The sequence below is a fragment of the Sphingobacterium sp. GW821-FHT03E03 genome, from assembly GCF_059420745.1.
This window is the reverse complement of record NZ_JBWKUH010000036.1, coordinates 1-46,421: the sequence shown is the minus strand read 5'-3', so window position 1 is coordinate 46,421 and position 46,421 is coordinate 1. Positions and strand designations below refer to the sequence as shown.

The 46,421-nt window shown below is 41.0% G+C and carries 35 protein-coding genes; 16 read left to right on the top strand and 19 right to left on the bottom strand.

Annotated features, from left to right (window positions below; genetic code table 11):
* Positions 1 to 178: 178 nt before the first annotated feature.
* Both AC07UV_RS23960 and AC07UV_RS23955 read left to right on the top strand, forming a co-directional pair.
* The gene (locus AC07UV_RS23960; RefSeq protein ID WP_282254839.1) at positions 179 to 838 is read left to right on the top strand and encodes an Imm19 family immunity protein; all 660 of its coding nucleotides are present in this window, start codon (positions 179 to 181) and stop codon (positions 836 to 838) included.
* Between the two features lie 34 nt (positions 839 to 872).
* Positions 873 to 1,250 carry a ribosomal maturation YjgA family protein gene (locus tag AC07UV_RS23955; protein ID WP_408022391.1) on the top strand — a complete coding sequence of 126 codons (378 nt, stop codon included), beginning with the start codon at positions 873 to 875 and terminating at the stop codon, positions 1,248 to 1,250.
* A gap of 33 nt (positions 1,251 to 1,283) precedes the next feature.
* On the opposite strand, the gene AC07UV_RS23950 is transcribed toward AC07UV_RS23955, so the two are convergent.
* Together AC07UV_RS23950 and AC07UV_RS23945 are read right to left on the bottom strand one after the other, a co-directional pair.
* Positions 1,284 to 1,802 carry a VOC family protein gene (locus AC07UV_RS23950; RefSeq protein WP_495185572.1) on the bottom strand — a complete coding sequence of 173 codons (519 nt, stop codon included), beginning with the start codon at positions 1,800 to 1,802 and terminating at the stop codon, positions 1,284 to 1,286.
* Positions 1,803 to 1,891: 89 nt separating this feature from the next.
* The gene (locus AC07UV_RS23945) at positions 1,892 to 4,786 is read right to left on the bottom strand and encodes a triple tyrosine motif-containing protein (RefSeq protein ID WP_495185571.1); all 2,895 of its coding nucleotides are present in this window, start codon (positions 4,784 to 4,786) and stop codon (positions 1,892 to 1,894) included.
* Between the two features lie 178 nt (positions 4,787 to 4,964).
* Between AC07UV_RS23945 and AC07UV_RS23940 the strand changes: the two genes are divergently transcribed.
* The 5 genes from AC07UV_RS23940 to AC07UV_RS23920 all read left to right on the top strand — a co-directional run bounded on the left by AC07UV_RS23940 (position 4,965) and on the right by AC07UV_RS23920 (position 12,949).
* A complete protein-coding gene (locus tag AC07UV_RS23940) occupies positions 4,965 to 8,018 on the top strand; it encodes a SusC/RagA family TonB-linked outer membrane protein (RefSeq protein WP_495185570.1) in 3,054 nt (1,017 codons plus the stop codon).
* Positions 8,019 to 8,043: 25 nt separating this feature from the next.
* A complete protein-coding gene (locus AC07UV_RS23935; RefSeq protein WP_495185569.1) occupies positions 8,044 to 9,594 on the top strand; it encodes a RagB/SusD family nutrient uptake outer membrane protein in 1,551 nt (516 codons plus the stop codon).
* Positions 9,595 to 11,646, top strand: coding sequence for a glycoside hydrolase family 16 protein (locus AC07UV_RS23930; protein ID WP_495185568.1), 2,052 nt, complete (start codon positions 9,595 to 9,597; stop codon positions 11,644 to 11,646).
* Between the two features lie 290 nt (positions 11,647 to 11,936).
* Positions 11,937 to 12,587, top strand: coding sequence for a threonine aldolase family protein (locus tag AC07UV_RS23925; protein WP_495185567.1), 651 nt, complete (start codon positions 11,937 to 11,939; stop codon positions 12,585 to 12,587).
* Positions 12,545 to 12,949 carry a hypothetical protein gene (locus tag AC07UV_RS23920; protein ID WP_495185566.1) on the top strand — a complete coding sequence of 135 codons (405 nt, stop codon included), beginning with the start codon at positions 12,545 to 12,547 and terminating at the stop codon, positions 12,947 to 12,949. The genes AC07UV_RS23925 and AC07UV_RS23920 overlap by 43 nt, the downstream gene beginning before the upstream one ends.
* Positions 12,950 to 13,053: 104 nt before the next feature.
* Here the strand turns inward: AC07UV_RS23920 and AC07UV_RS23915 are convergent, their stop codons facing one another.
* Both AC07UV_RS23915 and AC07UV_RS23910 read right to left on the bottom strand, forming a co-directional pair.
* Positions 13,054 to 13,770, bottom strand: coding sequence for an MIP family channel protein (locus AC07UV_RS23915; protein WP_495185565.1), 717 nt, complete (start codon positions 13,768 to 13,770; stop codon positions 13,054 to 13,056).
* Between the two features lie 156 nt (positions 13,771 to 13,926).
* Complete coding sequence (locus AC07UV_RS23910) at positions 13,927 to 14,994, bottom strand: NAD(P)H-dependent flavin oxidoreductase (RefSeq protein WP_495185564.1); 1,068 nt, start codon at positions 14,992 to 14,994, stop codon at positions 13,927 to 13,929.
* A gap of 168 nt (positions 14,995 to 15,162) precedes the next feature.
* Here AC07UV_RS23910 and AC07UV_RS23905 point away from each other — a divergent pair, with 168 nt between their 5' ends.
* Positions 15,163 to 16,155 (top strand): 2-hydroxyacid dehydrogenase, encoded by a 993-nt coding sequence (locus AC07UV_RS23905; RefSeq protein ID WP_495185563.1) that lies wholly within the window; start codon positions 15,163 to 15,165, stop codon positions 16,153 to 16,155.
* 30 nt (positions 16,156 to 16,185) lie between these two features.
* Positions 16,186 to 17,106: a DMT family transporter gene (locus tag AC07UV_RS23900; RefSeq protein ID WP_282254849.1), complete on the top strand. Its 921-nt coding sequence runs from the start codon at positions 16,186 to 16,188 to the stop codon at positions 17,104 to 17,106.
* 30 nt (positions 17,107 to 17,136) lie between these two features.
* Here the strand turns inward: AC07UV_RS23900 and AC07UV_RS23895 are convergent, their stop codons facing one another.
* Positions 17,137 to 17,475: a winged helix-turn-helix transcriptional regulator gene (locus AC07UV_RS23895; protein WP_282254850.1), complete on the bottom strand. Its 339-nt coding sequence runs from the start codon at positions 17,473 to 17,475 to the stop codon at positions 17,137 to 17,139.
* Positions 17,476 to 17,593: 118 nt separating this feature from the next.
* Between AC07UV_RS23895 and AC07UV_RS23890 the strand changes: the two genes are divergently transcribed.
* Positions 17,594 to 19,048 carry an MFS transporter gene (locus AC07UV_RS23890; protein ID WP_495185562.1) on the top strand — a complete coding sequence of 485 codons (1,455 nt, stop codon included), beginning with the start codon at positions 17,594 to 17,596 and terminating at the stop codon, positions 19,046 to 19,048.
* Here AC07UV_RS23890 and AC07UV_RS23885 read toward each other — a convergent pair.
* From AC07UV_RS23885 to AC07UV_RS23860, 6 genes are all read right to left on the bottom strand, one after another.
* Entirely contained in the window at positions 19,045 to 19,989 is a 945-nt protein-coding gene (locus tag AC07UV_RS23885) for a hypothetical protein (RefSeq protein WP_495185561.1), read from the bottom strand. The two genes, AC07UV_RS23890 and AC07UV_RS23885, sit on opposite strands and share 4 nt — an antisense overlap.
* A gap of 80 nt (positions 19,990 to 20,069) precedes the next feature.
* Complete coding sequence (locus AC07UV_RS23880) at positions 20,070 to 23,213, bottom strand: error-prone DNA polymerase (protein WP_495185560.1); 3,144 nt, start codon at positions 23,211 to 23,213, stop codon at positions 20,070 to 20,072.
* Positions 23,213 to 24,715, bottom strand: a complete 1,503-nt coding sequence (locus tag AC07UV_RS23875) for a Y-family DNA polymerase (RefSeq protein WP_495185559.1) — start codon at positions 24,713 to 24,715, stop codon at positions 23,213 to 23,215. The genes AC07UV_RS23880 and AC07UV_RS23875 overlap by 1 nt, the downstream gene beginning before the upstream one ends.
* Positions 24,712 to 25,458 (bottom strand): ImuA family protein, encoded by a 747-nt coding sequence (locus AC07UV_RS23870; protein ID WP_495185558.1) that lies wholly within the window; start codon positions 25,456 to 25,458, stop codon positions 24,712 to 24,714. The genes AC07UV_RS23875 and AC07UV_RS23870 overlap by 4 nt, the downstream gene beginning before the upstream one ends.
* A 141-nt stretch (positions 25,459 to 25,599) precedes the next feature.
* Positions 25,600 to 26,334 carry a LytR/AlgR family response regulator transcription factor gene (locus tag AC07UV_RS23865; RefSeq protein ID WP_223580074.1) on the bottom strand — a complete coding sequence of 245 codons (735 nt, stop codon included), beginning with the start codon at positions 26,332 to 26,334 and terminating at the stop codon, positions 25,600 to 25,602.
* Between the two features lie 12 nt (positions 26,335 to 26,346).
* Entirely contained in the window at positions 26,347 to 28,275 is a 1,929-nt protein-coding gene (locus tag AC07UV_RS23860) for a sensor histidine kinase (RefSeq protein ID WP_495185557.1), read from the bottom strand.
* 524 nt (positions 28,276 to 28,799) lie between these two features.
* On the opposite strand from AC07UV_RS23860, the gene lgt reads away from it, so the two are divergent.
* Positions 28,800 to 29,627: a prolipoprotein diacylglyceryl transferase gene (gene lgt, locus AC07UV_RS23855; RefSeq protein WP_495185556.1), complete on the top strand. Its 828-nt coding sequence runs from the start codon at positions 28,800 to 28,802 to the stop codon at positions 29,625 to 29,627.
* A gap of 33 nt (positions 29,628 to 29,660) precedes the next feature.
* Here lgt and AC07UV_RS23850 read toward each other — a convergent pair whose 3' ends face one another.
* Positions 29,661 to 30,323, bottom strand: coding sequence for a response regulator transcription factor (locus AC07UV_RS23850; RefSeq protein WP_282254857.1), 663 nt, complete (start codon positions 30,321 to 30,323; stop codon positions 29,661 to 29,663).
* A gap of 279 nt (positions 30,324 to 30,602) precedes the next feature.
* Between AC07UV_RS23850 and AC07UV_RS23845 the strand changes: the two genes are divergently transcribed.
* Positions 30,603 to 32,675 carry an ATP-binding protein gene (locus AC07UV_RS23845; protein WP_495185555.1) on the top strand — a complete coding sequence of 691 codons (2,073 nt, stop codon included), beginning with the start codon at positions 30,603 to 30,605 and terminating at the stop codon, positions 32,673 to 32,675.
* Between the two features lie 252 nt (positions 32,676 to 32,927).
* On the opposite strand, the gene AC07UV_RS23840 is transcribed toward AC07UV_RS23845, so the two are convergent.
* The 6 genes from AC07UV_RS23840 to rocD form a co-directional block, all read right to left on the bottom strand.
* The gene (locus AC07UV_RS23840; RefSeq protein WP_495185554.1) at positions 32,928 to 34,007 is read right to left on the bottom strand and encodes a phytase; all 1,080 of its coding nucleotides are present in this window, start codon (positions 34,005 to 34,007) and stop codon (positions 32,928 to 32,930) included.
* Between the two features lie 10 nt (positions 34,008 to 34,017).
* A complete protein-coding gene (locus tag AC07UV_RS23835) occupies positions 34,018 to 35,280 on the bottom strand; it encodes a beta-helix domain-containing protein (RefSeq protein ID WP_495185553.1) in 1,263 nt (420 codons plus the stop codon).
* 66 nt (positions 35,281 to 35,346) lie between these two features.
* Positions 35,347 to 38,130: a TonB-dependent receptor gene (locus AC07UV_RS23830; protein ID WP_495185552.1), complete on the bottom strand. Its 2,784-nt coding sequence runs from the start codon at positions 38,128 to 38,130 to the stop codon at positions 35,347 to 35,349.
* Positions 38,131 to 38,336: 206 nt separating this feature from the next.
* Positions 38,337 to 40,001: a tetratricopeptide repeat protein gene (locus tag AC07UV_RS23825; RefSeq protein ID WP_495185551.1), complete on the bottom strand. Its 1,665-nt coding sequence runs from the start codon at positions 39,999 to 40,001 to the stop codon at positions 38,337 to 38,339.
* 604 nt (positions 40,002 to 40,605) lie between these two features.
* Positions 40,606 to 41,571 (bottom strand): arginase, encoded by a 966-nt coding sequence (gene rocF / locus AC07UV_RS23820; protein ID WP_282254864.1) that lies wholly within the window; start codon positions 41,569 to 41,571, stop codon positions 40,606 to 40,608.
* A complete protein-coding gene (rocD, locus tag AC07UV_RS23815; protein ID WP_495185550.1) occupies positions 41,568 to 42,833 on the bottom strand; it encodes an ornithine--oxo-acid transaminase in 1,266 nt (421 codons plus the stop codon). Before rocD ends, rocF begins: the two co-directional genes overlap by 4 nt.
* 123 nt (positions 42,834 to 42,956) lie before the next feature.
* On the opposite strand from rocD, the gene AC07UV_RS23810 reads away from it, so the two are divergent.
* Positions 42,957 to 43,409: an Lrp/AsnC family transcriptional regulator gene (locus tag AC07UV_RS23810; protein ID WP_108631878.1), complete on the top strand. Its 453-nt coding sequence runs from the start codon at positions 42,957 to 42,959 to the stop codon at positions 43,407 to 43,409.
* A gap of 61 nt (positions 43,410 to 43,470) precedes the next feature.
* On the opposite strand, the gene AC07UV_RS23805 is transcribed toward AC07UV_RS23810, so the two are convergent.
* Positions 43,471 to 43,659, bottom strand: coding sequence for a hypothetical protein (locus tag AC07UV_RS23805; RefSeq protein WP_120257934.1), 189 nt, complete (start codon positions 43,657 to 43,659; stop codon positions 43,471 to 43,473).
* 205 nt (positions 43,660 to 43,864) lie between these two features.
* Between AC07UV_RS23805 and AC07UV_RS23800 the strand changes: the two genes are divergently transcribed.
* The 3 genes from AC07UV_RS23800 to AC07UV_RS23790 all read left to right on the top strand — a co-directional run bounded on the left by AC07UV_RS23800 (position 43,865) and on the right by AC07UV_RS23790 (position 46,367).
* Positions 43,865 to 44,107, top strand: coding sequence for a hypothetical protein (locus tag AC07UV_RS23800; RefSeq protein WP_282254866.1), 243 nt, complete (start codon positions 43,865 to 43,867; stop codon positions 44,105 to 44,107).
* Between the two features lie 102 nt (positions 44,108 to 44,209).
* Positions 44,210 to 44,869, top strand: coding sequence for an NAD(P)H-binding protein (locus tag AC07UV_RS23795; RefSeq protein WP_495185549.1), 660 nt, complete (start codon positions 44,210 to 44,212; stop codon positions 44,867 to 44,869).
* An 85-nt stretch (positions 44,870 to 44,954) separates the two neighbouring features.
* Complete coding sequence (locus AC07UV_RS23790) at positions 44,955 to 46,367, top strand: alkaline phosphatase (protein WP_495185548.1); 1,413 nt, start codon at positions 44,955 to 44,957, stop codon at positions 46,365 to 46,367.
* The last annotated feature ends 54 nt before the right edge of the window (positions 46,368 to 46,421 follow it).

The window sequence follows — 46,421 nt, the reverse complement described above, 5'->3', positions numbered from 1 at the left end:
CCAAAATATAAAATAGTCATTAAAATAACTGTCAAAAATCGTTAAAGAACAGCCACAACGAAAATCCACTTCAGCAAATATACTCTACTAGTCTCCTTTTATTAAGAGCTTTTTTGCCCTGTATCGTCGTTCTCTATAAACTTCTTTTTATATTTAGCCATTAATCTAATGGTATAATATGGATAAACGCATTTCAATAAAGGAGCTTGAGAGAAACGTAATCTTTTGGTATTATTATTTATGCTGGTTCCGTGGTTATGATACTGAAAACGAATTAAATATTGATGAAGCACTGGATGTTCTAAAAATTGATGCGGAGGATTTAGCCAATTGGGAACAACTTTTCTTCCCTCCTAATACAGATGATGAAGTACTTCGATATATCGCTGAAGACCTGACAGAGGAATTGTCCATTTATATCCAATTCCGTTCAAATGCAATCGTTTTCTTTCTCAATGATAACTATATCGGTAATCTAGGCGGCCATTTTGAAGCCTGGTTTCTGACCTTAGAAGAATTGAAATCTTTTGTGAAGTATCCGTTTGTATTTTTGTTACTTCTACCGATGCTCGGCATTCCGGCAGCACAGGCACAAGAAACCAGATCATTGATAGCAAAACACTTGAAAATTATTCCAATTCTTGCAGATCATGCTTCATATATCGCAAGCTGTATCACAAACGGGTTAGTTATGACAAACGGTTTTGTACAGCAAAATGCACTAGGCCTAACCAATGATCAAAATCACAGTGTCAGAAATATAAATCAATATCCGAGCGATAAAGATGACATCATCGAACTGAATAAAATATTGGAACAGTTTGTCCACAAAGACTAACCTCTACCAACTTTATTTGATAAGCATAATCACGATGATAACATTAAAGAGAGTCTACTACCTGGTTTTAATGTGCGCAACAATAGTCTTCGGATTATTATCGCGGAAAATTACAGGAATCCCTTTATCTGTGGGCGATGGTTTATATGCTGTGATGATCTACTGGTTATGTAGGTTTATTTTTTTTCAGCGATCCCTCAACTTTTGCTTTGTAAGTTCACTGGTATTTTGCTTTGCAATTGAGTTTTTACAGTTGGTACAACATCCACTATTAATCAGCCTCAGAAGCCATCCGCTATTACGACTGCTATTTGGCCAAGGCTTTCTCTGGTCTGACCTAATAGCCTACATCGCTGGATCTGCTATCGCTTTTCTCTTAGATCGATCTTTTCACCGATCCAAGACAAGATAGAAAAGATTCCAATCGCTTATTAGGGAGTATTTTTTACTTTGTCGTTTTCGCTCCCATACTTTTTCCAAGATTTTCATACACCACATCATTGGGTTGCCATAGTTCGATTTTATTCCCTTCAATATCCATGATATGAACGAATTTTCCATAATCAAATATTTCTATTTCATCCAGTACATTTACTCCTTCTTTTTTCAATTCAGCAACTAAATATTCGAGGTTTTCGACACGATAGTTGATCATGAAATCTTTTTCGGATGGTTGAAAATAGCTGGTTTTCTCGTTAAAAGGGCTCCATTGAGAAAAACCTTTCTTGGTACTGTCCTCTCCCTGGTACCATTCAAATACTGCACCATATTCATTTGTATTCAGCCCGAGATGAGTAGCATACCAAGCCCGCATTTTTTTAGGGTCTTTACACTTAAAAAAGATTCCACCAATCCCTGTCACCCTTTTCATTGGAGGTTCTATCGTATCATTCTTCACTGCGTTAAAAGCATAGCCCATGCAAAACGCCGATAATATACTGACAATAAAAAAGAATCTTTTCATATTTTGATCGTTTGTTGTCCTTAACGAATGTAGTGATTAAGCCTTATATAAGTAAGTTATCGGCGTTTTATTTTACAGGTATAATTTTCTCAAATCGTATTCAGATAATCATTTAATGACAGCTCCGTTTCGACCTGTAATTTTTTTCGTAATCTATAGCGGTGGATTTCAACTCCTCTGACTGTAATATTCTGTAATTGCGCAATTTGTTTGGATGTAAAATGAAGTTTCAAATAAGCACATACTTTAAGATCATTGCGGGATAATCCCGGATGTTTTTCCTTTAACTTATTCAAAAAACCATCGTTAAGCTCATCAAAATGGCTGGCAAATTGATTCCAGTTAGCGCTGTTTTTTTCAATATCTTTTAATAGGTTATTAATGCGCTTTAGATTGGAATCTTCATCGTCACCCGTATCCAGCTTAGCCAATTCATCCCTTACTTTGATCAATGCTCCCGAATTTTCCAGCAGCTGCATACTAGTACTCGCCAATTCTTTTGTTTTGGTGATGACCTCATCTGCCAACTTCTCATTGTTCAGCTTCACAATTTCTTTTTCATTTTTTTCAATTTCCAGCTGATGGATGTAACGCAATTGCTCCAATTGTTTTTCATGTTTTAGCTGCTGTTTGTGCTGTTCAATTTTTCGCAGACGAATCAGACCCAATACACCAAGTGTAGCGAGTAGAAAATAGCCAATTTTTGCCCATAAGGTTTTATACCAAGGTGGCAAAACGACAAAACTGTATTCCGCTACATTGGACTCTTGATTTAGGTTGTTCCGAACCTTAACTAAGAACGTATACTGGCCGTCCTGCAAGTTGGTATACGACTTTTCGGACTGCTGTGTCCAAGAAGACCAATTCTCATCATACCCCGACAATTTATAGCTAAACTCAAGATGTTGATGTATGCCATAACTTGGTGAAGAGAAGCTAAATCGGAAAGAATTGAAAACAGCCGGCAACTGCAAGATACTATCCTTTCCAGACGCTTCTTTTAGTTTTGACATATTTGAAAAAAAACCAGCAAAAATAAGACTATCACCCTTCCCTGTTGCGATGACTTGCGAGAGCATAGCGACCGGTTTAAAGCTTTGTTTCAGGTATTTGTCATAATTGATATGAAGCACTCCTTTTTCTGCGCCTACATAGATATTATTTTTATCGAAACTATAGATATGCTCAAAACCGGAGGTGCTCATCCCTTCTATTTCTGGAAAATTAACCAAATGATAGGTTCCCTTTTTGGCGTCAAACTGTCCAAGGCCAACTGTTTTCTTTGTACAAAACCAGATATTACCATCTTGGTCATCCTTTAGATAGCGGATGGTCAGATCCTTAAAAGCAGCAAACTGTTTGCTTGGCACAAATCGCTTGCTATTATAATCATAATTATAAAGCCCTTTTTCCGTTGCAAATACCACTTGATTTTTTATTCTAAACACATAATTTTGATAATCCGCGGGTAATCCATTCTTTTGTGTATACAGCTCAGCCTGATAAGACTTCTTATCTTTTGAAAGTATTATGCGGTATATTCCTCTGTAAGGATGTGAAGCCCATATTGTTCCATTTTCATCCTGTTCAAGAAAGCGAAAAGAATCAGATGGTCCATTGAGCAGGCCTTTGGATGAGAAAACACCGTTATGAAAATGCAATAGCTCCAAGCCCTGATAGGTACCAACTAAACTCTCTTCAATAGGATATACCATATTTAATGGAAGCAATTTCCATGTCCCTATACCCTGTGTTAGTGGTTTGATGGAATGATCCGTGATCTGAAACAAACCCTTATTGTGCCCCAGTAACACGTGGCCATTGAGTTGTTCTAAGCGCCAGGCTTCTCCAGCATCACTCCCCTGAAGCAGTGAAAACACGGCCGGCGAACGGCTTTGATCTATTAGATCACTTTTTATATTGGCATAATATACTCCATTGGATGAAGAAAGATAAAGTGTATTATCAAAGATAACAGAGGAATATCCGGTAACATCATTGTCCATATTTGGCCTCAGGTAGCGAATAGCGCTTCCATAGCTTATGACCGAAATTACATTATCAGTACCGATCCATATATTCTTTTGCTTATCAACGAAAACGGTGGTGACGTTCTTATTTTGCAAACCTTCCCTGACGCCGATCCGCTGTATTGTATTTCCGGCAATATCACGTATGTGACAACCTTCTTTTGCATTACCCACAACAAATGTTAACTCGTCGATCTGTGCCAAGGATGGGGTATAGCTACCATCGTTATCCTGCTTATTCAATCGCGTCATTTTTCTTCCTTGCAGGGCATAATTTTCATTATTTAAAGTGGATAATAATATACGATCCTTGCCAAAAGGCATTATAGTAGCAATCTTAACATCTTTAAAGGGTAAGTCTGTGATATAAGGAGTCCATTTATTATCGCGGAATTCTAATAAACCATTCTTCCGATCCTGTGCATATAATATTCCCCCCGATTGTCCCATAAAATACCATTCCACAGCAGCAGGGTGCACCTGGATCTTTTGCCCTTTTAACTCAAATATAACATCAGTTCCTCGAAAAAAAACTGATTGTCCTAACCCAACAGTATTCCAGATATCCGCAAAGTTTCGATATTTTGGAGGAATTAACTCTTTCAATGACCTGTAGGTCAATCCCGATTGTGAAGAGCGTTCAAAATAGCCAAAGTCCCCTTGACCACCCACATATATACGATCATTAGCATCAATCCATATGGAGCGGATATTGGTATGGTTGGGCAAGGAGAATGTTTTCCAATATCGTCCATCAAATGTCAATAACCCTTCACTATTGCCAAAATACATAATCCCATGGCTATCCTGTTTGATATCCCAAGTTCGGCTCCCACCCTGATATATCGATTTGCTATAATTATACACCAGTGGTAAGCCAAGCAAATCCTGTCCTATCAGCCGATTTGAAAAAACAGAAAGTAGCATAAAAAATAGGATGACAAAACACTTCATAATAATTCCCTTCAATTGGCTGACGTAAACTTGACGTAGCCCAAATATATTGAATTTTAGCCGAAAAACACAACATGACGTAGTGTTGTAGTATCTCTAAAATTCATCAATCCCATTTGTAAGACTAATTTTGATACTTGATAATTATAAACAATTCCTAAATTTTAATTCATTACACATGAGAAATAATATCAGTATTATTGCCAGTGTTGCACTGTTCTCTTGCTTGACAAATACAGTCATGGCACAGAACAAAACCATCAGTGGAAGGATCACCAACCAAGCGGGAAATCCTATTGTGGCGAGCGTCTTTTTGCAGGGCAATTCCAAGATCGGTACCAGCAGCAACGAGAACGGGGATTTTAGTCTTTCAATTCCGCAAAATTCGACCAATTTGGTGATCTCCTCTTTGGGGTATGAAACACAAACCGTTTCTATAAATGGGAATCTCTTAAATATTCAGCTCAAACCCAAAGGTGACTTCAATCTGGACGAAGTAGTTGTTGTCGGCTATGGTACACAACGAAAAGGAGACCTAACAGCTCCTATTGGAAAAGTAGATATGGGAGAAATGGTCAAACGGACTGTGGCCAACCCAATGGATGCCCTACAGGGTGCTGTCACCGGCGTGCAGGTCGTCAGTTCCGGCGCACCAGGATCAACGCCATCCGTCCGTGTCCGTGGTGTAGGCTCTTTTAATAATGAAAGTCCCCTATATGTTGTGGATGGGATGTTCATGGATAATATTGACTTCCTCAATCCAAATGATATAGCCGACATTTCCATTTTAAAGGATGCTTCTGGAGCAGCAATCTATGGGGTTCGTGCCGCAAATGGTGTCATTCTGGTGACTACAAAAAAAGGAAGCTTAAACATGAAATCAAAAATTACTTATAATGGTTTCGCAGGTTTCCAGACACCAACAAATGTATTAAAAATGGCTAATGCACAGCAATATGCCGCTTATGCAACTGCCATAGGTAACGATACCTTTGTAAAAAGCTCCGTGCAAAAGTTTGGTGGCACAGAGAGTAATCCAGCAATGAATACGGACTGGTTCAAAGAACTCCTACGCTCCAAAGCACTGATCACCAACCATAATTTGGACCTGATGGGTGGCAGTGAAAAAATCACCTATGCTATGGGACTTAATTACGTCAAACAGGATGGTATCATGGACGCCAGCAATATGAATCAAAAATACAATATTCGTATGCAGGCAGATGCCAAAGTAACAGATTGGTTGAAGGCTGGTTTTAGTGCACATTTTAATAATTTCAAAACCTACTCGCCCAATAATGCTGCTTTCAGACAAGCTTATTTCGCTTCCCCACTCTATCCGGTCTATGATCCGTCACTTGAACTCGCCAAACCTGAAAAATTTGGATCCAGTACCGCTATTGGCATGCAGTCTGGATTTTGGTATAATAATCCGATTGCAACTGCTTTCTATAATACAAATCAAACAAAAGGTTTTCAGATCCTGCCGACAATTTATTTAGAAGCAGCACTATGGAAAGACAAAATCACTTTTCGATCACAGCTTAGCCAGCGGTATCAATCTACCCACAACATAAACTATAATCCTGTTTATTATATTGATAATGACCAACGCAATGACCGCTCTTTTTTACGATCAGCGCAAGCACGTAACACCAATTATATCTTAGATAACCTCTTAACCTATAAAGATCAGGCCGACAAACATCACTGGTCTATTCTACTAGGCCAGTCTTCGCGCGAAGAACGCTGGCGTGAGACCTGGGTTCAAGCTAATGATGTACCTGCGTCCGAAGAATTTTGGTATGTAGGTGTAGATGCCCAAGGTACTGGTTCGGCTACTGGTTACGGTGAGAGAGGGTCAAGAAATGCAGGTATATCCTACTTCACGAGAGGCACCTATGACTATGACAACAAGTATCTATTGACCGCAACATTCCGTGCAGATGGAAGCTCAAAATATCAGACAAAATGGGGTTATTTCCCCTCGATAGGTTTGGGTTGGGTATTGACCCGTGAAAAGTTTATGGAAAACCAAAAACTCTTCAATCAATTGAAGCTCCGTGGAAGCTGGGGTAAATTGGGTAACGACGGTATTCAACCCAATGCTGGGTACGCGACAGTGTATTCGGGCAATAACTATTCGGGAATATTCGGCAGTGAAGGTGCAACAAATGGAACACGTGTGCCCGGATATCGTGTCGGTCGGTTTTTCACCCAGATCCGCTGGGAAGTTGTTGAAGAATGGGATGGTGGTCTAGATTTCGCTTTGTTGAACAATCGCTTAACAGGTACAGTAGACTACTATCACCGTGCAACAAACGATCTCGCTTTTAGCAGGCCTATCCCCTTTTCTTGGGATCGTGTCTACGGCAATTGGGGCAGCGTAACGAACAGTGGCTGGGAGATTGGATTGCAATGGAAAGACAAGGTTGGTGACTTCGGCTATGCGATCGGTGGGAACCTGACCACATTAAAAAACCGAGTAAAGAACCTCGGTGGACTGGAGAATATCATGAATGGTTATCCCGAATGGTCAGCAGAATTTCCAGCGAGGATTGAGCTCAATCAACCCATCAACTTCTATTACGGTTATGAAGTTGCAGGTGTCTACCAAAATCAAGCGCAGATTGATGCGGATCCCATTGCGAAAAGATATAACCAACAAAATCCAAATACACCGATTTTACCGGGGTATCTTCAATACAAAGATCAGAACAACAATGGTGAGCTTGATGAAAAAGACCGCGTCAACCTTGGAAACTATCTTCCAACTATCGCCTACGGATTTAACCTAGCATTTGATTATAAGAAATTCGATTTAAGCATCGCCTTTCAAGGTGTAGCGGGCAACAAAATCCATAATCTTAATCGTGCAATGCGTCGAAAATACAATCAGATGAATGCAGATGCCGCTTTCATCGAAAATCTCTGGACCGGAGAAGGTAGCAGCAACACCCACCCTTCTGCAAAAGGATCTGTAGCTCCATGGAATCTGCAAGCTAGCTCGTTTTTTGTCGAGAGTGGTGCCTACCTACGAATACAGAATATACAATTGGGCTATAATTTCGAGCTAAATAAAATACCTGTACGTGTTTTCGCGACAGCGGACCGCCCTTTTATATTCACTAAATACAATGGTTTTACGCCAGAAATAGCTGGGATGGGATTTGATGCCAACGTCTATCCAGTTGCTTCGTCTTATAGTCTAGGTGTCAAAGTATCGTTCTAACTGTTAACCTTTTAATTTAAACTGTATGAAAACTTTAAAATATATTCTGATTGCAAGCTGCTTAGGCCTCTCTTTTACCATAACCAGCTGTAGTAAGTTTTTGGACAAACCCTTAGAAAACCAGCAGCGCTCCGAAGAAATAGATTATAGCAATACAGCTTTGATGTATGGTCCGGTTTCTGGTGTATACCGTTCGGCTTCGGATGATAATCTGGTGCATTGGATTGACCTCTCCATTCGCTGTATGCGCGATGATGACTATCAGCAAGCTGCACCAAACCCAAATGATAATCCCGAGTTAATGGGTATCAAAAATTTTCAGAATGATGTTACAATTCAATCCTATTGGGGCCTAAATCAGTCTTGGATTAGCTATTACAGCCTTGTCATTGCAGCAAACAACGCACTGATCGAACTGGATAATTTTGCGGCTAAAATTCCAGCCTCCAATACAGCAGATTTAAAGCTGAATAAACAATACAAAGCGGAAGTTCGCTTTCTCAGAGCATATGCCCATCTCATGGCCTCACGATTGTTTGGCAATGTACCTATTCTAATTGACAGCGATAATATCGGCCGATTAGCTACTATAAATAAAAGCACAGCGGCGGAAGTCCGACAATTTATCATTGATGAAATGAATGCCTGCTCGGAGGATCTTGAAGATGCACGTCCAAATCAGTCTAAACACCTTGGTGCTGTGACAAAATACACCGCCCTCCTGTTAAAAGCAAAAGCAGCAGCAGATCTGGCAGGAAATGACAATGCAAGCACGCATTGGAATGAAGTGCTTGATGCCACCAACAAAATTATAGCCAGTGGTCGGTTTTCTTTATACCCTAACTATTACGAGCTTTTTAAAATTCCTGGCAAGCTAGCCAATGAGTCTATCTTTGAATTACAATATTCCGATTTTGGATTAGGCACGGGTGATATTGTTCGACCAGGTGTTGACTGGGGGACTTTCTTCAAATGGCAAGGTCCTTCAGGTGATCAGAAAGGGAGTCCTATTTCCGGTGCAGGCTGGGTTCCACCCTCACAGAATATCGTCGATTTCTTAACAAATAGAGGTGAAACTGAACGTTTAAAAACGACGATCCAATATTGTGGAATCAATGGCAATCCAGCTACAACCGCTACAACATCAAGTGGTGATGTGGTCTATGGCAATCCTTTTGGTGTTAAATACTTCAACGGTAAAGCCTATTTGCCGAAATCGCAGATGACGGCTGGTCGAATGGAATATGGTGCGAATAATAATGTTCGTATATTACGTTATGCAGATGTGCTTTTATTAAATGCGGAAGCAAAGGTCAGAAAGGGACAAAATGGGGACGAACCTTTTCGCCTGATTCGCGAACGCGCAAAACTAACACCAATTGCCAATGTCACCTTAAATCAGATCCTTGACGAACGTCGGGCTGAATTTGCCTGTGAATGGTGGGGCGAACGTTTCAATGACTTGGTTCGTACGGGGCATGCAAAAGATGTCTTTGGTTCAAAATTCATTCCCGGTGTAAGCGAGTTTCTCCCTATACCTCAGACCCAAATAGATGCAAATCCTAACTTTAGATAAATGAAGACAGCAGGAAGATTAATAACATTATTATTGCTAAACCTTCTCTTCGTTCCTATCGTATGGGGACAGAAAGGGAAAGTCATAAAAACAGCAGTCGCAAAAACCGGTAACGGCTTTACAATCATGCGTGATGGAAAACCCTACTTTATCAAGGGAGCGGGCGGAACAAGCAATATGGAACAATTAAAAGCGTATGGAGGCAACTCCATACGTACTTGGAGTCCACAAGGCGCAGATGAAATCCTAAATAAAGCACAGCAGTTGGAGCTTACGGTCACCTTAGGGCTGGATGTGAAAACAGAACGACATGGCTTCGATTATAACGATCAAACGGCAGTTGCCAAACAGAAAGAATACCTTCGCACAGTTATCCTGAAATACAAAGATCATCCAGCCTTATTGGCCTGGGGCATCGGTAATGAGCTCAACCTTCATTACAGCAATCCCAAAGTCTGGGATGCCGTCAATGATATTGCAAAAATGATCTATGAATTAGATCCCAATCACTTGGTAACAACCATGCTTGCGGGTATAAATCAAAAGGAGATTGATTATATCAAAGCAAAATGTCCAGCACTGGATCTGATTGCCATTCAGGTATATGGGGGTCTGGCAGCTGTCCCGCAAGAATTAAAAAAAGTAGGTTGGGATAAACCCTACATCGTAACAGAATGGGGCCCTACAGGGCACTGGGAAGGCCTACAAACACCTTGGGGCGCATCTATTGAAGAAACTAGCCACGAGAAAGCTACTGTTTACAAAAGCAGATACGAAGCATCCATCGGTCAGGACAAAAACTGTCTAGGTTCCTATGTCTTTCTATGGGGACAGAAGCAAGAACGTACCCCTACCTGGTATGGTTTGTTTACTGAATCCGGCGAAGAAAATGAAGTCGTTGATGTAATGCACTATCTGTGGTCGGGCAAATGGCCTAACAATCGGGCACCGCAGCTGGAATCCTTTTTGTTGGACAACAGGCAGGCAAAAGATTTTATCTATCTTGAATCAGGTAAGAAATATCCGATTGAAGTATTTGTTCGGGATCCCGATGGCGATCAATTGCAGACCCGCTGGGAGCTCCTGCACGAGAGTACAGACCTCAAAGAAGGTGGTGACCGTGAAGAAAGGCCTAAAGCCCTATCAGGTTATATTAAAAACAGTTCGGATAAAAAAGGATTTCTAACTGCCCCCGAACAGGAGGGCGCCTACCGTCTATTTGTCTACTCGGGTGATGGTAACAACAATGTAGCCACAGCAAATATCCCATTCTATGTGACAAAGAATACCCATAAATCCAATGCGGTCACTTATCAGTTTTCTTCAACACCAAACTGGTCAGATGAATTCAATTATACAGGGTTACCAGATAACAGCAAATGGTCCTATGATATTGGATCTTTGTATGATGGCTGGGGAAACAACGAACTGCAATACTATATGGACGCTTCATTAGCAAATTCCAGGGTGCAAGATGGCCTACTGAAGATTACGGCAAAGCGAGAAAGTAAAGACGGCAAATCCTATACCTCAGCTCGATTGGTCAGCAAAAACAAAGGGGATTTCACGTACGGCCGATTTGAGGCCCGAGCCAAACTACCTAAGGGTCGTGGCACCTGGCCTGCTATCTGGATGCTTCCGACCGATTGGAAATATGGAGGATGGCCCAACTCAGGTGAAATAGATATTCTCGAACATGTTGGCTACGATCAAGATGTCGTTCATATTTCGACGCATACCAAAGCTTACAATCATGGTATAAATATACAAAAAACAAGTAAAAGACAGGTTACAGGAGTTTCCGATGAGTTTCACAACTATCGGGTTGACTGGACCCCCTCCTACATCAAAGGTTTTGTGGATGACCATGAAATCTTTCATGTTGACAATGAGCACAAGAGTTTTAAAGAATGGCCCTTTGACCAAAACTTCCATTGGCTCATCAATTTGGCCGTGGGTGGCAACTGGGGTGGCAAGGAAGGCGTCGATGACAGCATATTCCCTGTTACTTTTGAAGTTGACTATGTACGTGTCTATGATTTACTAAATTAAAAGTTCATTCGATATTCCCATTTTAAAACAAAACCGCTTGTCATTATTGCTTGACAAGCGGTTTTTACTTTTTAGGATTGCTTCATTGCAGATTTAGCAAAAGACGAAGTAATCAATGATCCCGAACATGTTTTTTTGTTCAAAAGCAGGAAAAAGTAAGAACGTATTTATACTTTTGAAAATGCGAGCGGCAATTGAGTTTTCTCTGTTCATCGTTTTGGTATGAAAGATTGGAAAAACTGCAACAGCCATTGGTTAATTAGAAAGACACCCGAGCTAAAACACTTACTATGTACAACTTTAAAAACGACTATTCGGAAGGGGCCCACCCCCGTATTTTAGATAAACTTATTGAGACCAATCTTGTGCAGCAATCCGGATATGGAGAGGATGAATATGCACAACAGGCAAAAGCAATTTTAAAAGAAAAATTAAACAACCCAGATGCAGGTATCTATTTCGTATCTGGAGGAACGCAAACAAATTTATTGGCCATATCGTTCTTGTTGCGTGTCCATGAGGCTGTTATAAGTGCAAAAACGGGACATATTGCAGCAAATGAAACAGGTGCAATCGAAGCCACCGGGCACAAAGTTATCACAACCGAAACTGCAGATGGGAAATTAAGGCCTGAAGATATTGCCAACGTTCTGGAGGCCTATGCTTTGGCTCCCCATGTCGTAAAACCACGTATAGTCTATATCTCCAATTCAACAGAAATTGGCACAATTTACACGCGTGATGAACTCAAGGCACTCTTTCAATTCTGTCAATCCCATCATTTGCTACTGTATCTCGATGGTGCCAGGCTGGGACATGCACTTACCGCTGAAAATAGTGATTTGACACTCGCATATACCGATGTCTTTTATATCGTGGCACCAAAAATGGAGCGCTTTTGGGAGAAGCCATTATCTTTAATAAACCTGAATTGGCTATAGATTTTGACTATGCAATCAAACAAAAAGGTGCTATGTTGGCCAAAGGCCGTGTTCTTTCAATTCAGTTTCTAGAACTATTTAAAGATGATCTCTATTTCGATCTGGCTCGGCAGGCAAATGCTCTAGCCATGCGTATTGCGTCAGCAGTTCGTGAAAAGGGCTATACTTTTCTAACAGAATCCACCACAAATCAGTTATTCCCTATTCTTCCAAAGAAGGTCATTGAACGATTGAGCCAGCATTACCAATTCTATAACTGGAAAAATATCGATGCTGAGCATACCGCGATTCGACTCATCACCTCTTGGGCGACTGATGGGGAAAAAGTTGAAGCTTTTATTCGGGATTTGCAGGAAGCCTAAAGGAAAAGACGATTATTTGCTGAGCGATAACTACTCTATATAAGCAAAAAAAGCGCGCAAGGAAATAATGGAATCCTTGCGCGCTTCAGTTTTATAACAAAAAATTAATCTTTAGGTTCCAGTGCTCTCCATACACCAGCTGCGGCAGCTGCACCAACTAATGGCGCGACGATAAATAACCACAATTGCGATAATGCATTGCCTCCAGCAAGGATCGCAGGTCCGAATGAACGCGCAGGATTAACCGAAGTACCCGTCACTGGGATCGCCACCAAGTGGATCAAAAGCAATGTAAATCCGATTGCTAAGCCTGCCATAGTACCATTACCTACCTTTGAGGTTGCAGCCAATATGACGAAAAGAAAGAGAAAAGTTAAAACTGCTTCGATTAGGAAGGCTGAAGTTTGACCATATTCATTTTGATAACCTTTCCCCCATCCATTGGACCCGTAAGCCCACTCTCCTGCCGAAAAGCCGGCTAATTGTCCGCTCAAAATCTGTTGTAATACAAAGGCACCCAAAAGTGCACCGATAAACTGCGCAATGATATAGACAATCGCGTCCTTAGCGGACATTTTTCCGGCCAGTAGCACGCCTACTGTCACCGCTGGGTTAATATGACAGCCCGAAATCCCTCCAATGGCGTAGGCAAAAACCACTACCGAAAGACCAAACGCTACAGCAATACCCAAGAGGCCTAGCCCTGAAAGTCCCCCCATGGTATTGGCTCCAGCAATAGCGGCCGCACCACAACCAAACAGTACCAAACCAAATGTTCCAATTAGTTCGGCAACAAACTTTGAAGATGTTTTAATTTCCATATGAATCTGTTTATAACTTAGTTAACTCTAATTTAATCATTTTTTATATAAAACAAGAATAACGAATAAATTATTGTAGAACAATATCTACATCCTCCGTAAATCAAAGCAATCCTATATTTCTAGTTATATTCGATATTGCCTCGCTATTTCATTTCAACCTACCAGCGCTTCAACTTCCTGGATCAGCGCCTTGAGTATATCCCCCGTCGCATCATCCCGATAGAAATGAATAGATTGCCCTAGCCAAATACCAACAAAATCTATATTTTTATTGGCTTTAGCAGCCTGTCTCAACGTATTCGTCAATTTATTTTGATAGGGATAAGGTAAAATATAATCGCTCCCGTCCAAGGTCTCAATAAAAGTGTTCTTAATCGCCCGAGTAAATCGTCCCGAAAAACTCCTGGTCAATACAATATCTGATTCCTTCACCTTACTTAGACGCTGTTTTTCAAAACCCAACAGCGCACTTTCCCTGGATTTAAGCAATAAACTCCCGACCTGAAAGCCAGCAGCTCCCAGTTGTCTCGCCGCAAGTAAGGTATTGGCATTGTATATCCCGCCTGCATAGATCAAGGGTTTATTCACGTGATCATGTACTTGCGACAACAATGCCAGTCCGCCAATCTGTGGGATAGAGATATCATTGAAGCTTCCGCGATGGCCACCAGCCTCTAGCCCCTGTACACAAATAATATCAACACCTGACTTTTCCAATATCAGGGCCTCCTCAACGGATGTGCAGGTACCGATCAGGACAATCTTATTTCCCTTTAAAAGACCTATGCTCTCATCGTCTAGATTGCCAAAAATAAAACTGACGATTTTGCACTGGCTTGCTATAATGGCAGCTACTTGTTCTCGATAATCCGTCAAATGAATTTCCTCAAACTTTGGCAGCACAACCACTAGTCCATGCTGATGAGCTAATGCTGCTACAAAGGAACTCACCTCGTCATAGTGGGATCTCAGACTTTCTGAGACCTCAGGCATGCTATTGACAAAAATATTGACTGCAAAAGGCTGTGTAGTTAGTTTTTTCGTTGCAGCAATGGCATCCATGCATTTTTCGTAGGACAAATCTCCAAGGGCCAATGTACCTAAAGCGCCAATTCCCGAAGCTGCTGCGACCATTTCGGGGGTTGTAACACCAAACATAGGCGCCTGTACGATCGGATATTTTGTGCCTAATAGCTGTGTAATTTGAGTTGACCAGTTCATGATAAAGTGGTTTTTATCACCAAAAGTTAAATCGGGTAACTTGATTGTGATTTTAAACTAATTTACCGCTTTTATTGGGCATTTTGCAAGCATCCACCGCATTTATTCGACAAACTTTAAACGGGATAAAAAATTAATACTGTATATTTACTTAGGAAATACAATTTTATGAAAATAGCTTTCTTTTCAACCAAACCATACGATAAAATATTTATTGAACGGGAAAACGAAACCTACGGTTTTCAATTCAATTTTTATGAAACCCATCTCGGACCTCATATTGTCAATGCAATTGACAATGAAGAGGTTGTTTGTGTTTTTGTCAATGACAAGTTGGACCGCAAGGTGATAGAAATCCTTGCTCAAAAAGGCGTAAAATTAATCGCCTTGCGATGTGCAGGTTTCAATAATGTAGATTTGGATGCGGCGAAAGAATTTGGTATCCAAGTCTGTCGTGTACCCGCATATTCTCCTGAAGCTGTTGCTGAACACACGATGGCTATGCTACTGACACTCAACCGAAAAACACATAAAGCCTATAATCGCGTCCGTGAGCAAAACTTTGCCTTAAACGGCTTATTGGGCTTCAATATCCATCAAAAGAAGATTGGTGTTATCGGAACAGGGAAAATCGGTAAAGCGTTTATCCGAATTGCCCTCGGATTTGGAGCGGAGGTCATCGCGTATGATCTGTATCCTGATCAGGATCTGATCGCAGCCGGTGTTCAGTATACAACTCTTGATCAATTATTTAGGGACTCCGATATCATCTCCTTGCATTGCCCCCTTACACCAGACAACCATTACCTCATCAATAAAGAATCGCTAGCAAAAATGAAGGATGGGGTTACCATTATCAATACGAGTCGCGGTAATCTTATTCATACCAATGATGCCATTAGCGCATTGAAAGAGCGAAAAATAGGATTGTTAGGAATTGATGTTTATGAACAGGAAGAGAAACTATTTTTTAAAGATCTCTCCACCGTTATTATAGAAGATGACACCATTCAGTTGTTGATGAGTTTTCCAAATGTCTTAGTTACAGCACATCAGGCCTTTTTCACAACGGAAGCACTAACCCAAATTTCTCAACGCACATTAAAAAGTATTGCTGAAATATTGACCACGGGCACGACCGACAATGAGGTGATCTTATAGCAGTACATCCAAAGATCATTAATTTTTAACATGAATAATACAGAGAACAATAAAGTTTTGAAAGGCTTTTTATTGGCTGTTAGCGCAGCCATACTTTGGGGCGTTTCCGGAACTTTTGGTCAATTTCTTTTTCAACAACGAGGCGTAAATGTCGAATGGCTGATTACCATTAGAATGTTGGTAACAGGTGCTGTCCTCCTAATTTTAGCAGGAGCAAATAACCGCCGGGACTTATGGTCTATCTGGAGCAACCGCAAAGATGCCATTGACCTGCTCTTATTTAGTATTGTCGGTGTACTTGCTGTTCAATATTCCTATTTTGCTGCGATTAACTATTCCAATGCTGCTACAGCAACGGTGATGCAATACACTGGTCCGGTTATGATCGCGATCTATATTGCGTTAAAAGAGCGGAAATTTCCCAATGGCAAAACATGCCTGGCAATTTTACTGGCCGTATTAGGTACGTTTTTGCTGGTCACCCATGGTAAAATAGGAACATTGTCGATCTCTGGAATTGCACTGTTCTTTGGATTAGTTTCGGCAGTAACACTGGCCTTTTATACCTTACAACCTGTTCATCTCCTCAATAAGTATAAATCAACAGTTGTCATTGGCTGGGGTATGCTCATCGGTGGAATTGCATTTTGTTTTGTCAGAGCTCCCTGGGATGTTGCAGGTGTTTGGGATATGCAGACCTATACCTATACTTCGTTTATCGTTATTTTTGGAACCCTCATCCCTTTTTACGCCTACCTCACAGCAGTGAAATTAATTGGCGGTCAAAAAACCAGCCTTCTCGCTTCCGCAGAACCTTTATCAGCGGCATTACTGGCGGTATTATGGCTTAACACACCTTTTGCCTATACCGACTGGATGGGTACTGCATGTATTATCCTGACTATTGTTTTATTGGGAACATCGAAAAAAGAAGAAATGCATACTGTGTAGGCAACTACCAGGATGCATTTCCAAATCCTCCTATACACGCTCACTTTTATAGCTTAACCACCATTCATCGAGCTGCTCAATAATCGGTAATAATGTTTTTCCTAAATCGCTGAGTTTATATTCTACCCGTGGTGGTGATTCCGCATAAATCTGTCGGCACAGGATACCATCGCGCTCCAGTTCACGTAATTGTACCGTCAATGTTGTCTGTGCCATATCATCCATTTCCCTACGCAGCTCACCAAACCGCTTAGGACATTCTCTTGCGATGGCTTTGATCAGTAAAACCTTCCATTTTCCGCCTATAATCTTGAAAATACCATTGACATCGCAACAACTTCCAAAAAACTCACTTTTTTTTTCGTTCATAATCACCTCATAATGACCATTAGTTCATAAAACCATACCAAGTACATAATTTATAACTACTTGATCATAAAAAATTTCCAAACTACTTTTGACTATAAAATTATCAAAAACTTTCTATATGCACTTCCAAATTAAAGATTTGCTTCATATTTCTATCCTATCCATTGGCATCTTTTTGTTTGTCATAGATCTATTCATTATCAATGTTTCTTTACCGACCATACAGCATGCCTTGAATCTGAGTAATAGTGCGACACAATGGATCATTATCCTATATATCATTGGGTATGCTAGCCTGCTGATCAATGCAGGCAATGCCGGAGATTATTTTGGCAAAAAGAAATTATACCTACTGGGGATGGCCGGTTTTACTTTTGCGTCGCTCTTATGTGGACTGTCAACCAATATCTATTTCTTATTACTCGGCAGGCTGCTCCAGGGAATTAGTTCAGGTATGATGGTACCACAGGGCATCGCATTAATTACCTTACTTTTTGAAGATGCGACAAAACGATCAATGGCATTGGGAATATATGGCAGTATTGCAGGTGTTGCCTCTGTCATTGGTCAGCTCCTCGGTGGCCTACTTCCGGATCAATCCTGGATACCGGAAAGCTGGCGTCTTATTTTCTTAATTAATATCCCCATTGGTATCCTTGCCTGTATTGCCGCTTATCGTTATGTCCCCAGTGATCAGGCAAACCCCAAATCCACAATCTCATTTATACCTATGCTGACTTTATTTATACTCATGATAGGCATGATATACCCCTTGATCATGGGACCTGAACTGCATTGGCCGATCTGGTGTATCCTACTGTTGGGGACCGCGCTTATCTTAACATTGCTGTTCCTGAAAAAGCAGAGGAGGCTATACCAAACCGGACAACAGGCGCTTTTTAACTTCTCACTCTTCCACAGCAAGGTCTTCAACCTTGGGTTGGTAGCTGCACTAGCCTATTACATGGTTCAGGATGCCTATTTTATTATTAATTCCAATTATCTACAGAATCACAAGAGCTACACAGCTACCATGACTGGTGTCGCTTTCGTTTACCAGGGTATTGGGTATGTCGTTGCAAGCCTTATGGTCAACAAGTTGATTCAACGTTATGGGAAAGCAGTGATACTGGCCGGATTGGGCACAATGGTTATAGGTCTGTTCTTTCATCTGCTCGTTCTCAACAAAGAGACTATCGCGACTGATCAGCTTCATCTGCTCTTTTTCATTTATGGGCTTGGATGTGGTAGTGTACTCCCCTCCTTGATGACACTCGCATTAAAAGATGTCAACAAGGAATTCATTGGTGTAGGATCCGCCATCTACCTCACGATACAACAGCTGTCTATCTGCCTCGGTATTGCTTTTGTTGTCGGACTTTTCCTACATGAAAAGGGAAACACCTTCTTCCAGCTGAATAATATTACTGCTGCTTATGGTTATGCGACTACAGTATCAATTCTATTACTCATCTTGGTTGCCTGTTGTATTTCCTACCTCCCAACAATTGGGAAAAAGAAAGGCAATGGTATCACCGCCCAGCAGAATCATGATTGTGAGGTATTAAATTAATCTTTCCCTTCGTATTTTTTGAATAATGCGTAATCATACGGTATGTGCATACTGAGGGACTTTGCTTCCCATGTATCCCCACCTTCAGGAAGATAGAAATCATAGGCGTTGTCCAGGAAATTCTCTCCATCGGGTGCTTCCTGCCAATCTTTCTTCTCGCGGTTATAGAGTAATATCATGCAGCTTACACAGTATTGGTTTCCCTCTTTCTTGGGATTTTCATAACATTGGCCAATTTTGATGTTTAACTTCTGTTGAATAATAACATCTGTCAATCGCTTGTTCGTGAGGTAGATTAATGCCAATTGTGCATCTTCATACGTAGGAGACTTCTTTGCAGGAGTAAGTTTATCAAATTGAGCATTTTTAATCTTTGCCATCTCAGCCGATTTGAATTCAGGAGCAAGAAGATTGGTATCTACAGGACGAAAGTCCTCCACATCAGCTACACGGGTGATACCGGGTTCTAAGGAAGATCCCCGCGCTGCTGTATCAGCATCCAATGCAGCCGCGCCCCCATCATTTTTCCCAAATACCTGAGCTAGTTCAGACAAATGATGTCCGATATGGTTAAAACCAACAACATAACGTAAAAAAACAAAACCTATCACAAGTACAGATAAGCCTATTATTAAGCCTTTTTTACTCCCTGAGCGGTTGCTTTTTTCTATTTCCAAAAAAGAAGATGGCTCAGGTTCTCCTCTGTTTATAGCTTGGCTATTAGACACTTCGTCGTAATCAACTAAAAATAGGTCTTTACCATCGAAAAGATCAATATCACCTTCCTCAAACATTTGGACAATATCGCGGGCCGTTTTCAATTTTACATTTGCGCGATTGGCGATTAGTTTAATTGCGCCATCGTAATTGCCTTGTTTAATTAAATCTATAATTATTTCTTTATCAATTTCGATCTTGTTGACGAGAATAGTTTTGTTCATCTGGTTGTATCTTCTTTCAGTTGATTCCTGTTATGCTATGTTCTTTACGATATTCAAAAATGAGATTAATAAATGGAAGATCAATGAAAATTTCTTCCTTTATAAAAAACATCATTCACCTGCTCATCCTCTTCTGCCAGATTTTTTAATAAACCCGACATATCAAAACAGCGTTCAGCAATGATATGGATCACCTCTCCCTCTACCTGTACTTTTCCTGCAACCATAAACAATTTAGCTCGAAGGATCTCCTTTCGGTATTTTTCGAATACTTTACTCCAGATAACCACGTTTGCAAATCCAGTATCATCTTCAATGGTCACAAATAGCACGCCTTTGGATGTTCCAGGCCGCTGCCGCACTGTAATCAATCCACATACCTTTACGGGCATATTATTTTTGATCAGGTTTAATTTTTCAGTTGGTACAATATGCAGAAGATCCAATTTGTCACGTAGGAAACTTACGGGATGCGCTTTGATGGACAACCCGGTTCTTGCATAATCCGCTACGACATGTTGGCTGGGGCGCAACAAAGGTAGCTCAATCTGCCCTTCTATGCTTTGTGGTGAAGGTTTCCCTTCAAATAATCCAATGGGACGATCTCCTAAAGCAGTGATTTCCCACAATGCCCTCCGGCGATCGATGCCCAGTGAACGGAAAGCATCCGCCTCAGCCAACCTTTCCAGTCCAGACAGGGACAGCCCAACTTCCATCATCGTTGTGATCGCCGAATATCCATGTTGGCGCGCCGAGGTCAGCAATAGTGCTTCTTCTTCCGAAAATCCCTTGATCTGACGTAAGCCCAAGCGCAGCGCATGCGGGTGCCCCATTTCACCTTCCAGGGTATTATCCCAAAAGGAATGGTTGATATCGATGGGTAGAATTTTCACCCCATGTCGCTCCGCATCAATAACGATCTGCGCAGGCTGATAGAATCCCATAGGCTGACTATTGAGCAAGGATGCTGCAAAAATATCGGGATAATGGCATTTGATCCATGATGAAACATAAACCAAAAGCGCAAAAGAAGCCGCATGGCTTTCCGGAAAGCCGTAACTCCCGAATCCTTCCAGCTGCCGAAAAACCCGTTCAGCAAACTCTACGGTATAATCTTTCTTCACCATACCGTCTATCATCTTTTGCTTAAACACCGACACCTGCCCTTTTGCTTTAAAGGTCGCCATACTACGGCGCAGTTCATCTGCCTCGGCAGGTGTGAATCCGGCCGCAACGATCGCAATCTCCATGGCCTGCTCCTGAAACAGCGGAACACCCAGTGTTTTTTCCAAAATCGCCCTAATTTCTTCTTTAGGATAGTCCACAGCCTCTTCTTTATTTCGCCGTCGCAGGTACGGATGCACCATACCCCCCTGTATCGGCCCCGGACGTACAATAGCTACCTCGATAACCAGATCATAAAATTCCCTGGGCTTTAGTCGTGGCAACATGGACATCTGCGCCCGGCTCTCAATCTGAAATACTCCCAGGGTATCGGCATGACAGATCATATCATATACCTTTGGATCTTCAACTTCACCAATCTTGGCCAACGTCAGATCCAGCCCATAATGACTTTTGGCAAGATCAAAAGCCTTCCGGATACAGGTCAGCATCCCCAATGCCAGTACATCTACTTTGAGGAAACCCAGTGCCTCCAGATCATCTTTGTTCCACTCCAGGTTGGTTCGGTTATCCATGCGGGCATTTACCAAGGGACAGAGCTCGTGCAGATTACCCTGTGTAATAACAAAACCACCGGTATGTTGCCCCAGCTGCCTTGGAAACCCAATATACTGATGCGTCAATTCGAGTACCTTACGCAAATGCGGATCGTCGGAATTAAAGCCTTGTTCCTTCAAGCGCTCCAGATCAATATAATCGTCCCAATGACTGCTGACCACGCCGGCCAGACGGCCGACAGTATCCATGGATAGTCCCATTGCTTTCCCTACATCACGTACAGCCCCTTTAGCACGTACCTGCGTCACCGTCGCCACAATAGCCGCGCGGTTGCGACCATATTTCTCATAGATGTACTGAATCACCTCTTCGCGGCGTTCATGTTCAAAATCGACATCGATATCGGGTGGTTCATCCCGCGCATCCGACATAAACCGTGCAAAGAGCAACCTGAATTCAGCAGGATTGACTGAGGTAATGCCCAGACAGTAACAAATGGTAGAATTGGCGGCCGAACCACGTCCTTGACATAAAATACCCCTTTCTTTTGCAAAACGCACATAATCATAGACGGTCAGAAAATAAGAAGCATAGCCCTTACGCTCGATAAAATCAAGTTCCATCTGGATGGTATCCCGGATAGCATCAGGGATCTGATCACCAAACCTATCTTTCGCTCCTTTCCATGTCAAATAGACCAATTCTTCCTGCGCGGTACGCCCATTAGAAGACAGTTCATCTGGATAAACATATTTTAAATCATCTAAGGAGAAGCTGCATGCTGCTGCTATTTCCATTGTCCGTGCGATGGCTTCAGGATAAGGTCTAAACAGGCGCTCCATCTCTGCTATAGGTTTCAGATACCGTTCGGCATTGGGATACAATTTAAATCCTGCATTCTGAATGGTGCATTTCTCCCGGATGCAGGTTAAAACATCCTGTAGTTCCCGCCTTTCGGGTACATGATAATAGACATCCCCCAAAGCAACAAGGGGAATTGCAAGGTTTTCGCCCAATTGTTGCATACGGAACAAGAGCTTTGCATCATCACCACGGTATAGCCGCTTGACTCCCAAATACAGGGCCACGCCTAGTTGCTGCTTATATTCCGTTACAGAAGTGAGAAAACCGGCTTCCAGTTCAAATTTGGCCGTTAACCGAGTGGGTGGACAGATAATAAATCGAATTCCTTCCCTATACTGATAAACATCCGATCGATAGAGATGACATTTTCCTTTTTCAGCGCGCAGATTACCTATGGTCAATAAGGATGATAACCGGCCATAAGCTTCTTTATCGGTTGGATACGCCAATAAACTTGGACCATCCTGTAAGTCCAGCCGACAAGCTGGAATAAGTGTAATACCGTGCTTCTTCGCGGCACTATGGGCGCGAACAATACCAGCAAAACTATTCCGGTCAGTAACCGCAATTTTGCGGTACCCAAATTGTGCTGCACGTTCCATCAGTTCTTCCGGATGGGAAGCTCCTTCCAGAAAACTAAAATTGCTCGTTACCTGTAATTCACAATAACCCATCATTATGCAAAAAAACCATGTAAAAACCATTGATTGGGCAAACTGTCGTCGTAATGCCCTGAACGATAAAGCCAAAATCGCTGGCCTTTCTCATCCTCAACGGCATAATAATCGCGATGTTCACCTTTATCTATCCACCATTCCCGTTCAATGCGCTCCGGCCCATCCGCCTTTTTAACGGTATAGACTTCCCCTTTATAGCGAAATAACAATGGTGGATAATCGGGAATAGGTGCTGTAACCAAAATAGGTTCTGGTATGCTTAACAAACGCGTGGGCTGGGGTCTTTCAGTTTGCCAGTCAACAGTGGCTACTTCCTGGACTGAATTGGCAGTTTTCATGGAGCGCTCAGGCCAATAATGTGCTGCTGGCAAATAACGGGAAATATCACAGCTGGGATCTCTGCTTTTTAGACGATCCAATAATTCGGTCACCATGGGATTATCAAGTCCAATGCAATTGCCCCATAAATTCTCCTGCACAGGATCGGCCTCTTCAACCTTGGGTACCTCCAAGATAAACAGTTCAATACCCAATGCAGGTTCTATCTGTGCGATTTTCAAGGCAAATAACTGAAACAAGTGATGTTCATGCGCTGTCGCCCGATTGGTTCCGATGTTGATCTGTTCGATTTTTCCGTCAATACGGTGACATTGCAATACAGCCTCCCGTACACCTTTGCCTTCCCCGATCAGGCGTTTACAGATTGCATGTAAAAGCTGCTGGAGGGCGAGCTCAATACCTTCGGCTGTACGGATCGGTTCCAGACTGGGCAAACGTTCTTCATAGGGAAAGATTGGCTTTATGGAAATGATAAATTCATCTTCATGCCCAATAGCCTGATCCAAGCGGAGAAGCAAATGATTTCCGAAACGTCGGCGCAATGCTGTACGTGGCATGGCCGCAAAACTTCCAATTGTTTTCAAGCCAAGGCTATGCAATCGTGCTAATACAGCGGCTTCCAGTCGAAGTGCCTGGGCTGGCAAAGTCAATAAGGCATCAAAGTGCATATCTGCCTTTAAAATACTGCTTTCCTTTCCGAAACGGGCTATTGCCCAAGCAGCACCGACGGTATCTGCAATACACATCTGCACATCATAGCCATGTTGCTTAAACCTGGAAACGATATGCTGTACATAAGATTCTTCTCCACCCCAGAGGTGGGAACAACCACTGATATCCAAAATAATTCCTTCAGGCAGGTCTATCGCTACGACAGGTGTATACCTGATACACCAATGTGCAATGCTATGGAGCAATTTTTCCTTTAATCCCGGACGTTCATTGATCACTTTTAAGGAGGGGAAAAATGCCTTTGCATCGGCAATGGCCAAACCTGGATATATACCTTCCTCTTCAGCCAAAGGATTACTGGCACTGACGATCAGCTTTCCATGGGTAGAAATCGCCAATACAAAAGGTATTCCCCTGAGCTGGGGATGCCCAACAGCCATCCAGTCTGTTTTTAGATGGCGAAACCACAAGGAGGCAAATCGCTTTTTCATGCCAATCCCTGGTTATGATAAGATGGTGCCCAACCTTCAATCTCTTGCCTTGTTTTAGCAACAGGCACAAAGTCGCCGGCAGTCCATGTCATCTGCCATCGCCCCGGATTTCCGTTCCGGACTTTCAACAAAGCTATATCCCAACTTGGGTAGCCAATTCCCGGCAGTCCATCTTCCAATTGACTCGGCAGCGAGCTAATTTTCCATCGTGCTGCACAGGCAGTTGCTCCCAGTAACTTTGGGTTGTGCTGTAGGATAAATCCCGTCACTGCACTTTTCTCCACGGCCAACTGCAAGCGTCGCGACTGTACAAAGTCCAAATGATGTATCTCCGCCAGTACAGCAGTTATCCCTTCACATTTTAGGGCCTCTTCCATCGCCCATAAAACATCCTTTTCCTGTCCCATACGAACGAAAATGACATTTTCAGGAACAACACCAAACGATTTCAGGGCCGTGGGAAATAGTGTATGAAAGCAACTTATCCAAATGCAAATCCCACCATTACACATCAGCTTGCCCAACAATCCACTGATAAAACCACAAGAAACAGCTCCCCCTACCCGATCAAAACTAACAAATTCGTGAATCACTCCTCTTGGGAAAATTCCATTGGGGAAAGCCTCCTCCAATGGACCAAGGCCCATCGGAAGTACATCGGCCGATTTTTGTGGTACTCCCTGCCATACCAGCAGGTCCTTTTTCAATTGGCCGATTAAAGCTTTTTTTTCTGTTAATAACATAGCCACCTCCGTCTTAAAGTTTAAGCAAATTTAATACTAATAATTTTAGTATTAAAACGAATTTGCTATGTTTTTTAGCTTTTCAGAATTTATAAATAAGGATAAGCCTTCTTTTCGATTCCAAAAGAACTTACATTTCCATTAGAAATCATTCAGAAATTGCTGAATAACATCCTTCTTTCTCGTCGCTACAGGAATCATTTTGCCATCTGCCATCTCCAACTGACCATCCTTAAAATATTTTTTAATATAGTTTGCGTTGATCAGATAAGATTGATGACATCGGATAAACTCTGTTTCGGGCAACATGGTTTCGAAGTGTTTCAATACTTTAGAAACCATCATAGGCTTGTTGTCCTTGATATAAAATGTGGTATATCCCTTGTCGCCATGGCAATAAAGCACATCGTCAATATTCACAATCTGTGTATATTCAAAAGTGCGCAAGGCAATTTTTTTGGGTTTATTAGGCGCCTTCAGATAGCTCTCTGCCATATTTAACTGCATGCTATTGAATCTATATTCGGTATTCTTTTTATAGCATTTTTCAATCGCCTCTATAAATTGATCGGGCACCAACGGTTTCAACAGATAAGCAATGGCACCGATATTAAGAGCTTCAATGGCATATTGATTGAATGCTGTAATAAAAATCGTATTGATATCCAATTTAAGTTCAGAGAGAAAAGATAAGCTCGAACCATCTTTCAGCTGAATGTCAGCCAAAATTAAATCGGGGTTGGTTGCCAGTAGTTCCCGCTCAGCCTGTGCAATGGAAGGGCTGTAACCAACGATTTGAACATAAGGGATGCTATCCAAAAGTGACTTTATATACAAGTATATATTATACTCATCTTCAAGAATATAAACTTTCATAATATTGATTTTTTAGTTAAAATATAAAACAAGCGGAATATAAATTTCGACTTTATAACCACGCAGATCATCTCTATAGTTTGGTGTTATTTCAATCCGTGCTTCCGGTTCAGCATCCACAAACAAAAGCTCCAGACGTTCTTTTGTAATGATCTGCGATAAGGACGTCTTATGGGGAACCTGTTCCTTAGATACCTGCATCCCCCATCCATTGTCACAGATGCTGACATGCAGTTGATTTTCATGTGTACGGAAAGAAATCTCCAGTTGTCCCATATAAGGTAAATTCTTAAACGCATGCTCAATGGCGTTTTCCACAAATGGCTGTATAATCATCGGTGGAATCATAACATCATCCAGATCCAGATCCTCGGTCTCAATCTGAAAGCCAAACACATCCTGATAACGCATCTGCTGTAAAAGCATATAATTATTTAATGATTTAATTTCCTGATCCAATGAAATATATTCTTCCCTATTCAATTCGAGAATATCACGGATCTGACGTGATAATAAGAGCAGATATTGATTAGCCTTTGCCTTTTGTTCGCTACTGATCAATCCCTGTAGGTTGGCGATGGCATTGTATATAAAATGTGGATTTAATTGGTTTTGCCTTGTTTTTTGTTCTAAAATAAGCTGCCTATTCTCCGCAAGAATACGTTGATTGATATTTTGCAGTAATTTCTGTTTGTTTCTGAAATAGATAAAAAATGCGATACTGAATACCAGCGCAAATAGAATAACAAATATCCAACGTTGTTGTACCAGTATCTTATGATTAAATGTGTTTGTTGTTCTTAACAGCGTAATCGCCTGATCCTTTTTCTCCGTTTGGTATTTTGTATTGATATCGTTGATTTTCTCAGCTTCGATCCGCTGTGTACTCAGTTGATAATCTTGAAAAGTTGAATCCAAAGCAAAATAGGCCCGTTCATAATCTCCTTTTGACGCATAGGCTAATTGCAGATTTTTATAATAAAACATTTTATTATGCTTAATCTTATGTTTTTTAATAAATCGGAGACCGGCATTAAAATAAAATATGGCCGAATCCACTTGATTATTGTTCAGGAAATTCTTACCAAGATTTGCAAAAATATATGCATTGAGGGTATTGGATGCTTCTAGATAATTGAAATACTTCTTGGACGCTTCTATTGCTTTAGGATTATTATTAATACTAAAATAATATTGCGACTGTAAGTCATACATCCGCATGATGATGGCCGAGTCCTTGGTTGCATTTGCATAGTGTTTACAACTGTCCAAGGTACCTTTTAGTTTCTCATAATCATGCAAAGCAATATATTGCATAAACTTCATTTCCTGATAGGCCTGAGAGACATGTGCGTTGGATTTATTGGGATGATAATGATACCAGGACTCGACATCTTTCAAAGCCTCTCGATATTTTGCCTGTCGGTATTCCGCATTAGCCAATAGATTATAGAACAGAAAGGTAAACACACTTTCATGTGCTAAAGCGTACTCTTTGGCATCAATAATCTGCTCCATCATCGTTCCGCTGGTTACATCATGAAAACTAAAATTAGCACGGATTTCCAAATAATCCTTTAAAACAGCCAAATCCGAAGATAATTTTTGTCCTTCCAGATTTTTTAAAGCGATTTCGACGGAATCAATATTGTCATCCAATAAATATTCGTAGGCCAACAGAATCGAACTGTAAGAAGAATGCTCAAAATAGCCATCTTTAAGCAGTTCATTTCTTTTCTTGTTTACAAGGGCTGCACTCCTGAAATCCTGTGTCGAAAGATAGCTCAACATCACATTCTCATAGCTCAAGTCAAGAGAGTCGTTGGCTACGACCGTAGCCTTCTGCGCATCTTGGGGCTTATTCTGATGACAAGAAAATAACTGGATCAGCAGTAAAATCACGATAAGACAGTAAAACGCTCCAGTTCTATATAATTTCATCAGAATATCTATTAATTCACTTTTGTTCTTCTCCAAAGGTATACTTATGTCCTTCAGTGATTTAAAATAACAATGCCGCTATGATGAGTGCGATATTTTAAACGTTAAGGTATAGCGCTCATCAGGGTTGCATTAATAAGTAATCGAATATCGGAATATTCCCAACAAAACAATATACCTGAGTTCAAAAATATTTAACTTTCCTGATATTTAAGTATGACTCTTAATGGATTAAAGATACATAGAAACATACTTCTTACGGTTCATCCTAAACAGGTAGGTCTACCATCTTTAATCAGGTTGTTTATAAAAACCTCGTCATGCGGTCTTATTAACAAACAAATATACAGGATCGAAAAAAGATAAATTAGGCATTTTAACAATCGTACGGGTAGCATCAATATTTGTATTGAATGACCTAGTTTCCGAACCAATAACGCAACTTTGAACTTATTTTAATGACTTAATGTAACAAAAAACCATCATCTTATACTAATACCATACACTAAATATTTTAAGGCATAATGACGAGTAGCTTAATATTGAATTTCATCACCTGGGATGTCAATAGCGACATCTTTACCATACCGATCATCAATCACCCTGTCCGTTGGTACGGCATATTTTGGCTATTTGGAATTACCCTATGCTACAGACTGTTATGGACAATGTTTAAAAAGGAAGGCCGAGCTGTCGAATTTTTAGATCAGCTTAGTATCTATGTTGTCCTGGGCACAATTATAGGCGCACGTTTGGGGCATGTCTTATTTTATGATCCCTCGTATTATTTCAACAATCCGCTAAAGATCTTCGCTATATGGGAAGGAGGTCTTGCTAGTCATGGTGGTGGCATTGGTATTTTGGTCGCTATTTTCTTGTTCGCGAAGAAGCAGAAACTTCCCTTCCTTTGGGTCGCAGATCGAATCGCATTGGTGGTCCCTATTGCAGGAGCGTGTATCCGCCTGGGTAATCTAATGAATTCGGAGATGATCGGTACACCAACAAACATGCCCTGGGCTTTTGTCTTTACTTCTATTGATCAAATACCACGACATCCGGCTCAGTTATATGAAGCGTTGTTTTGTATCATACTATTCCTGTTACTGCGTTATCTCTGGACAAAACCAATCCTAAAAAACAACATTGGAAATTGCTTTGCTTTATTGTTGATCCTGTTGTTCTCTTTTCGATTTTTAGATGAGTTTCTAAAACTCAATCAGGAAGACTTTGAGAATTCATTGTTCATTAATATGGGACAGCTACTGAGTATCCCATTTATACTTATCGGATCTGTCTTACTTTTCATCAACAGTAGGAGAAAAACACAACAGCTGTTGCAAACCAAAAGTTAGTCAAGCAGGAATCGATTGTATTATTTTAATGCACTATTTGAGAATACCAGACTGAAAGGCAACTTTAACAAGTTCTGCCGTATTTTTCACATTCATTTTTTCGATCAAACTTTGTCGATGGCCCTCTATTGTGCGTTTGCTCAAAAAGATTTTGTCGGCAATCTCCATATTCGTAAAACCGTCCGCGATCAACTTCAGTACTTCCAGTTCGCGTTCACTGATATCAAAGTCTGGTAGCGAACGGTTTGGTAAATCCGTGTAATTTTCACCAGAAATCACCTGATCAAGCAGCGCCATACTGATTTCTTCACTTATATATTTACCACCATTAGCCACATGGTTGAGTCCAAAAAGAAGTTCGTTATAATCCACATTTTTAAGCAGATAGCCCGAAAGGCCATGCTCAAATCCTTCAACAACATAATGAATCTGATTCAACATCGAGAGGATAACAACCTTAATGGACGGATACTTCGCTTTGATCACACGCAATAGCTCCATACCATCCATATGATCCATACTGATATCCGTTAAGATAATATCGGGCAATAATTCGTTGCTCAGGAGTTGTAGCGCCTCATTGCCATCCGAAGCCTCTCCAATGACAACAAAATCCTCCTGAGACTCCAATAACAATTTAATACCATTACGTACGACCATATGATCTTCAACCAACAGTATCTTAACCTTACTCATCTTTTGCAATATTTAATAAAAATTATCTTTCTTCTTCATCCGAATAGTATGCTACTATGGAGTTTAGTTGCATTTTTTTACCTTGGAAAGATCAGGAAACCTCTTGTACCTCCAGCTACCCACCTGCCTTCTTTCCAAACCGGTACATACTGATAAAGATACAAAATTCTCAGCAAGAAGCCTCTGTTCGGTTTAAATTTTAAGGAAAGCATAAGTAGGATCTGGAAAGGGAACAATATTTGTTTTAAACTAAATAGCATTTTATTTTTTTGAAACTTTATGATCCGTTCCGACAAAGATATTTTAACCATACTCAGAACCGCATCGGTGGCCTGCGCGATTTATGATAGCCCTGAGCTGCATATATCCTATGCCAGCGCAAGAATGCTCCAGCTATGGAATTGTGATGAAACTGTCCTTGGACAGCGTCTGGAAGATCGTATTCAACAGGATGATCTCCTAGCTACTGTCTCCAAATTAAAACAGGTATGGTTTAGCCAGAAAAGCCTACTAGAGGAAAATATATCAATCAGGATTGATTTGGAAGGGCAATCCGATAGCTATAACTGCAGCATGAAATACCAGCCCCTTTTCAATGCAACAGGAGAAGTGTATGGCATCTACCAGGAAATAAACATTATTCCCGACCATATTTCGATCGTACAGCAGTCGGATGAAAAGAATAGCATTGAGCAAAAACTTCTTGAAGATCTACTGACTCCAAAATACAGTCTGGAAGGCAACATTCATGCAGTCACCAGTTTAAATAAATATCCATTACCGGGCAGGGAATCCAAAAATTTAAACCAAAAGCTAAAAGTTGCACTAAAAAAAATTATCGAAAGCGAAGAACATTATCATTTTGCGCTACAATCTGCCGAAATGGGAACCTGGAATCTAAACTGCAAGAGCTACATTGTACACTGGGATGAACGTACACGTGAGCTCTTTGGCTTTGCCAAGGGTGAGACTGTTCCTTATAGCGAGGTTTTACGCTATATACACCCCGAAGATAGAAACAGAATAGATCGGGAAGTTAAAAAATCATTGAGTTATCAAAATAAGGGTGTTTATGATGTACAGTTTCGTACCATTGGTGCCGAGGATCAAAAATTACGCTGGCTACATTGCAAGGGAAAAATGTATTTTGATCAGGACCAACAGCCGGAATGGTTTGCTGGCACCACCCTGGATATTACACAACAGCATGCAGAGCGTGAACAACTGGAGGCGATCAACAATCTAGTCGCAAAGAAAGATCAAGAGTTTAGAATGATCGTGGAGGCTGCAGGAATTGGCATCTTTTCCATTGATCTGGAATCAAGGAAAATGGAACTCAATGATCAATGTCGCGAGCTTTTTGGCTTTGATCACCATTGGGAAATACAGGAAGTGGATTTCTTCACCCAGATCCTACCGCAATACCGAGACAACGTACGTCGTGTCTTTCAGGAAGTTGTATCCAAGCAGTCCCCCTTTGACTGTCAATGTGAAATAGAAGATAAAAAAACAGGCAAAATAAAATGGCTTCGATCTGTTGGTGGAGGGCAATTATCGGCTGATTCAAACCGACAAATCATATACGGTGCGATATTCGATACCACTAACGACAAAGAAGAGGAAAGAAAAAAACTGGACTTTATCAGTATCGCAAGCCATGAATTGAAGACTCCTTTGACTTCGCTGATTGCCTATATACAACTGTTACTTGCAAGGGAGCAGACACTCAGTTCGGAAAAACGGCTACAATATCTCCATCAGTCAAATGAGCAGGCTACACGCATGCGTGGATTAATCGAGGGTTTCCTGAATGTATCTCAGCTCAATGAGGGAAAATTATTGCTTCACAAAAATACATTTCGCATCTGCACACTGATAGATTACATCCGTAACATCTATTCACTAAAACCCATCAAGCATCTTATTCACTATACCGGAGCAACCCATTCCAGACAGGAAATTATTGCTGATCGTGATAAGATCGAACAGGTGATCATTAATTTCATCGATAACGCCATTAAATACGCTCCGACCAATTCAACCATTATCATGGATGTCCTGGTGGATGATGATTATTTCAGTGTAAAAGTCAGCGACCAAGGAAGAGGCATCAGTGACAAGCACCAAAAGCAGATTTTTAATAAATTCTATCGGGTGAATGATTCAACAGACAGTTACGCCTCTGGATTCGGCATCGGATTGTTTATCTGTCGTGAAATTATCCAAAAACATCAGGGAGAAATTGGTGTGGACAGCACACTCGGTGAAGGTTCGACATTCTGGTTTAAGGTCCCTATCCATTGTCAGGAATTACCTGTAACTACAGCGCATAAAGCCTCTAAACAGGATTGATTAATGCTTTGCTTGCACCGAGGAAGACCATATTTCTTTCTGAGAGCTTGATTCGCTATCACCAGCAGGAATCAGCTGTAGCGTATAAAATGTACGAGCAGGATTGATAAAGGCTACGCTTCTGCTTGCACTGTGCGGGGATCGTGGATCTTAAAAAAAACAACAGTAGTAATACATTATTACCGAAAAGAGCAACAACTGTACGTCAATTGTACAGCTGTTGCTTCATACTTTATCAGTCTTCTCTAAAGACTATTTCTTTTTTAGCTCCTGCCCCGCGATATCTTCCCAACGGTAATAGTGAAAAGTCTTATCATCACTCATGGCAACAAATAAACCATGCTGAAATGTATCGTTTAGACGGGAAGAAACGACATCCGAACCATCACTTTGCATAGCCATAACAGGCACCGTTTTCAAATGAGTATGTTCAAATGGGTTTGCCTTTGTACCCTCACGGCTAAAAACCTGAAAGCGGTTAGCTCCCTGATCGGACACCAAAATATAGCCCGTACTATCCGTCAATTTATAAATCGAAATACCTTCATGGTCTTCTTTGAAACCTTCGGTCGCAAACAAAGCCAACTGTTGATTTCCCTTCGCAGGATCTGCATAATACTGCTTCACCCCCACTTGTTCATCCGAGTAGTAGATATAGCCCAGTTCATTGTCTATAGCGATAGCTTCAATTTCTTTCTTTCCACTGAATGAACCAAACTTACGGACTAAGGTGGCCTTCACAGCACCGGCACCATTATCCGTCAAGAGATATTGGCCCAAGTAACCCTCTTTGGGACCATTTTTTCTTCCCACAATGGCATAGATTTCCCCTTTCGGTGAGGTATAAAGTGCTATTCCCATCAGATCCCTGAAATCAGGTTCGGTCTCCCCTACAAACATATCCAATCCACCCTGATCGATTGGTTTCATATCTGGCAACGAGAATACGCGTAGTTTATGTGTCATACGTTCTGTTGTCACAGCGATATCGACAGGTTTCCCTCCGATGATCAAACCATAGGCGATATCCACATTATTTGGGCGTTTCAAATTTGAGACTACCTTATCTTTGACAATTTTACCTTGTAAATCGTACACAAATAAAGCGCCATCTGCATCTTTGTCCGTTGCGATAACCAGACTTTTGCTGGGATCGGTTTTATTGACCCAGATCGCCGGATCATCGGAATCATAACGTACCGCCTCGGTAACAAAAACAGGTTTAATGGAGTCTGTTGCTATCGTATTTGTCTTTGAGTTATTACATGAGACCTGCAGTAATGTCGATGCTGTCAAGCCAAAAAATAGTATTGTTTTTAACGTTGTTTTCATGTTGAATTAATTAAAATTTGGCACCAAAAGCACCAACATAAGTTGCAGGTTGTGGAGAGCTATAAGATAAACCATTTGATAGGGTCAATCCGTCTATAAAATGTGGTTTGAATGATAACGTACCAGCTTTCAAAGCGGGTGAATTTCCTTGTAGGTGGAAATCCCAGGCTGCATTAAACACATAGTTATCACCGGGAGTTTCTAATGGATAGTTCACAAATTTAGGGTTGTTTTCCCCTGCCAATTTGCCCCTGACATCATTGGTACCTTCAACGATATCATTCTTTCCGACCTGAAATTGATCCACCGTCAATTGATCATAACCATAATACCAATTGTTGCTTGATACCGAGCGCTTATCTTCGGGCTTCTTGGGGTCGCGTTTAACCCCAAATCGCGTATTGGCGAACAGATTATTGTACACTTCCGCTTTAACAGATGCCTCCAACCAAACCGAACCACCTTTTGCTGTCGGCCGACGCCAGCCCGTATTCAGCATGGTATTGTTGTAAACGATGATATGTGCCTGTGGTATTCTGTCTCCTGAATTGGATAGCTTTAAGGCATTGGTATTGACGCTGTAGACCAAATTGTAGGCGACATCAGCGAGACAACCCGATTTAAAGTTCATGGCTTCACCTCCAGTGACGCCATTCGAGAAGAAACGATTATTAGCAAAGATAATTTTACCACCTTCAATATAGGTGCAATCTTCATGAAAATGACTGATTGTGCTATTTTGAACAATCAGTTTCCCATCAATATTGGAAAACCATAATGCGGGTAGCGCTTCACCAGCTGTCTTTTTATATAATCCCATTTTGACAGACATTGAAGCATCTGAAGTAACTGCTCCCCCATATTCGATAATTGTATGGTCTAAAACTAACTCCTGACAACTAGGTGCCGCTAAAATACCACCCCAAAGCTTTCCAAATTCATTGGTTTTGGATTTGTATTTATCTTCTACGGTAAATTTCACCGGATTTTCAGCTGTACCTAGCGCATATAGATTTCCTAACACCACGATTTCAGCTTTACCAACAGAGTCCATTAACACCGTCACGCCCTCCTCAATGGTCAATGTTTTTCCTTCGGGAATAATAATATCTCCTTTAATATGCTGGATACTCCCCTTACTCCAAACGCCGGAAACTTCACCAATAGCACTACCATTGGCATCAGAAGTATCCACGTCAATATTTGCCTTTTCACAGCCCGCTAACAATGCGATTGAAAGAGCTGTAAACAATAAAATATTGTTATTTTTCATCTGTATATTTCATTATGAGCATGTGCTCGATTTATTTAATTATAATATGCTAAATGCTTCACAAACCTATTTATTCAGATTATAGCGTAGACCTAGGATATAATTCTGGCCATATAAATCCTTCCGAATAAGCGTATTACCACCCTGTACGAGCTTTTCCATAATCTTATCATTCTCAGGATTTGTCCCCTTCACATACAGCTCCATAGGGGTATTTAGGATATTATTGGCTTTGGCGAAAATTGCCCATCCTGCACGGAATTTCTTTTCCACAGAAGCATCAAGTTGAATAAATCCCTTTTGCCATAAATCATTATTCAAAAACTGGGAAACGGTATTGATCCGAGATCCGGTATAAGATCCAGCCAATTGTCCTTCCCAACCTTTGTTAGCATCTTTGTATAACAAGGATAAATTAGCTATATGTGCTGCTTGCCCATAAAGAGGGCGAGTTTGATCCAAAAAGATAGGATCAGGATCCTGTGTAACTTCGTTCGTCTTACGGGTCATTTTAGTAGTCGTGATACGCGAATGCGTGTAAGTATAATTTGCCTTAACACCAAATTTCTGGATATACTTAATATAATCAACCTCTAAGCCGAAGTTTTTAGCAGTTCCAAAATTTCCAGGTGTATAGTATACGTCCTGCCTGCGTACCTCATCAGGCTGAAAAGTGTACTCGATAGGGTTTTTAATCTTTTTATAAAACATACCCACAAGAAATTGTGATGACGCTTCTGGGAATAATTCGTAACGTAAATCAAAATTATCGGACAACGCGTGTTTCAAATCTGGATTTCCTCGTTCCATAAATTCCTCATTGACAACACTAGATGGAACAATTTCGTAAAAACCAGGGCGGTTTAATGCCCGATAGTAAGCTGCATGAAGTTGTTGCTTTTTGTCCAAATGATATTTAATCGTTAAACTCGGCAACCATTCTGTATAAATCTGGGATCCCTTAGGTCTCTTTTCTCCAGCAGGGAATAATAATTTATACCCTTGATTCGTATGTTCCATACGTATACCTCCGATCATTTGAAGCTTGTCATTCTCATAGTTGAACATGCCGTAAACCGCCGTCGTTTTTTCATCAGCATCGTAGGTCAATGCATTAGCAACAGCACCAGTAGCGTTACTGACTGTCAATTGGAGATCCGTATATTTCTGAAAATCAACCCCATATTTATATTTTGCCTCATCAGAGATCGGAGAAAGGTTATAATTATTATAGAAGCTGCTCCGTTGTTTGTCACGATATAAACCACCAGTGGAAATCTCCAGTTTGTTTTCTGCCATCGGAACTTTATAAGCGAGGTCCCAATAACCGGCTCGATCCTCATCGGTATTACGCTCCCAACGGTAAGTCACTGGCGACTTGTTTACGAGAGAAGTCCGTCTACGTTCGAAGTTCTCTTCTACTCCATCTAAGCTAATTGTCGTGTTCTGCGGCAACTCATTGCGCGCCGAAGACAAAACACCCGACCAACGAAAATTCAAACGATTATCCAAAAAATGATGATCGCCTTGGAGATTACCAGTGTAGATCTGTTGTTGTGTCTTCCTGCTACGGGTCACATAGGTCAGCTCTGACTTACCGATACTTGGATCGTACTGTCCATTGTAAATGGTATTGACCGCATCACGTAATTGGAGGTTGTTCAAATTCACGTACATCTGATAAAAACTCAGCCGATGGTTTGGGTTGAATCGATAATCAATTTTGTTATGCAGTCCCAAGCGTTGTTGCTGTTCATCATACTGTCGGTCACTCTGTTCAGTAATGACCGCATTGGGATTGATATCAACGACAGAAGATTTGTAGAAGATAGAACGACTGCCGCGATGAAGGTTCTGATAACTTGCTCCTAGTATGACTCCCAACTTATCATCTAAATAGCGATTTCCAATCGTTAGATTGCCGATAAGATCTGGTGATGGCTTTTTATACGTATAATCCAACGTTCCCTTATCAAAATCAGTAGAAGTAGCATTATAATTTTTTCCATGCAGTTCATAAGGAGATTTTGACGAAACCCCGCTGGTGGAAAAGCTTCCAAAATCCCCATTAAAATACCGTTGGCTATATCCTGTAGCTAAGTTGGCCTGAAACAATAATTTACTTGGAGCAGATTTCATAACCATATTCACGACACCACCAATGGCATCAGCCTCCATATTTGGCGTCAGGGATTTGTAAATTTCCAGTCGCTCCAACATATCCGATGGGAACAGATCCAAGGGCACATAACGGTATTTGTTGTCAGGACTGGGGACTTTTACGCCATTGACCAATGTCGTATTATAACGTTTGTCCATTCCTCTTAAAATAGCATACTGCCCCTCACCATTTGAATTTCGTTCGATTGAAACACCCGAAACACGTTGCACAACATTTGCCACTGTAATATCTGGAGATATCTCAATTGCCCGAGCTGATACGACGTTCATGATCTGTGAGGCATTCTTTTCTAGTCGACGAGCGCTTGGATCATCATCGCCGCCATTTCGCTTTCCTTTAACAGTTACCTCCATTAAAGTTTGTTCACTTGAGGTAAGCTGAAAAGTAAAATGAGGCGTATTCTCTGTTTTAATCTCAATTTCTTTAATCAATTCAGTATAGGCCACATGTCGAATATGGACTTTATCTGTACCTGCGGATAGTCCTTTGAATTCAAATGAACCATCCAATTGTGTCTTGGTTGACAAACCACTTTGTTCGAGGAACACGGTAGCACCGACAATGGCTTCCCCTGTTTGTCCATCCAGGACTTTCCCCTTGATCTTGGTCGCATAAGCGGCGCCGATCGAAATACTGGAGGCAAGCAATACCGTTAAAACGTTTTTCATTTTTAATAGATTATTATGAATCTCTGATTGTTGCTTCAAATATGACAGCCTGTAACAGATTCACAAAATCTTTGGCGTTACAAGAAAGAAACAAGCCAAAACCCAGACTAGACAAGAGGGAAACAAAAACAAATAAACTACTGAAATAAAAGCATTTACAACAACAATAAGCGCCATTAACCTTCCATTACCCTTATGTTAAGAAATTATGAAATACCAAGTAGATACCCCGCGAGATCCTCACCCTGTTCCAATTTTAGTTTTTTCCTTAACCGATGCCGGGCTACCCGAAGACTATCCTGTGATATCCCTAGCAGGATCGCGATGTCTGTATTGTTGAGATTGATTTTCAGCAATGCAATCAGGCGCATATCGGCAGCGGTCAGATCAGGAAATAGCTTGATCAGTTTTTCAAAGAAACTATGATGTACGCGTTCAAACGTGCCCATAAACTCTTTCCAATGGCTACCTTGCGTAATATGTTCACTGATCTGTTGTACCAGCCGTTGCATAGGCTTCTTTTGATCCCGTCGATCGTCTTTGACCAGGACTTTCAATTCGTCGCGAAGTTCTTCCAGAAATTGATTGCTGCGGATGAGATTGAGTGTATGGGATGTGAGTTCCTTTTCCTTCAGTGTTAACTCCTGTTTGAGCTGCTTATCTTCCAACAGCTGGTTTTTAAGCGCTATTTCCGCCAATTCACGCTCCGCTTCCTGTTTCCGTGATTCAGCGATCTGAGTTTTGATCCTTATTTTCTGCCGGCTATAAAGGACATAGGATAATACACTCAATAAGATCAATACCACAATCGTGCCGAGCAGCAGGATCGAATTCATCCGTTTGTTTGTCTGTAGTTTTTCTATTTCCTCGGCCTTTTGATTCATATCATACAGTGCCTGGAAAAATGCTGTGTGTCGTGCCCCATCCACACTATAAAGCTCCAACACCAATTTTCGGCTTCGCTCAGCATAGAAATAAGCGCTATCCATCTGCCCGCTCAGGGCATACGTTTTGCTGAGATCTTTTGTTGTTGATGCCATTTGATAGACATCTGCGAGGTTCTCCGCTAGGCGAAAAGCAAGTTTGGTCAGCTGAATACTTTCGGTATATTTATCTGTTTTTCTAAAAATATCGCCCATATTATTGATCACCACAATCTTTCCATAGTTATCCTGTGTTTCCTGATATAAATTGTTCGCTTTTTCAAAATGTGCATAGGCACTATCATATTTCCCTAGATCCTCATAGATACTGCCCAAATTTTCATGAATCTTGGCTTCCCCATTACGATTTGTCTGCTCACGGTAGATCGCCAAGGCCTGTTTTTGATAGACAAAGGCCGAATCATAGTGTCCCTCCTTTTCAAAAAGATGCCCCATATTTCCCAGTACAGAGGCCTCGCCATTTCGATCATTTTCGCTTTTGAATGCGTGTAGCGCCTTGTTAAAGTATTCCTTTGCCAACTGATGGCGCTTGTTGAAAATATTGAGTTCACCGATATCGCTCCAGTTGGATCCCAGTGCCTGTTTCGCGTTGAGCTGGATGTAGATGCGGTCTGCCTGAAAGTAATAGTCCTGTGCCTGGGCATAATGCCCCTGATTCACGCATAACCAACCTATTGTCTGCAGGCAATTTCCCTGCAGCAGTAGATCGCGGTCGTTTATGGCTTTCGCATAACGTTTTTTCACTAAGGTAATCGCCGAATCTGGATAATTTTGACTTAATACCCGAATCTCTTTAAATGAATCAGCTTGTGCCGTAGTCAACTGTGAGAAAAAAACCTGTACCAGAAAGAAGGTCGAAAATATAATATTGTAAGAAATTCTCATTTTTGCCGTAAATAGTCTCCGCGTAAATTTAAGCGTTAGCATGTTAAGAGAATATTAAATCCGATTAAACTTAATATATATCTGCAGTCCTGTGGGCAGGATATTTTATACGAAAGTACCTCTTTTCTCTGCTTATTTATTGCTATTTCTTTGGTATTTTATTGCTATTTCTTTGGTTATTTGTGGGTTGTTCTTTGCCATTTCTAGGCCAGTTCTTCGAGACTTCTTCGTACTTTCTAGGGACCTGGCTTGCTATTTCTTTGCTGTTTCTTTGCTGTTTCTTTGCTGTTTCTTTGGTATAATGGCAATAAAACACCAAACAATTAACCTCCAACAGGCCTTGTTGGACGCATCTTGCCTGCACCGAAGTCCCTGTCATACACGAAAAAACGACCTAACAAGATAAAAGCAAACGACTTAGGGTTGAACTATTGAAAAAGATCCTATAAGGGACTACCTTCAGAAACAGTAAAAAATAAGGGGTATCCGATCTTCATATCGGATACCCCTTAGTACTTATTGATTTATTAAATATTAATACAGGCGCACTACATGACCTTTTGCTCAATCTTAGTTAAATATCACTAATCCTTACAGAGAAGCGGACCTAAGCCAAAAGCAATATAAAATGAAATCATATTAGCTATCAATCACCAGATTTAAGCTCGATCATCGGTGTTATGCGTTCTAAAATATCAAAAGCGACCTCCGCCATCTTATTCCCTTTATTGTCCAACAATGGGTTTACTTCGACAATCTCCAGACAACCAACTTTTTCGGAACGTATGATTTCTTCCAATATCAGGACGATTTCCTTTGGCATAAACCCCTTGGGAACAGGCGTCCCAGTACCGTCTGAGATCAATTCGCTATCCATGCTATCCACATCAAAAGAGATATAAATCATATCGCAGTCCTGCAAACGGATCAATGCTTCAGCCACACAGTCTTCAATTCCTCGTTGGCGAATTTCTTCGACACGGTAATTTTTAATTCCCAAATGCGCAATCAAAAGATCTTCTGGTTCCTCAGTATCCCTGACACCAAAATAGATTAAACTCGCTGGTTGTATCTTTTCTGCCGGACCGGCAATACGCTTCAGCTTATTCCAGAATTCCTGCGTTGATTGATCAATTTCATTAATTTTACAGGACAGGTTATCTTCATTCAACATGGCTGCCAAGGGCATGCCATGCATGTTGCCAGAAGGTGTCGTATAAGGCGAATGAATATCTGCATGGGCATCTACCCAAATCACACCCAATTTTTTATCGGGATAAGCCGACTTGATACCGCTGATTGTCCCCATTGCCGAAGAATGGTCACCCGAAAATACCAAGGGGAAATTACCAGCCGACAGACTATCTTCCACTGTAGAGGCCACCTGCTTACATTGTTCGTAAATCTGTTGGATATGTTTACCGAAAGGATGGTTATCATTTTGGTAAATGGAACTATTTCGTGTAGGCACATCCACAAAGGGATAATTGATAAAATACTGACTTCCCTTGTTGATCGCCGCAATCTCAATAGCATCTATACCAAGGTCAGAACCTCGGGTACCCGCACCAATATCCGATCTGTTTTTGATCAATTCAATCATTTTCTTCATCGCGCAGTCACATTAGTCAACGATCGTTCGATTATCTCCAGGCAGCTGTCAATCTGACTTTCCGTAATGACCAATGGCGGCGCCAAACGGATCTTGTTGCCATGGGTAGGTTTTGCCAAAAGACCATTTTCCTTAAATTTCAGGCAAATATTCCAAGCTAGATCACTCTCTTCGCTAGCATTGATCACAATAGCTGTCAATAGTCCTTTGCCTCTGACTTCGGTAATCATATCCGATTTAGCCGCAATTTTTCGTAACCCCTCCAAAAACAGATCCCCCATTTGACGGGCATTGTTGATCAGATCTTCATCCAGTACAACCTGGAGCGCTTCCATCGCTACCGCACAGGCCAGTGGATTACCACCGTAGGTAGAACCATGCTCGCCCGGTTTGATACATAACATAATAGCATCATCTGCCAATACCGCTGAGACTGGCAATACACCTCCAGACAGCGCTTTTCCCAATATCAATACGTCCGGTTTACTCGCACTGTCCGCATCATCAATGGCATAAGAAGCCAACATGCTTCCAGTTCTTGCAATACCTGTCTGGATTTCATCCGCAATAAAGAGTACATTATAGGTTGTACACAACTGGCGTACACGTTTCAAATAATCTGCATCCGGAACCACAATTCCTGCTTCACCCTGAATCGGCTCAACAATAAATCCGGCAATATTTTTATCCTGTTTAAACAAGGCTTCCAATGCCGCAATATCATTGTAGGGCACCAATGCAATTCCTTCCACGAAAGGACCAAAATCGTTGGTTGCAGTCGTATCGTTTGAAGCAGATATCACCGAAATGGTACGTCCATGAAAATTATCTTTGGCAAAAACTATTTTAGCCTGATTTTGAGCAATACCTTTGACCTGATATGCCCATTTGCGACAGAGCTTCATCGCTGTTTCAACAGCCTCAACACCCGAGTTCATAACCAAAGCTTTATCGAAACCAAATAGCTTACAGATCATTTCCTCAAAATCACCCAGCTTATTGTTATAGAAAGCACGTGAAGTCAAAGTCAACTTCTGAGCTTGATCTGTCAACGCAGCAATAATACGTGGATGACAATGCCCCTGATTGACTGCTGAATACGCCGACAGGAAATCAAAATAAGACTTACCATCAACATCCCATACCATCACACCTTCTGCCCGTTCCAACACAACCGGTAAAGGGTGATAGTTGTGTGCTCCATATTTTTCTTCCTTGGCAATAAATGCCGCGCCGTTTCCTTGTTTAGATACAATACTCATAATTTGGATTTTATTTCAAATAATAACAAATATACAATTTTTACTATTTTTAAGGTAAAATAATAGAATTTAACACTAAATTAGCGTTAAAATATTAAAATTAACTTTTAAACCTACATAACAATGAACGGCATAGATGAATTTGACCTTCAAATTTTAAAATATCTGGATGCGGATGGCCGAATGGCGTACTCGGCTATTGCAACTGCATTAGGCGTATCCAACACCATGATCCATCAACGTATCAATCGTCTCATGGAGCAAGGGATATTAACAGGCATAAAACCCGTATTAGATGAAAAAAGATTAGGTTATGATTGGGGAGCTTTTACAGGTCTCAGTCTCGAAAAAGATCATGATTCAAGTCGTATCATTGCCGAGCTGAAAAAGATCCCTGAAGTTACGGAATGTTATTACATCACTGGAAACTACACCTTATACGTAAAGATTATCGCCAAAAACCATGAACATATGCGTCAGTTGCTTTATGAAAAAATTGATAACATTCCGGGTATTGCAAAAACAGATTCTCTCATCGAATTAGGATGTGCATTTAAACGCAATATTATCCTTTAGCAACAATAGCAAGCTCAACTGGTCTTGAATCTCAGACAGCAATATTGGATTCAAGACCTTGTTATTGTTTTCCGATATTTGCCAGCTCCTCCTCTGTCCAATAAATAAGTTCCCGTAATACAAACACATTTTCATAGCTTCCCAATCCATCTATATAATCCCACAGATTGCCTTCAACTTTAACCGGCCTGCCATGGTGCAGTATATCATACCCATTATCCAACCAATTTTGTATCTGCTCTTTATCCATCTTTATATGATCTTATTGTTAATATTTATTTAAAACGATTACTTCAAATATAAGGCATTTTTATCAGGGAAATAAGTCTCCGGATAAGAAAATTCAAATTCTATACTTTATTAAAAAACAACATATCAGCGACAAGTTTTCAGTTCGAATTAGGTAATTTTAGGATTAAATAAAGTATATTCGTATAAAACCAAATTGTATAATTATGGCAGATTTTTTCTATGTTGGCTATGAAGGTGAAGATGAATTACTCGAACTCGTAGCTGTATCGACCATCCAATCGCTACTGTATTTTCAGGACGCCGATCAAGAAGATTTTACGACAATAAAAACGGCTATCGATCAAAACTTCATTGTGGAAGAAGATCTGATCACCGTAGCCGACGCCCTGAGACTGGATCAATCCATCGTACGTTTTACACCCGGAAAACCAAATTACAAAGATTAGAGATTCTGATGTAAAACTATTGCTTATCATAGCAGTATTGCTGTCCCGATTGACAGAGATAGCCTGTCGTTCATTTGATGTAAAACAAAAAAAATCAACAACATGAGAGCAGTTTTAATTGGTGGTTCCGGCGCAACTGGAAGAGTACTTGTTCATGAACTATTAAAGTCTACTGATTTCACCGAAGTCGTCGTCCTCTTACGTCGCAAGAGCTTTGATGAACAACCCAAGTTACAACAGATCATTATAGACTTCAGTAAACTCCAAGAGTTTGAACAGGAGATTCACGGCGATATTGCTTTTTCCTGCCTGGGTACCACAGTCAAAGATGCAGGTAGTAAAGAAGCACAATGGAAGGTAGATCATGACCTTAATCTACAGTTCGCAGCACTGGCCAAGAAAAATGAAATCCCCTGCTTTGTATTACTTTCGGCGGTCAACGCAGACGCTGAATCAAAGATTTTCTACAATCGGATGAAAGGGAGTCTGGAGCAACATGTGAAAGCGTTAGATTTTGGTAAACTTATTATTGTACAACCCGGCGGCTTGATCCGTCCCAACACCGATCGCCTAGGCGAAAAGATCGGCATAAAGGCATTACGCGCTTTTAACCGTATCGGCCTTTTTAAGAGCTATGAAGCGCTACCCGTTGCCACAGTTGCCCAGGCAATGATAAAGTCCATTCATGCCCGCAAAGAACGCATCAATATCATCTCAGTTGAAGATATCAACCAGCTATCAGACACTGCGAACCAAGGGTAACGTAAAAAGTATTCATAACAATGAATTAACAATAAGCTAATTCGGGCTTATTAATTTGCCGTCATTTATTTTATTTATCACACTAATGAAAAAACGCTTTTTATTCCTTTTTCTCTTTGCTTTTATTTATGTATTTCCGGCTTTTAGCCAAGAAGCAAAATATATCTTTTTCCTCATCGGTGACGGAATGGGACTCAATCAAGTCAATCTGACCGAAATACACCGTGCCGAACTGCAGCAAAAAAACAGTACGGTACCTTTGGTTTTTACGCAGTTTCCCCATGTTGGTTTTGCTTCCACGCACTCCCAATCCAACGGTGTTACCGATTCTGGCGCTGGCGGTACAGCTCTTGCCGTCGGTAAAAAGACGAAAAATGGTGTTATCGGAATGGACAGTACCGGAACAGTACCACACAAAAGTATCGCTTATGCAGCTAAGGAAAAAGGAAAGAAAGTCGGTATCATCACGAGTGTGAGTATAGACCATGCTACACCTGCTTCGTTTTACGCCCATCAGCCCGACCGGGATATGTATTACGAAATTGGCAAAGAAATTATCAGCTCCAATTTTGACTTCTTTGGTGGATCCAATTTCCTAAAACCCGAAACAACCTTTGATAAACAGCCAGCCCCTTCTCTTTTCCCCCTATTTGAAAAAGCAGGATATAAAGTTTTAAAGGGAAAAGAGGCCTATACGCATCATCCCCGCAAATCTGACAAAATTATTCTCATAAATACAGATGGCACTGCAACAGATGCGCTAAAATATGCCATAGATCAAAAACCATCTGACCTCAAGCTAGCGGATATTACCGCTGCTGCAATCCAATCTTTAGAACAAAACAATAAAAATGGATTCTTTTTGATGGTTGAAGGTGGAAAAATAGACTGGGCCTGCCATGCAAATGATGCAGCCACCACCATCCAGGAAGTATTAGACTTTAATTCAGCGGCGGAACTTGTATATGAATTCTACAAGAAACACCCCAAGGAAACACTTATTGTGGTCACTGCTGACCATGAGACTGGTGGATTGGGCATCGGCAACGGTAGCTCTACTTTAAAGACAAAATTACTGGCTAATCAAAAATTATCGCATGCCGAGCTTTCAAATGAAATTGGTCACCTGCGCAAAAACAAAGCAAATGCAACTTGGGATGACTTAAAAAATCTGCTTTCTACGCATACAGGCCTGTATAACCAGGTAAAAGTCAATGCGGATGACGACAAATCACTACAAGAAGCCTATCGACGAAGCTTCGTTGACCATCAGAATGAAACAGCAAAAAGTTTGTACGCCAGTGATGACAAAATCGCGGCTTTAAGCATTGCCATACTAAACCGTATGGGATCAATTGCTTGGGCTTCCAACAACCATTCAGCAGCTTATGCACCCGTTTATGCCATTGGTGCAGGCGCAGAACAGTTCAACCAAAAAATGGACAACACCGATATACCGAAGAAAATAGCGATAGCTGCCAAACTAAGCTTAGACTAAAAACAAAAAATCCCCAAGAAATTCTTGGGGATTTTTTTGAGCCTCTTATCGGAA

Coding starts and splice junctions, on each gene's coding strand:
- AC07UV_RS23875 (WP_495185559.1), bottom strand. CDS start 24,715: ATGAAAAAGCGATTTGCCTCCTTGTGGTTTCGCCATCTAAAAACAGAC.
- AC07UV_RS23810 (WP_108631878.1), top strand. CDS start 42,957: ATGAACGGCATAGATGAATTTGACCTTCAAATTTTAAAATATCTGGAT.
- lgt (WP_495185556.1), top strand. CDS start 28,800: ATGACGAGTAGCTTAATATTGAATTTCATCACCTGGGATGTCAATAGC.
- AC07UV_RS23925 (WP_495185567.1), top strand. CDS start 11,937: ATGTACAACTTTAAAAACGACTATTCGGAAGGGGCCCACCCCCGTATT.
- AC07UV_RS23800 (WP_282254866.1), top strand. CDS start 43,865: ATGGCAGATTTTTTCTATGTTGGCTATGAAGGTGAAGATGAATTACTC.
- rocD (WP_495185550.1), bottom strand. CDS start 42,833: ATGAGTATTGTATCTAAACAAGGAAACGGCGCGGCATTTATTGCCAAG.
- AC07UV_RS23890 (WP_495185562.1), top strand. CDS start 17,594: ATGCACTTCCAAATTAAAGATTTGCTTCATATTTCTATCCTATCCATT.
- rocF (WP_282254864.1), bottom strand. CDS start 41,571: ATGAAGAAAATGATTGAATTGATCAAAAACAGATCGGATATTGGTGCG.
- AC07UV_RS23915 (WP_495185565.1), bottom strand. CDS start 13,770: ATGGAAATTAAAACATCTTCAAAGTTTGTTGCCGAACTAATTGGAACA.
- AC07UV_RS23885 (WP_495185561.1), bottom strand. CDS start 19,989: ATGAACAAAACTATTCTCGTCAACAAGATCGAAATTGATAAAGAAATA.
- AC07UV_RS23955 (WP_408022391.1), top strand. CDS start 873: ATGATAACATTAAAGAGAGTCTACTACCTGGTTTTAATGTGCGCAACA.
- AC07UV_RS23940 (WP_495185570.1), top strand. CDS start 4,965: ATGAGAAATAATATCAGTATTATTGCCAGTGTTGCACTGTTCTCTTGC.
- AC07UV_RS23850 (WP_282254857.1), bottom strand. CDS start 30,323: ATGAGTAAGGTTAAGATACTGTTGGTTGAAGATCATATGGTCGTACGT.
- AC07UV_RS23825 (WP_495185551.1), bottom strand. CDS start 40,001: ATGCTAACGCTTAAATTTACGCGGAGACTATTTACGGCAAAAATGAGA.
- AC07UV_RS23845 (WP_495185555.1), top strand. CDS start 30,603: ATGATCCGTTCCGACAAAGATATTTTAACCATACTCAGAACCGCATCG.
- AC07UV_RS23905 (WP_495185563.1), top strand. CDS start 15,163: ATGAAAATAGCTTTCTTTTCAACCAAACCATACGATAAAATATTTATT.
- AC07UV_RS23840 (WP_495185554.1), bottom strand. CDS start 34,007: ATGAAAACAACGTTAAAAACAATACTATTTTTTGGCTTGACAGCATCG.
- AC07UV_RS23870 (WP_495185558.1), bottom strand. CDS start 25,458: ATGTTATTAACAGAAAAAAAAGCTTTAATCGGCCAATTGAAAAAGGAC.
- AC07UV_RS23830 (WP_495185552.1), bottom strand. CDS start 38,130: ATGAAAAACGTTTTAACGGTATTGCTTGCCTCCAGTATTTCGATCGGC.
- AC07UV_RS23950 (WP_495185572.1), bottom strand. CDS start 1,802: ATGAAAAGATTCTTTTTTATTGTCAGTATATTATCGGCGTTTTGCATG.
- AC07UV_RS23790 (WP_495185548.1), top strand. CDS start 44,955: ATGAAAAAACGCTTTTTATTCCTTTTTCTCTTTGCTTTTATTTATGTA.
- AC07UV_RS23860 (WP_495185557.1), bottom strand. CDS start 28,275: ATGAAATTATATAGAACTGGAGCGTTTTACTGTCTTATCGTGATTTTA.
- AC07UV_RS23935 (WP_495185569.1), top strand. CDS start 8,044: ATGAAAACTTTAAAATATATTCTGATTGCAAGCTGCTTAGGCCTCTCT.
- AC07UV_RS23835 (WP_495185553.1), bottom strand. CDS start 35,280: ATGAAAAATAACAATATTTTATTGTTTACAGCTCTTTCAATCGCATTG.
- AC07UV_RS23895 (WP_282254850.1), bottom strand. CDS start 17,475: ATGAACGAAAAAAAAAGTGAGTTTTTTGGAAGTTGTTGCGATGTCAAT.
- AC07UV_RS23795 (WP_495185549.1), top strand. CDS start 44,210: ATGAGAGCAGTTTTAATTGGTGGTTCCGGCGCAACTGGAAGAGTACTT.
- AC07UV_RS23865 (WP_223580074.1), bottom strand. CDS start 26,334: ATGAAAGTTTATATTCTTGAAGATGAGTATAATATATACTTGTATATA.
- AC07UV_RS23900 (WP_282254849.1), top strand. CDS start 16,186: ATGAATAATACAGAGAACAATAAAGTTTTGAAAGGCTTTTTATTGGCT.
- AC07UV_RS23805 (WP_120257934.1), bottom strand. CDS start 43,659: ATGGATAAAGAGCAGATACAAAATTGGTTGGATAATGGGTATGATATA.
- AC07UV_RS23960 (WP_282254839.1), top strand. CDS start 179: ATGGATAAACGCATTTCAATAAAGGAGCTTGAGAGAAACGTAATCTTT.
- AC07UV_RS23880 (WP_495185560.1), bottom strand. CDS start 23,213: ATGATGGGTTATTGTGAATTACAGGTAACGAGCAATTTTAGTTTTCTG.
- AC07UV_RS23910 (WP_495185564.1), bottom strand. CDS start 14,994: ATGAACTGGTCAACTCAAATTACACAGCTATTAGGCACAAAATATCCG.
- AC07UV_RS23945 (WP_495185571.1), bottom strand. CDS start 4,786: ATGAAGTGTTTTGTCATCCTATTTTTTATGCTACTTTCTGTTTTTTCA.
- AC07UV_RS23930 (WP_495185568.1), top strand. CDS start 9,595: ATGAAGACAGCAGGAAGATTAATAACATTATTATTGCTAAACCTTCTC.